Source organism: Stenotrophomonas sp. 1337, from assembly GCF_031455455.1.
GTDB lineage: Bacteria > Pseudomonadota > Gammaproteobacteria > Xanthomonadales > Xanthomonadaceae > Stenotrophomonas > Stenotrophomonas indicatrix.
The window spans coordinates 111,410-159,023 of sequence record NZ_JAVDSR010000012.1 but is presented as its reverse complement, the minus strand read 5'-3'; the positions used below and the strand labels follow the sequence as shown (position 1 = coordinate 159,023).

50 protein-coding genes and 1 tRNA gene (1 of these 51 only partly in view) are annotated in these 47,614 nt (G+C 66.7%); 27 read left to right on the top strand and 24 right to left on the bottom strand.

All coding sequences use genetic code 11. The features are described from left to right. Window positions 1–114: 114 nt before the first annotated feature. On the bottom strand, window positions 115–1,395 hold the full coding sequence (locus J2X70_RS16640) for an NAD(P)/FAD-dependent oxidoreductase (RefSeq protein WP_080149735.1): 1,281 nt from the start codon (window positions 1,393–1,395) through the stop codon (window positions 115–117). A 121-nt stretch (window positions 1,396–1,516) separates the two neighbouring features. Here J2X70_RS16640 and J2X70_RS16635 point away from each other — a divergent pair, with 121 nt between their 5' ends. Then, entirely contained in the window at window positions 1,517–2,311 is a 795-nt protein-coding gene (locus J2X70_RS16635; RefSeq protein WP_025879390.1) for an NYN domain-containing protein, read from the top strand. Window positions 2,312–2,368: 57 nt separating this feature from the next. Here J2X70_RS16635 and J2X70_RS16630 read toward each other — a convergent pair whose 3' ends face one another. Continuing rightward, the gene (locus J2X70_RS16630; protein WP_309911278.1) at window positions 2,369–2,560 is read right to left on the bottom strand and encodes a hypothetical protein; all 192 of its coding nucleotides are present in this window, start codon (window positions 2,558–2,560) and stop codon (window positions 2,369–2,371) included. A gap of 78 nt (window positions 2,561–2,638) precedes the next feature. On the opposite strand from J2X70_RS16630, the gene J2X70_RS16625 reads away from it, so the two are divergent. Beyond that, a complete protein-coding gene (locus J2X70_RS16625) occupies window positions 2,639–3,259 on the top strand; it encodes a glutathione S-transferase (RefSeq protein ID WP_309911275.1) in 621 nt (206 codons plus the stop codon). Window positions 3,260–3,371: 112 nt separating this feature from the next. On the opposite strand, the gene J2X70_RS16620 is transcribed toward J2X70_RS16625, so the two are convergent. Then, window positions 3,372–5,582 carry a primosomal protein N' gene (locus tag J2X70_RS16620; RefSeq protein ID WP_309911273.1) on the bottom strand — a complete coding sequence of 737 codons (2,211 nt, stop codon included), beginning with the start codon at window positions 5,580–5,582 and terminating at the stop codon, window positions 3,372–3,374. Between the two features lie 393 nt (window positions 5,583–5,975). Here J2X70_RS16620 and J2X70_RS16615 point away from each other — a divergent pair, with 393 nt between their 5' ends. From J2X70_RS16615 to sppA, 4 genes are all read left to right on the top strand, one after another. Continuing rightward, entirely contained in the window at window positions 5,976–6,977 is a 1,002-nt protein-coding gene (locus J2X70_RS16615; RefSeq protein WP_279209157.1) for a hypothetical protein, read from the top strand. Further along, the gene (locus tag J2X70_RS16610) at window positions 6,970–7,545 is read left to right on the top strand and encodes a DUF3106 domain-containing protein (protein ID WP_309911271.1); all 576 of its coding nucleotides are present in this window, start codon (window positions 6,970–6,972) and stop codon (window positions 7,543–7,545) included. Before J2X70_RS16615 ends, J2X70_RS16610 begins: the two co-directional genes overlap by 8 nt. Before the next feature lie 181 nt (window positions 7,546–7,726). After that, on the top strand, window positions 7,727–9,091 hold the full coding sequence (locus J2X70_RS16605) for an MATE family efflux transporter (RefSeq protein ID WP_032976478.1): 1,365 nt from the start codon (window positions 7,727–7,729) through the stop codon (window positions 9,089–9,091). A 114-nt stretch (window positions 9,092–9,205) separates the two neighbouring features. Continuing rightward, window positions 9,206–11,128 (top strand): signal peptide peptidase SppA, encoded by a 1,923-nt coding sequence (gene sppA, locus J2X70_RS16600; protein ID WP_025879397.1) that lies wholly within the window; start codon window positions 9,206–9,208, stop codon window positions 11,126–11,128. A gap of 77 nt (window positions 11,129–11,205) precedes the next feature. On the opposite strand, the gene J2X70_RS16595 is transcribed toward sppA, so the two are convergent. Further along, entirely contained in the window at window positions 11,206–11,409 is a 204-nt protein-coding gene (locus J2X70_RS16595; RefSeq protein WP_025879398.1) for a hypothetical protein, read from the bottom strand. 111 nt (window positions 11,410–11,520) lie between these two features. Here J2X70_RS16595 and J2X70_RS16590 point away from each other — a divergent pair, with 111 nt between their 5' ends. Further along, a complete protein-coding gene (locus J2X70_RS16590) occupies window positions 11,521–12,297 on the top strand; it encodes an SDR family oxidoreductase (protein WP_025879399.1) in 777 nt (258 codons plus the stop codon). A 48-nt stretch (window positions 12,298–12,345) separates the two neighbouring features. Here J2X70_RS16590 and J2X70_RS16585 read toward each other — a convergent pair whose 3' ends face one another. From J2X70_RS16585 to J2X70_RS16545, 9 genes are all read right to left on the bottom strand, one after another. After that, entirely contained in the window at window positions 12,346–13,062 is a 717-nt protein-coding gene (locus tag J2X70_RS16585; RefSeq protein WP_218788040.1) for a hypothetical protein, read from the bottom strand. Between the two features lie 577 nt (window positions 13,063–13,639). Beyond that, window positions 13,640–14,347 (bottom strand): DUF4124 domain-containing protein, encoded by a 708-nt coding sequence (locus tag J2X70_RS16580; RefSeq protein WP_218788039.1) that lies wholly within the window; start codon window positions 14,345–14,347, stop codon window positions 13,640–13,642. Between the two features lie 43 nt (window positions 14,348–14,390). Next, window positions 14,391–14,951 (bottom strand): Sua5/YciO/YrdC/YwlC family protein, encoded by a 561-nt coding sequence (locus J2X70_RS16575; protein ID WP_032952114.1) that lies wholly within the window; start codon window positions 14,949–14,951, stop codon window positions 14,391–14,393. Between the two features lie 121 nt (window positions 14,952–15,072). After that, entirely contained in the window at window positions 15,073–17,556 is a 2,484-nt protein-coding gene (locus J2X70_RS16570; protein WP_059065260.1) for a DNA topoisomerase I, read from the bottom strand. Window positions 17,557–17,778: 222 nt separating this feature from the next. Continuing rightward, complete coding sequence (locus J2X70_RS16565) at window positions 17,779–18,708, bottom strand: RDD family protein (RefSeq protein ID WP_059065258.1); 930 nt, start codon at window positions 18,706–18,708, stop codon at window positions 17,779–17,781. A gap of 48 nt (window positions 18,709–18,756) precedes the next feature. After that, window positions 18,757–19,491 (bottom strand): GYF domain-containing protein, encoded by a 735-nt coding sequence (locus J2X70_RS16560; protein ID WP_032976674.1) that lies wholly within the window; start codon window positions 19,489–19,491, stop codon window positions 18,757–18,759. Between the two features lie 39 nt (window positions 19,492–19,530). Then, window positions 19,531–20,004: a DUF494 family protein gene (locus J2X70_RS16555; RefSeq protein WP_025879062.1), complete on the bottom strand. Its 474-nt coding sequence runs from the start codon at window positions 20,002–20,004 to the stop codon at window positions 19,531–19,533. A 43-nt stretch (window positions 20,005–20,047) separates the two neighbouring features. Continuing rightward, complete coding sequence (dprA, locus tag J2X70_RS16550; protein ID WP_059065256.1) at window positions 20,048–21,175, bottom strand: DNA-processing protein DprA; 1,128 nt, start codon at window positions 21,173–21,175, stop codon at window positions 20,048–20,050. Window positions 21,176–21,307: 132 nt separating this feature from the next. Further along, window positions 21,308–22,435 (bottom strand): LysM peptidoglycan-binding domain-containing protein, encoded by a 1,128-nt coding sequence (locus tag J2X70_RS16545; RefSeq protein ID WP_059065254.1) that lies wholly within the window; start codon window positions 22,433–22,435, stop codon window positions 21,308–21,310. A 128-nt stretch (window positions 22,436–22,563) separates the two neighbouring features. On the opposite strand from J2X70_RS16545, the gene def reads away from it, so the two are divergent. The 5 genes from def to J2X70_RS16520 all read left to right on the top strand — a co-directional run bounded on the left by def (window position 22,564) and on the right by J2X70_RS16520 (window position 28,600). After that, window positions 22,564–23,076, top strand: a complete 513-nt coding sequence (gene def, locus J2X70_RS16540) for a peptide deformylase (RefSeq protein ID WP_025879059.1) — start codon at window positions 22,564–22,566, stop codon at window positions 23,074–23,076. A gap of 121 nt (window positions 23,077–23,197) precedes the next feature. Further along, on the top strand, window positions 23,198–24,121 hold the full coding sequence (gene fmt / locus J2X70_RS16535) for a methionyl-tRNA formyltransferase (protein WP_049468220.1): 924 nt from the start codon (window positions 23,198–23,200) through the stop codon (window positions 24,119–24,121). A gap of 3 nt (window positions 24,122–24,124) precedes the next feature. Next, window positions 24,125–25,456, top strand: coding sequence for a 16S rRNA (cytosine(967)-C(5))-methyltransferase RsmB (rsmB, locus tag J2X70_RS16530; protein ID WP_059065252.1), 1,332 nt, complete (start codon window positions 24,125–24,127; stop codon window positions 25,454–25,456). A gap of 22 nt (window positions 25,457–25,478) precedes the next feature. Beyond that, window positions 25,479–27,191 carry a glycosyltransferase family 39 protein gene (locus J2X70_RS16525; protein WP_025879056.1) on the top strand — a complete coding sequence of 571 codons (1,713 nt, stop codon included), beginning with the start codon at window positions 25,479–25,481 and terminating at the stop codon, window positions 27,189–27,191. Between the two features lie 233 nt (window positions 27,192–27,424). Continuing rightward, window positions 27,425–28,600: an O-antigen ligase gene (locus J2X70_RS16520; RefSeq protein WP_229655712.1), complete on the top strand. Its 1,176-nt coding sequence runs from the start codon at window positions 27,425–27,427 to the stop codon at window positions 28,598–28,600. A gap of 25 nt (window positions 28,601–28,625) precedes the next feature. On the opposite strand, the gene J2X70_RS16515 is transcribed toward J2X70_RS16520, so the two are convergent. Beyond that, complete coding sequence (locus tag J2X70_RS16515; protein ID WP_059065250.1) at window positions 28,626–29,432, bottom strand: glycosyltransferase family 2 protein; 807 nt, start codon at window positions 29,430–29,432, stop codon at window positions 28,626–28,628. On the opposite strand from J2X70_RS16515, the gene J2X70_RS16510 reads away from it, so the two are divergent. Beyond that, complete coding sequence (locus J2X70_RS16510) at window positions 29,431–30,489, top strand: CDP-glycerol glycerophosphotransferase family protein (protein ID WP_059065248.1); 1,059 nt, start codon at window positions 29,431–29,433, stop codon at window positions 30,487–30,489. The genes J2X70_RS16515 and J2X70_RS16510 overlap by 2 nt on opposite strands. A gap of 271 nt (window positions 30,490–30,760) precedes the next feature. On the opposite strand, the gene J2X70_RS16505 is transcribed toward J2X70_RS16510, so the two are convergent. The 4 genes from J2X70_RS16505 to J2X70_RS16490 form a co-directional block, all read right to left on the bottom strand. Beyond that, window positions 30,761–32,302 (bottom strand): PH domain-containing protein, encoded by a 1,542-nt coding sequence (locus J2X70_RS16505; protein ID WP_025879052.1) that lies wholly within the window; start codon window positions 32,300–32,302, stop codon window positions 30,761–30,763. Beyond that, window positions 32,299–32,775 carry a PH domain-containing protein gene (locus J2X70_RS16500; protein WP_088101515.1) on the bottom strand — a complete coding sequence of 159 codons (477 nt, stop codon included), beginning with the start codon at window positions 32,773–32,775 and terminating at the stop codon, window positions 32,299–32,301. The genes J2X70_RS16505 and J2X70_RS16500 overlap by 4 nt, the downstream gene beginning before the upstream one ends. Before the next feature lie 112 nt (window positions 32,776–32,887). Then, window positions 32,888–34,021: a GTP cyclohydrolase II RibA gene (gene ribA, locus J2X70_RS16495; protein ID WP_032976682.1), complete on the bottom strand. Its 1,134-nt coding sequence runs from the start codon at window positions 34,019–34,021 to the stop codon at window positions 32,888–32,890. 74 nt (window positions 34,022–34,095) lie between these two features. Further along, window positions 34,096–35,016, bottom strand: coding sequence for a lauroyl acyltransferase (locus J2X70_RS16490; RefSeq protein ID WP_059065246.1), 921 nt, complete (start codon window positions 35,014–35,016; stop codon window positions 34,096–34,098). Window positions 35,017–35,077: 61 nt separating this feature from the next. Here J2X70_RS16490 and dtd point away from each other — a divergent pair, with 61 nt between their 5' ends. The 4 genes from dtd (at window position 35,078) to J2X70_RS16470 (ending at window position 38,163) form a co-directional block, all read left to right on the top strand. After that, window positions 35,078–35,518, top strand: coding sequence for a D-aminoacyl-tRNA deacylase (dtd, locus tag J2X70_RS16485; protein ID WP_032976683.1), 441 nt, complete (start codon window positions 35,078–35,080; stop codon window positions 35,516–35,518). 90 nt (window positions 35,519–35,608) lie between these two features. Beyond that, window positions 35,609–37,459 (top strand): RNA polymerase sigma factor RpoD, encoded by a 1,851-nt coding sequence (rpoD, locus tag J2X70_RS16480; protein WP_032976684.1) that lies wholly within the window; start codon window positions 35,609–35,611, stop codon window positions 37,457–37,459. A gap of 272 nt (window positions 37,460–37,731) precedes the next feature. Beyond that, complete coding sequence (locus J2X70_RS16475) at window positions 37,732–38,043, top strand: hypothetical protein (protein WP_025879046.1); 312 nt, start codon at window positions 37,732–37,734, stop codon at window positions 38,041–38,043. Between the two features lie 44 nt (window positions 38,044–38,087). Continuing rightward, window positions 38,088–38,163, top strand: a tRNA-Ile gene (locus J2X70_RS16470). A 14-nt stretch (window positions 38,164–38,177) separates the two neighbouring features. On the opposite strand, the gene J2X70_RS16465 is transcribed toward J2X70_RS16470, so the two are convergent. Together J2X70_RS16465 and J2X70_RS16460 are read right to left on the bottom strand one after the other, a co-directional pair. Beyond that, window positions 38,178–38,327: a hypothetical protein gene (locus J2X70_RS16465; protein ID WP_154881118.1), complete on the bottom strand. Its 150-nt coding sequence runs from the start codon at window positions 38,325–38,327 to the stop codon at window positions 38,178–38,180. Further along, window positions 38,324–39,727 carry a hypothetical protein gene (locus tag J2X70_RS16460; RefSeq protein ID WP_154881117.1) on the bottom strand — a complete coding sequence of 468 codons (1,404 nt, stop codon included), beginning with the start codon at window positions 39,725–39,727 and terminating at the stop codon, window positions 38,324–38,326. The genes J2X70_RS16465 and J2X70_RS16460 overlap by 4 nt, the downstream gene beginning before the upstream one ends. A gap of 584 nt (window positions 39,728–40,311) precedes the next feature. Between J2X70_RS16460 and J2X70_RS16455 the strand changes: the two genes are divergently transcribed. Together J2X70_RS16455 and J2X70_RS16450 are read left to right on the top strand one after the other, a co-directional pair. Then, window positions 40,312–40,848: a hypothetical protein gene (locus tag J2X70_RS16455; protein ID WP_238582214.1), complete on the top strand. Its 537-nt coding sequence runs from the start codon at window positions 40,312–40,314 to the stop codon at window positions 40,846–40,848. A 483-nt stretch (window positions 40,849–41,331) separates the two neighbouring features. Beyond that, a complete protein-coding gene (locus tag J2X70_RS16450) occupies window positions 41,332–42,000 on the top strand; it encodes a hypothetical protein (protein WP_099785524.1) in 669 nt (222 codons plus the stop codon). A gap of 18 nt (window positions 42,001–42,018) precedes the next feature. On the opposite strand, the gene J2X70_RS16445 is transcribed toward J2X70_RS16450, so the two are convergent. Then, entirely contained in the window at window positions 42,019–42,339 is a 321-nt protein-coding gene (locus J2X70_RS16445) for a hypothetical protein (RefSeq protein WP_025879041.1), read from the bottom strand. A gap of 128 nt (window positions 42,340–42,467) precedes the next feature. Further along, window positions 42,468–42,812, bottom strand: a complete 345-nt coding sequence (locus J2X70_RS16440; protein ID WP_218788030.1) for a winged helix-turn-helix transcriptional regulator — start codon at window positions 42,810–42,812, stop codon at window positions 42,468–42,470. An 87-nt stretch (window positions 42,813–42,899) separates the two neighbouring features. Between J2X70_RS16440 and J2X70_RS16435 the strand changes: the two genes are divergently transcribed. After that, a complete protein-coding gene (locus J2X70_RS16435; RefSeq protein ID WP_309911254.1) occupies window positions 42,900–43,226 on the top strand; it encodes a nuclear transport factor 2 family protein in 327 nt (108 codons plus the stop codon). A 120-nt stretch (window positions 43,227–43,346) separates the two neighbouring features. Here J2X70_RS16435 and J2X70_RS16430 read toward each other — a convergent pair whose 3' ends face one another. Continuing rightward, window positions 43,347–43,988 (bottom strand): glutathione S-transferase family protein, encoded by a 642-nt coding sequence (locus J2X70_RS16430; RefSeq protein ID WP_059065267.1) that lies wholly within the window; start codon window positions 43,986–43,988, stop codon window positions 43,347–43,349. Window positions 43,989–44,183: 195 nt separating this feature from the next. On the opposite strand from J2X70_RS16430, the gene J2X70_RS16425 reads away from it, so the two are divergent. Next, entirely contained in the window at window positions 44,184–44,504 is a 321-nt protein-coding gene (locus tag J2X70_RS16425; RefSeq protein WP_080149919.1) for a hypothetical protein, read from the top strand. 17 nt (window positions 44,505–44,521) lie between these two features. Here the strand turns inward: J2X70_RS16425 and J2X70_RS16420 are convergent, their stop codons facing one another. Further along, a complete protein-coding gene (locus J2X70_RS16420; protein ID WP_025879036.1) occupies window positions 44,522–44,824 on the bottom strand; it encodes a hypothetical protein in 303 nt (100 codons plus the stop codon). 167 nt (window positions 44,825–44,991) lie between these two features. Here J2X70_RS16420 and J2X70_RS16415 point away from each other — a divergent pair, with 167 nt between their 5' ends. The 6 genes from J2X70_RS16415 to J2X70_RS16390 form a co-directional block, all read left to right on the top strand. Then, entirely contained in the window at window positions 44,992–45,222 is a 231-nt protein-coding gene (locus tag J2X70_RS16415) for a hypothetical protein (protein WP_133119357.1), read from the top strand. Window positions 45,223–45,319: 97 nt separating this feature from the next. Then, window positions 45,320–45,577, top strand: a complete 258-nt coding sequence (locus tag J2X70_RS16410; protein ID WP_223483464.1) for a hypothetical protein — start codon at window positions 45,320–45,322, stop codon at window positions 45,575–45,577. A gap of 43 nt (window positions 45,578–45,620) precedes the next feature. Further along, window positions 45,621–45,836: a hypothetical protein gene (locus J2X70_RS16405; protein ID WP_025879033.1), complete on the top strand. Its 216-nt coding sequence runs from the start codon at window positions 45,621–45,623 to the stop codon at window positions 45,834–45,836. Continuing rightward, a complete protein-coding gene (locus J2X70_RS16400; protein ID WP_025879032.1) occupies window positions 45,824–46,123 on the top strand; it encodes a hypothetical protein in 300 nt (99 codons plus the stop codon). Before J2X70_RS16405 ends, J2X70_RS16400 begins: the two co-directional genes overlap by 13 nt. 77 nt (window positions 46,124–46,200) lie before the next feature. Further along, window positions 46,201–47,265 carry a prolyl oligopeptidase family serine peptidase gene (locus J2X70_RS16395; RefSeq protein WP_309911247.1) on the top strand — a complete coding sequence of 355 codons (1,065 nt, stop codon included), beginning with the start codon at window positions 46,201–46,203 and terminating at the stop codon, window positions 47,263–47,265. Between the two features lie 312 nt (window positions 47,266–47,577). After that, window positions 47,578–47,614, top strand: partial view of an MBL fold metallo-hydrolase gene (locus tag J2X70_RS16390; RefSeq protein WP_105164699.1) — the 5' portion only. It continues 884 nt past the right edge of the window; 37 of the gene's 921 nt are visible here — the first part of the coding sequence; it begins with the start codon at window positions 47,578–47,580; its stop codon lies off the right edge, out of view.

Genomic DNA, 47,614 nt, shown 5'->3' with positions numbered 1-47,614 from the left:
ATGAAGCAGTAGAGCCACGCCATGCGTGGCTGCGCTCCATGCAACCTGCACAGAAATTCATCCACGCATGGCGTGGATCTACTGTGTCGGTCGAGAGGTCACCCACGGCAGTACCTACCGCTTCGGTCGCCGGTCTTCGCGGTCGTCGCCGAAGATGATCCGCGCGCTGCGCTGGTAGCTCCAGTACGCCACCGCCCAGTTCAACAGCACCACGACGCGGTTGCGGAACCCGATCAGGAAGAACACGTGCGCGGCCAGCCAGAACCACCAGGCCAGCACGCCGGACAGCTGGAGCTTGCCCAGGTGCACGATCGCGGCCATGCGGCCGATGGTGGCCAGGTTGCCGAAGTCGGCGTACTTGAACGGTCCGGGTGCTGCCTTGCCATGCAGGCGCGCGCGAATCACGTCCGCCACGTACTTGCCCATCTGCTTGGCGGCAGGCGCAACGCCCGGTACCGGCTTGCCGTTGGCCTGGTTCAGCGCAGCGAGGTCGCCGGCCACGAACAGTTCCGGATGACCAGGCAGGGTCAGGTCGGGCTGCACCTGCACGCGACCGGCGCGGTCCAGCGGCACGTCCAGCGTGCGCGCCAGCGGTGAGGCGGCCACGCCGGCGGCCCAGACCACGGTGCGCGCGGGCACGAACTGGTCGCCCAGCTTGAAGCCCTGTCCATCGATGTGGCTCACCGGCGTGCCGGTCATCACTTCCACGCCCAGCTTTTCCAGCTGCCGGCGTGCCTTCAGCGAAAGCACTTCGGGGAAGGTGGACAACACGCGCGGACCGGCCTCGACCAGCCGCACCTTGGCGCTGGCCGGATCGATGTGGCGGAATTCATTGCGCAGCGTATGCCGGGCGATTTCCGCGAGGGTGCCGGCCAGCTCGACCCCGGTCGGGCCACCGCCCACCACGGCAAAGCTCAGCCATGCCGCCTTCTTTTCCGGGTCCGGCTCGGCTTCGGCGCGTTCGAACGCCAGCAGCAGTTTGCGGCGCAGGGCGATGGCATCGTCCAGGGTCTTCAGGCCGGGCGCATCGTCGGCCCATTCGTCGTGGCCGAAGTAGGCGTGGGTGGCGCCTGTGGCCAGCAGCAGGCTGTCGTAGTCCAGCGAGCTGCCATCGGCCATGCGCACCTGGCGGGCCTGCTTGTCGATGGCTACCACTTCGCCCAGCCGCACCTCCACGTTGCGCTGGTGGCCGAGAATGTGGCGCAGCGGTGCGGCGATATCCGGAGCGGACAGCCCAGCGGTGGCCACCTGGTAAAGCAGCGGCTGGAACAGGTGGTGGTTGCGACGGTCGACCAGGGTGATGCGTATGCGTTCGCGGGCCAGCGCACGGGTGGCCCACAGGCCGGCGAAACCGCCGCCGACAACGACCAGGTGGGGGACGCGATCACGACTCATCGACTCACTCCAGGGGGGCATGGGGGAAGTGCCTGGCATCTTCGCACGGCCGCTCCTTGTCACGTCAGCGTGCATCGGGATCGGCGATACTCGGGTTCAGGCAACTGCCCGTGAGGAGTCCATGAGCGAACCGGAAAAGCGCATCGCCCTGTTGATCGACGCCGACAATGCACCGGCCTCGAAGATCGACGAAGTCCTGGCCGAGGTCGCGCGCTACGGTGTGGCCAACGTCCGCCGTGCCTACGGCAACTGGAAGAGCCCACGACTGAAGGGCTGGGAGGCGGTGCTGCACGAGTACGCGATCCGCCCGATCCAGCAGTTCGCCTACAGCAAGGGCAAGAACGCGTCGGACATGGCGATGGTGATCGACGCGATGGATCTGCTGTACGCGCGCAACCTCGATGGCTTCGCGATCGTGTCCAGCGATGCCGACTTCACTCCGATGGTGATGCGCCTGCTGACCGATGGCGTAAAGGTGTATGGCTTCGGCGAAAAGAAAACGCCGGAACCCTTCGTCAACGCGTGCTCGAAGTTCACCTACCTCGAAGCGTTGGGCCAGACCCACGCCAGCGTGCAGGATGTGGAGCAGGCAGCGAACGAACAATCATCGAACGGACAGGCGCCCAGCGAGCAGGCCACCAGCGATGATGCGCGCCCACGCAAGAGCGGGGCGGAAATGCGCAGCGACACGCGCCTGGTGAAGATGCTGCGCCGTGCGGTGTCCTCGGCAGAAGGCGAGGATGGCTGGTCGCACCTGGGTCCGGTCGGCAGCCAGATCGGCAACCAGGCCTCGTTCGATCCGCGCAACTACGGTTACGGCAAACTCAGTGACCTGCTGGCGGCGATCGGTTTGTTCGAACTGAAGAAGGACGGTAAGTCCTCCTACGTACGCGCGCTGCCGAAGAAGAACCGGTAGCGCCGGGCGTTGCCCAGCGTTTGCCGGTCGCGCAGCACTGCAGAAGACATGGTGTGGCTACAGCGTACGTGCGCTGGAGCCGGCATGGCCTTCCGCAAATCCGTTGGCGAAGTCTTCAACGCCATTGAAGGCCAGCAGCAGCACGCCGGCGCACAGCAGCATGTTGCGGTTCGAGCGTCGGTACCCGAGCACCAGCATCAGCAGTCCTGCTGCCAGAAGCGTGTAGTTCACTGCATCCCATGCGGTCATGTCGTCTCTCCCTGTGGATGGGCGTATCGTAGCGGCTCCGCGCCATCGCGGCGCACTGCTGCACGCAAGGAAACCCGCATGTTGAAGATCTGGGGCCGCCGCAATTCCAGCAACGTCCGCAAGGTGCTGTGGTGCGCCGAGGAAATCGGCCTGCCGTACGAGTCCATCGAAGTGGGTGGCAGCCACGGTGGCACGCAGTCGCCGGAGTACGTGGCGATGAACCCGAACGGCCTGGTGCCGGTGATCGAAGACCACGGCCTGCCGCTGTGGGAGTCGAACACCATCGTGCGCTACCTCGGTGCGCGCTATTCGCTGGGCACGCTGTATGCCGAAGATCCGATGGAGCGCGCCCAGGCCGAAAAGTGGATGGACTGGAGCACCTCGCGGATGGCGCCGCTGTACTCCGAACTGATCTGGGGCATCATGCGCACCGCACCGGCCGACCGCGATGAGGCGCGCATCAATGCGGCGATCGTGCGCGCCGGTGATTTCCTGGCGCTGCCCAACGCAACCCTGGCCAAGCAGCCGTGGCTGTCGGGCGACACGTTCGCCATGGGTGACATCGCGTTGGGCTCGTTGATCTACGCCTGGTTCGAACTGCCGATCCAGCGCCCGGACCTGCCGCACCTGGCCGAGTGGTATGCACGCCTGCGCGAACGCCCGGCGTACCAGCGCGGCGTGATGTCACCGATGACGTAAGCGAAGGCGCGACGTTCGGGGTCAGAGCCTTTTCTGCGGAAAGGGATCCGACCTCAAGCCATCGGGGTCGGATCCCACCCAGCGGGTGGGCTCTGACCCCAGCGCATTGCCCTCAGTACAGATCCGTCGGATCCACATCCAGCGACCAGCGCACCTTGCGTGCCTCCGGCAGCGCGTACAACTGCGGCACCAGCTGTGCCAGTACCCCATGCAGCGGCGGCCGCTGTGCCGCCGACAGCAGCAGCTGCGTGCGCTGATAACCGGCACGGCGTGGCATCGGCGCCGGCATCGGCCCGTAGGCCTCCACCATGTCCTGTTCACCCAGCAGTTTCCGCGCAGCGAGCAGGAACGCGTTGGCATGCTCGACCTGCTGTGCTTCGGCACGCATCAATGCCAGGTGCGCGAAGGGCGGGAACCCGGCTGCCTGGCGCTGGTTGAGTTCGGCCTGGGCGAACGGGTGGTAGCCACCGTTCACCAGTGTCTCCAGCAGCGGATGGCCCGGATGATGGGTCTGCAGCCACACTTCACCCGGATCGCGCGCGCGACCGGCGCGGCCGGCTACCTGGATCAGCTGCTGCGCCAGTTTTTCGCTGGCGCGGAAATCGGCCGAGAACAGGCCTTCGTCGATGCCCACCACCACTACCAGCGTCAGCTTGGGCAGGTCGTGGCCTTTGGCCAGGATCTGCGTGCCGACCAGGATGCCGGGCGCGTTGCCGAGCTTGGCCAGCTGCTGCTCCAGCGCATCGCGACGGGCGGTGGTGCCACGGTCGATGCGCACCACCGGGAAATCGGCGAAGGCACTGACCAGGTGTTCTTCCAGCCGCTCGGTGCCGATGCCCTGTGGCTGCAGGGCCAGGCTGCCGCAGGCGGGGCAGGCCAGTGGTGCCGGCTGCCGCGCACCGCAGTGATGGCATTGCAGGCGACGGCCACCGCCATGCACGGTCATCGGTGCATCGCAGCGGTTGCAGGGTGCGGTCCAGCCGCAGTCGTGGCACAGCAGCACCGGCGCATAGCCACGGCGGTTCTTGAACACCAGCACCTGCTGGCCACGCTGCAGGTGTTCGCCGATGCCGGCCAGTACGTCGGCGGAAAGGCCATCGCGCAGCGGACGCTTGCGGACGTCGAGGATGCGCACGCGCGGCGGTCGGGCATCACCGGCGCGCTGTTTCAGGCGCAGGTGCGCATAGCGGCCGGCATAGGCGTTGTGCAGGGTTTCCAATGACGGCGTGGCGCTGCCCAGCAGTACAGGAATGCCCTGCGCCTTGGCCCGCACCAGCGCGAAATCACGTGCGTGGTAGCGGATGCCGTCCTGCTGCTTGTAGCTGCCGTCGTGCTCTTCGTCCACGATCAGCAGGCCGGGCTGCGGCAGCGGAATGAACACCGCCGAACGCGTGCCCACGATCACCCGTGCTTCGCCGCGCGAGGCCGCAGCCCAGACCCGCGCGCGTTCGTTGTCGGTCAACCCCGAGTGCAACGCGTGCACGGCGATGCCGAGACGGCCGCGGAAGCGCGCCAGGGTCTGCGGGGTCAGGCCGATCTCGGGCACCAGCACCAGGGCCTGCCTGCCCTGCGCCAGGCAATGGATGATGGCCTGCAGGTAGACCTCGGTCTTGCCGCTGCCGGTCACCCCGTCCAGCAGGAATGCCTGGAAGCTCTCGGCGGCGGTGATCGCGGCCACCGCTTCGGCCTGCTCCGCATTGAGGGTGGGGCCGGGCAGGGGCTGGGCGTGCTGCGGCGCCACGCTCAGGGCGATGCGCTCGGCCAGGTCGCGCTTGCCCAGGCTGCGTGCGGCCACCCGCCAGTCCTGCATGCGTGCGGACAGGACATCTTCGTCCACCACGGCTTCGGCCAGCAGCTCGGCCAATTGCCGCGGTCGGCTGCCGGCGCGCAGCTTGTCGCGCTGGGCATGGCCTTCGGCTGTCAGCTGCCAGCCCCAGTGATGGGTGTCGGGCAGCGGTTCGCCATGCCGCAGCGGGCCGGGCAGGGCGGTGCTCAGTACTTCGCCCAAGGGGGCGTGGGTATAGCGGGCCAGCCACTGCAGGCTCTGCCACAACTCGCCCTGCAGCAGTGGTGTCGTGTCACACCAGGCCAGTGCCTGGCGCAGGCCCTGGCTGTCCTCGGTTTGCCCGTGGCCGGCCACCACGCCGATCAGTTCGCGGTTGCCGAACGGCACCTTCAGCCGGCAGCCGACCGCTACCGTCGGGCCTTCGCCCTGCGGTGGCAGGTAGTCGAACAAGCGCGGCAGGGGCACGGGCAGGGCGACCTGCAGGGTCGGGACAGGGCCGGATTCAGGGGCGAGCATCGGGTCAGTGTAACGGCCCATGCCAGGGCGCATGGCAGTGGCAGATGCGACTGGCATGCCCTCCGGCGAATCATAAATGTCACCTAAATATCGGTGTCTATTGGAGATTCAGTCTTATCCACATCTTCTGTGGATAAGTCTGTGCGTTAGCGGCTCATGGCGCCGTATGAGGCCGATGGCGACGGCCTCACGCTTTGGTTGGTCAAAAAATAGCCACACTTTAAATTCAATTGAAATCAACAACTTAAGTGTGAAACATTGCTGAAACAGGGTGAATTCAGCCATTCACGCAGGAATCGCCCGGTTCCCGCGTGGTGCTGTGCACAACCTGCAGCAGAAAGCGTCTGCAATCGCAAGTCCTGCCGGGCAGTGATGGGCTGCCGCTATCATGCCGGCAGACCTTTGGAGTGACCGATGACGGCTGTGCCCGCCCCTGTTTCCTCGACCGCGGCCGGCGCGCTGTCGGCATTTCTGCGTGGCGTCGAACGCCGTGCCCTGGTCGTGGCCGAACTGCAGTGCGGTGACCCCGCCCGTGCCGAACAGACGCTGGTGGCGGTGATGCGCGCCTTCGCCGCGGTCGCCAGCGACCTGCCGATGGCGCAGTGGCCCAGCCGCTTCTGGACCCTGCTGGGCCAGCGCCAGGCGCTGCGCGAGCCGGCCACCGGGCAGTGGCCACCGTCGCTGGCCGCGCTGGGCGAGATGGCCCCCTTGCCGCGGCTGGCCCTGCTGCTGCGGGTGGGGGGCAGTCTGGACGAGGGCATCGCCACCCGCGTTCTGGATGTCGACGAAGAAGGCTATCAGCGTCTGTTGGCCACGGCCTGCCCACGCGATGCCGATGGCCAGCCCGACGCCGCTGCATGGCGCGCTCTGGCCGAACAGGTGCAGCTGCGTGTCCGCGACCTGCCGGCCAAGCGCCTGCAGCAGCTGCAGCAACCGTCCGCGCCAGCGGCCAACAACCAGACGCCTGCGTCCAGCTGGCGTGCACCGCCGCGCGACGAACGCGCATCTGCAAGCGGCAAGCGTCGCCGCCCCAATGCCAAGCCGCGCTGGCGTGGCCCGGTGATCCTGTTGATCACCGTGGCGGTGCTGCTGCTGGCTGCGTTGGGCTGGCGCCATTGGCAGGGCCGTGCGCTGACTGCCGATGGCCCCCTGCCCGAAGGCGTGGTCGGCGAGGCCGGGCCGGTCACCGTCGAGGCGCTGCCAGCCAGCGATGTCCGCCCCGCTGCGGGCAGCGATGCGCAGGCCAGCGAAGATGCCGCGATGCTGGCCGACCGCGATTACCCGCTGCTGGCCGAGGCCGACATGCATGCCTGGAGTGCCGCCGGTGGCCCGTTGCCGGTGGACGAGTCACAACCCAAGCCGACCCACCCGGAACCGGTCGGCGCAGCGCTGGAAACCTCTGCTGCCGATGAATAAGCTCCTCTTCGCCGGCCTGCTGCTGGCCCTGCCGCTGTCGCTGGCGGCCGCTCCGCAATCAGTGAACGTGCCGCTGGCCGCACCGTCGGCAACACCATCGGCCGCGCCCACTGCGGCGCCCACTGCCGCTGCGGCATTCGCGCAGCTCGATCCCGCCCAGCAACGCCAGCGCCGCAGCGACTACGCCGCGTGGCGGGCTCTGCCGGAGGGTGAGCGCGAACGCATCCGCCAGGCCGCCGCCCGCTTCGCCGCGTTGCCGGCCGACCAGCAGCAACGCCTGCGCGCGCAGTTCCAGGCACAGGACCAGGCCTTCCGCGAAGGATGGCGGCTGGGCCCGCAACTGGGCGCCGAATTCCCCAAGCTGCACGGCCTGTTCGGCTTCGTACCGCCGCAACAGCGCGACGCCGTGCTTGCCGTGCTGCGCCAGCTGAGTCCGTCGCAGTTGGCGCAGCTGGCCCTGGTCGCCCAGCGCACGCCGCCGCAGGAACGCGACAGCGTACGCAGCGCATTCCTGACGGTCCCCGCCGCCGAACGCGACACCTGGCTCAAGCGCCAGGCCGGCCAATAAGCGAAAAGGGGACGGAGGGAATTAAGTCGTTTTTGGCTCGACTGTGCCGGATACGACTTAATTCCCTCCGTCCCCTTTATGGGGCAGTCATGGGAATGACCGCCCGGCGCGCGTAAGATGGCCGGCCGCAACCCGGTGCCTGTGCCCTTCGCGCGCAACCGTAGTTCGCGTCAAGCACCTTATGTCTACTGCAACCTCCACGCCGCGCTTCAGCAAGGAAGTCGGCGCTACCGGTCTGCTTGCCCTGCCGCTTGTGCTCGGGCACGTCTCCACCGGTCTGATCTCCTTCGTCGACAACGTGATTGCCGGCCACCATGCGACATCCACCCTGGCCGCAGTGACCATCGGCACTGCGCTGCTGTGGCTGCCGATGCTGATCCCGATCGGCACGCTGATCTCGCTCACCGCCTCGGTGTCGCAGCTGCATGGCGCCGGCCGTGAGCGCGAGATCGGCCCGCTGTTCCGGCAGGCGCTGTGGCTGGCGCTGGGCCTGGGCCTGATCATGTTCACCTTCCTCACCGTGGTGCCGCCGCTGCTGCCGGCATTCGGCATCGCCCCGGACATCGTGCCCGGCGCAACGGCCTTCCTGCATGCGGTGCGCTGGGGTGGCCCGGCGCTGACGCTGTACTTCTGCATGCGCTACCTCAGTGAAGGCATGCATTGGACGCTGCCGACCATGCTGCTCGGTTTTGGTGGCCTGCTGGTGCTGGCGCCGATGGGATACGTGCTGGCCAACGGCAAGCTGGGCTTCCCGGAAATGGGCGCTGAAGGCCTGGGCATCGCCTCGGCGGTGATGATGTGGCTGCAGGCGATCGCCTTCGGTACCTACCTGTGGTTCACCAAGCGCTTTGCCCACCTGCAGCTGTTCTCGCACTTCGAGGGGCCGCGCTGGTCAGCGATCTGGGACCTGCTGCGCACCGGCCTGCCGATCGGCATCACCGTACTGATGGAAGGTGGCCTGTTCATCGTCACCGCATTGCTGATTGGTCGCCTGGGCGCCAATGAAGCGGCCGCGCACCAGATCGCGATCAACGTGGCGCAGCTGTGCTTCATGATTCCGATGGGCGTGGCCGAGGCGACCACCGTGCGGGTCGGCCATGCGGTTGGCCGTGGCGATGGCTTCGGCGTGCGTCGTGCGGCATGGGCCGGCTACGCGATCATCATGGGTACGCAGACGCTGTCGGCGGCGGCACTGCTGTTCGGCCACGACGCCATCGTCGGCGTCTACACCAACGACCTGGCCGTGGCCGGGCTGGCCTCGACCCTGCTGCTGTACGCAGCCACCTTCCAGTTCCCCGATGGCATCCAGGTGCTGTCGGCCGGCGCGCTGCGCGGCCTGAAGGACACCCGCGTGCCGATGTTCATCGCCATGTTCGCCTACTGGGGCCTGGGCATGCCGCTGGGTGCCGGGCTCGGCCTGGGCCTGGGCATGGGGCCGCAGGGCATGTGGATCGGCCTGATCGTCGGCCTGACCGCCGCCGCCATCCTGATGGGCTGGCGCCTGAGCCGCAGCAGCAAACGCATTGGCCAGTCCACGCTGGCCTGACATCACGCCGGTCCCGGGCAACCGTGACTGGCGATCCCCTGACTTGTGTCCGATGCTGCCTCACGCGGCACCGGCTATGCTGTTACCACGGCAAGAAGCCATCCGGAGTGCTCCATGAACCAACCCGTGCCGCCGCTGCCCCCGGCGAACCGCAATCCTGTCGCCAGCTTCTTCATCGGGCTGTGGGACGTGATGAATTTCACCCGCCGGTTGATCCTCAACCTGGTGTTCTTCGGCCTGTTGCTGCTGGTGCTGGTGATGTTCATCGTCGCTGCGGGCATGGGCGCTGGTGCCAGCAAGGCGCTGCAGGACCGCACCACCCTGGTGATCGCGCCGGAAGGCCGCCTGGTCGAGCAGTACAGTGCCGATCCGGTCAGTCGCGCGCTGGCCAAGGCCGTCGGTGACAACGGTGCCGAGGAAGTGCAGCTGCGCGATCTGATCCGGGTGATCGAGAGCGCGCGCGATGACAAGAAGATCGAGCGGGTGGTGCTGGAACTGGACAAGCTGCAGCCGTCCGGTTTCGCCTCGCTGCGCGAAGTGTCCGCCGCGCTGCAGGAACTGCGCGCTTCGGGCAAGCAGCTGGTGGCCTTCAGCGAGAGCATGGGGCAGTCGCAGTATCTGCTTGCCGCACAGGCCGACGAGGTCTACCTGGACCCCATGGGTTCGGTGGTGCTGGAAGGCCTGGGTCGCTACCGCCAGTATTTCCGCACCGGCCTGCAGGACAAGCTGGGCGTGGACGTGCACCTGTTCAAGGTGGGCGAGTACAAGTCGGCCGCCGAGCCGTACGTGCTCGACGCGGCGTCGCCGGCGTCCAAGGAAGCCGATCTGTTCTGGATGAACGATGTGTGGCAGCGCTACCTCGGCGATATCGCCAAGGCCCGCCGCCTGGATCCGGCACAGCTGGCGGCCGGTATCGACACCCTGCCCGAAGGCGTCGCTGCCGCCGGCGGCGACCTGGCCAAGTTCGCCCTGCAGCAGAAGCTGGTGACCGCGCTGAAGACCCGCGAGGAATTCGAGGATCTGATGATCGAGCGCGGCGTGGCCGACGAAGACGCCGACGGCGGCTTCCGCAACATCGATTTCGGCACCTACATGGCCCAGCTCGATGCGCGTCGCAACCCGGTTGATTCGCGTCCGCAGGTCGCCGTGGTGGTGGCCTCTGGTGAAATCAGCGGCGGCGATCTGCCGGCCGGCCGTATCGGTGGTGAATCGACCTCGGCGCTGCTGCGTGCGGCGCGCGACGATGACGACGTCAAGGCCGTGGTGCTGCGCGTGGATTCGCCGGGCGGCGAAGTCTACGCCTCCGAGCAGATCCGTCGCGAAGTGGTGGCACTGCAGGCTGCGGGCAAGCCGGTGGTCGTGTCCATGGGTGACCTCGCTGCATCGGGTGGTTACTGGATCAGCATGAACGCCGATCGCATCTATGCCGATCCGTCGACCATCACCGGTTCGATCGGCATCTTCGGCATGATCCCCAACTTCAGCCGTGCGCTGGACAAGTTCGGCGTGCACACCGATGGCGTCGGCACCACCCGTTTCGCCGGTGCCTTCGACGTCACCCGGCCGATGGACCCGGCGGTGGGCCAGGTCATCCAGTCGGTGATCAACAAGGGCTATGCCGATTTCACCGGCCGTGTTGCCGAGGCCCGCAAGAAGCCGGTCGAGGCGATTGACGAAGTGGCCCGTGGGCGCGTCTGGAGCGGTGCGCAGGCCAAGGAGCGCGGTCTGGTCGATGCCTTCGGTGGTCTGAAGGACGCCGTGGCTGACGCTGCTGGCCGGGCCAAGCTGGGCGCGACCGACAAGTACCGCGTGCGTTACATCGAGAAGGCGGCGACGCCGTTCGCGCAGTTCGTCAGCGGCTTCGCTGGCAGCCACGCCGGCGCCTGGATGCTGGCCGATTCCGGCGTGGGCCGGATGATGCTGGCGCGCACGATGCCGGAAATCGATACGCAGCTGCGCTTCGTTGAGAACGCGGCCCGCGAGAAGGGCAACGGTGCACCGGTGAAGTCGCTGGCGTATTGCTTCTGCGGGTTCTGATGGCCCATCCACGCATGGCGTGGATCTACTGAACGCACAACGCCCGGCCTTGGCCGGGCGTTGTTGCATGCGGGGTTCTACTGCGCGTCGGCCTCTGCCTTGCGCTCGCGTTCGGCCGCCTCGTCCAGGGTCTTCTGCACGGCCTTTGCGCGGTCCAGCGGTTGATTGATCGCCTTGGCCATCGCCTGCGGTTGCGGTGGTCGTTCGGGATTGGGCGGTGCAGGGCGCTGGCACCCGGCCAGCGCGACGGCCGACAGCAGGACGGGAATCAGGACGCGCATGGCAGCTCTCCACGAGGGACGTGCAGCCAGTGTCGCATCCCGGGCGGCGGACGGTCGTGAGCGCGTATCCTTGCCGCATCGAAACACAGTGGGCGCGGCCCCGGAGGACATATGACCCAGCAACGGTGGCGCCTGGATGGGCAGACGGCCCTGATCACCGGTGCCAGCGCCGGTATCGGCCTGGCGATCGCGCATGAACTGGCCGGTCTCGGCGCCGATCTGATGATCGTCGGCCGCGACCTGGACATGCTGGAGAGTGCCCGCGACGAACTGCTGGATGTGTATCCGCAGCACCAGGTGCATGCCTTGGCCGCCGATGTGTCCGATGACGAAGATCGCCGGCAGATCCTGGACTGGGTTGAGGACCACGCCGACGGCCTCCACATCCTGGTCAACAATGCCGGTGGCAACATCACCAAGCCCGCCACGGAATATTCCGAAGACGAGTGGCGCGGCATTTTCGAGACCAATCTGTTCTCGGCGTTCGAGCTGTCGCGCTATGCGCATCCGTTGCTCGCGCGCCACGCTTCATCGGCCATCGTCAACGTCGGCAGCGTGTCCGGCCTGACCCATGTGCGCAGCGGCGTGGTCTATGGCATGACCAAGGCGGCGATGCACCAGATGACCCGCAACCTCGCGGTGGAGTGGGCCGAGGACGGCATCCGGGTCAATGCAGTAGCGCCGTGGTACATCCGGACCCGTCGCACGTCCGGCCCGCTGTCCGATACCGACTACTACGAGGAAGTGATCGGACGCACGCCGATGCGGCGCATCGGTGAGCCGGAGGAAGTGGCCTCGGCCGTGGGCTTCCTGTGCCTGCCGGCATCGAGCTATGTCACCGGCGAATGCATCGCGGTGGATGGCGGCTTCCTGCGATACGGGTTCTGACGGGACCGCCCGCTGCGGATGGAGGCATCCACGGCGGGCGTGGATGCTCTACTTCGGTACGGGGCAGTCGCTGGCTTCCAGCACGGCCTGCAGGCGTTCGCGTTCGCCGCGCGCTGCCGGTTGGTTCTCGGGCGCAGCAAAGCGCTCGCGACCGCGTGCATCGCGGAAGCGCTGCTGCCAGCTGCCGCAGCGCTGCGCTTCGGCCACTTCAGTGCAGCGGTCCCGGACCACCTCGCAGCTGGCGGCGTTCACCGGTGTCGCTCCGCCCAGGCCCTGCACGTTCAACAGTTCGCAGCGGCCTGGTGCAGCCTCGTACTCATGCAGGTACGAGCTTCCCTCGCTGCTGAGGCATTGATAGATCGCCGGCAGCGGTGGCTTTGACGGAGTGTTGCCATCCCCCGACGTGGCGTCGCTCGAACGTGGCAGCACCGCGCTGTCGAGTATGGCGTCGCCGCCTTCGTGCTCGACCATGCGTGCTTCCATGATCGTTCGGCCCTCACGTGGCTGCGTCGCGGCAGGCGAGGCGGCGACGTCCATGGACGGCATCGCTGCAGGCGGCGGAGCGGGGCTGTTCTGCACCGGTACGATCGGCGCCGTCGGCGAAGGCGCCGGGACACGCTGGATTTCCTGCCGGGTGCCGGCGGGGCAGGGGGTGCGCTGCAACGTAGGAACATCGCTGCTGCCCATGCAGCGGTAGATCACCATGTCATCGGCCAACGCGTTGCCGGGCAACAGGGCGATGGCCAGCCAGATCAGTCTTCTCATGCGAGCAGCCTACAGCGGTGGTCCATGCCCGGGTAGTTGCCAACCTTGGTTGGCACCCGTAGTGCCCATGCCGTGGTAGTTGCCAACCTTGGTTGGCACCGTTGTTTGCCAGCGCCCACCAAGGTGGGCGTCTACCAAAGCGGGGGCACAGCCCCAGCACAGGGCTCAGGTGCCCCGGTAGTTGCCAACCTTGGTTGGCACCGCTGTTTGCCAGTGCCCACCAAGGTGGGCATCTACCAAAGCGGGGGCATGGCCCCCAGCGCAGGGCTCAGATGCCCCGGTAGTTGCCAACCTTGGTTGGCACCGTTGTTTCCCAGCGCCCACCAAGGTGGGCGTCTACCAAAGCGGGGGCATAGCCCCCAGCGCAGGGCTCAGATGCCCCGGTAGTTGCCAACCTTGGTTGGCACCGTTGTTTCCCAGCGCCCACCAAGGTGGGCGTCTACCAAAGCGGGGGCATAGCCCCCAGCGCAGGGCTCAGATGCCGTGGTAGTTGCCAACCTTGGTTGGCACCGCTGTTTGCCAGTGCCTACCAAGGTGGGCATCTACCAAAGAGGGGGTACCGTCCCCAGCACAGAGCTCAGCCGCCGCAGTCCTGCGCCAGCCGCGCGTCGATGCCACGCTGCTCCCTGCTGATCGCGGTGCGCTCGCTCTGCAGCGCGCTGTTGTAACGCCGGTCCAGTTCCCAGCGACGATCACGCAGGCGTGCGCACACTTCCTGCGGGGGCAGGGCGTGGCAGGTATCGCGCACCAGGATGTTGCCGGCAGGCACGTTGACACCGACGCCCACTGACGGCGGGCGATACACCGCAGGCCCGCCGCCGATGGGGGTACCGATGGTGTTGCCGCTGCCGGCCGGACGCGGCCCCGGATGCGGTCCGGGGTACGCACCGCCAGGATGACCATGCGGGTACCAGACCGTGGTCCACAGCGGCACCCAGCGCGGATTCCCTTCGTTGTTGTCACTGGTGTAGCGGTCGCCGTCTTCACTCACGCATTCGTACATCGGCTGTGGCGGCTGGATGTAGACATGGCGCACCTCGCGCTCGCGCATCGCTGGCGTCTGCACCGGTGCGGGCGGCGCGGCCTCGGTGCTGACCACCCGTGGCGGCGGGTCGCGCGGCCGTTGCAGGTCGCGCACTTGCTGGCGGCCGGCCGTGCAGGGCTTGTCCTGCAGCGCGACGGCACCATTGCTGCCGACGCAGCGATAGACCCGCACGTCGTCGGCGGCAAGGGCCGGCAACGACAGCAGCAGGGCCAGAGACAGGACAGCGCGCAGCAGGGTCATGGGCGCAGCGTGCGCGATCGGCAACACCGACGCAATGGACCTGTCAGGAGCGCAGTACGTTGCCACTGAGCGCGTCGCGGATCGGCGTGGGTTGGGCCAGGCCGCCGGTCTGCCCATCGAGGATGCCGTCGAGCAGGCGCAGCAGGCGTGGGTCCAGTTCTTCGCGGCTGCGCGCGGGGGGCTCGCCGGCAAGGTTGGCGCTGGTTGATACCAGGGGGCCACCCCAGGCCTGGCACAGCGCTGCGACCAGCGGGTGGGCGCTGATGCGTACCGCGATGCCGCTGTGTTCGCCGGTGATCCAGCCGGGCGCGCGGGTACCGGCGGGCAGGATCCAGGTGTTGGCGCCGGGCCAGCTGGCGAGCACTGCGCGCTGGCGTGCATCGGGCAGCGCCTGCAGGCGCACCCAGCCCTGCAGCTGCGACAGGTCAGCGGCCACCAGGATCATGCCTTTCTCGATCGGGCGCTGCTTCAGTCGCAGCAGCGTGTGCACCGCTGCCTCGTGCGCAGGATCGCAACCCAGGCCCCAGACCGCTTCGGTCGGGTAGGCAATCACCCCGCCACTGCGGAGCGTGGCGACTGCGGTGTCCAGTGTGAGTTCTTTCATGGCGGCGACCGGGCCCGGCGTGGGCCTTCATTATCCCCCCGCTGCGTGCAGAGCGGGTGGAGCGGTGGGGGCGGACCGTGGGTCCGCTCACCTTGGCAGATCATCCACGCATGGCGTGGATCTACTTGGCCGCCTTCTTGACGGCCTTCTTTGCCGGTGCCTTCTTGGCCACGGCCTTCTTCGCAGCCGCCTTCTTGGCCGGCGCCTTCTTGGCAGCAGCCTTCTTCGGCGCGGCTTCCTTCTTCACTGCCGCCTTCTTTGCCGGGGCCTTCTTGGCGGCGGCCTTCTTGGCGCCAAAGCCCTTGCGCACCGGCTTGCCGGTTTCTTCCATCAACTGCTGCACCTCGGCCAGGGTCAGCGATGCCGGTTCACGATCCTTGGGGATCTTGCCGTTCATCTTGCCATCGCTGATGTACGGGCCGAAACGACCGTTCAGCACCTGGATGTCGCTGCCCTCGAACTCCTTGATGATCCGGTTGCGCGCGATTTCTTCCTTCTCTTCGATCAGGAACACGGCGCGGGCCAGGTCGATGGTGTACGGGTCGTCTTCCTTCTTCAGCGAGGCGTAGGTGCTGCCGCGCTTGGCGAACGGGCCGAAGCGGCCGATGCCGACGCTGACGTCCTCGCCCTTGTCCTCACCCAGCGCGCGCGGCATCAGGAACAGTTCCAGCGCGTCTTCCAGGGAAATGGTGTGCATCGACTGGCCCGGCCGCAGCGAAGCGAACTTGGGCTTGTCCTCGGCATCCTCGGCGGTGCTGCCGATGGCCGCGTACGGCCCGAACCGGCCCAGGCGCACGCTGACCGGCTTGCCGGTCTTCGGGTCGGTACCCAGTTCGCGCGCACCACTGGCCTCGGCACGGTCGACCGATTCCTTCTTGTCTTCGACCAGTTCCTTGAACGGTCCCCAGAAGCGCGACATCAGCGGAATCCACTCTTCCTCGCCACGCGAGACGGCATCGAGCTCGTCCTCCAGCTTGGCGGTGAAGTCGTAGTCGACGTACTGGGTGAAGTGGCTGGACAGGAACTTGGACACCGCACGGCCGACATCGGACGGGCGGAAGCTGCGGCCTTCCATTTCCACGTACTTGCGGAACAGCAGGGTCTGGATGATCGAGGCGTAGGTCGAAGGACGACCGATGCCGTACTCTTCCAGCGCCTTCACCAGCGCCGCTTCAGTGAAGCGCGGCGGCGGCTGGGTGAAGTGCTGGTCGGCCACGATGCGCTCCAGCGGCACGCGGTCGCCCGGCTTCATCGCCGGCAGCTTGCGGCCTTCATCGTCATCCTCGGCGCTCTTGCTGTCCTTGCCTTCCTCGTACACGGCCAGGAAGCCGGGTACGACCACCGTGGTGCCGCTGGCGCGGAACACATGTTCGCTGCCGGCCGACAGGTCCACGCTGACGGTGTTGAGCGTTGCCGGGATCATCTGGCAGGCCACTGCACGCTTCCAGATCAGCTCGTACAGCTTGCGCTCGTCGTCGGTCAGGAACCGCGCGACCTGGGACGGGGTGCGCAGTGCCGAGGTCGGGCGCACCGCTTCGTGCGCTTCCTGGGCGTTCTTGGACTTGGTCTGGTAGGTGTTGGGCTGGTCGGGCAGCGAGTCGATGCCGTAATCACGGGCAATCACGTCGCGGATTTCGGCCAGCGCGTCCTGTGACAGGTTCACCGAGTCGGTACGCATGTACGAGATCAGGCCGACCGTGCCTTCGTCGCCGCCGATGTCCACGCCTTCGTACAGCTTCTGCGCGACCTGCATGGTCTTGCGCGTGGTGAAACCGAGCTTGCGCGAGGCTTCCTGCTGCAGCGTGGAGGTGGTGAACGGCGGCGCGGGGCGGCGCTTGCGCTCCTTGCTGGCCACGTCTGTGACATGCAGGGCGCCCTGTGCGGCCTGCTGGATGCGCAGGCGGGCGGCCTCGGCGGTGTCGCCGTCGGTGACGGTGAACTGCTCGAACTTCTGCCCGTCCAGCTTGACCAGCTTGGCGTTGAAATGCTGCGAGGGGTGCGCGCACTCGGCGGCGATCGACCAGTACTCGCGGGCGATGAAGGCTTCGATCTCTTCCTCGCGCTCGACGATCATGCGCAGCGCCGGGCTCTGCACGCGGCCTGCCGACAGGCCGCGCTGGACCTTGCGCCACAGCACCGGCGACAGGTTGAAACCGACCAGGTAGTCCAGCGCGCGGCGCGCCTGCTGGGCATCGACCAGGTCGCTGGCGATCTCGCGCGGCTGGCTGATCGCTTCCTTGATCGCGCGCGGGGTGATCTCGGTGAACACCACGCGCTGCATCGGCTTGTCCTTGACCAGCCCGCGCTCCTTCAGGATCTCGGCGATATGCCAGCTGATCGCTTCACCCTCGCGATCCGGGTCGGTCGCCAGCAGGATGTCGTCGGCGCCCTTTGCGGCCTTGGCGATCGCATCGACATGCTTTTCGTTCTTCTCGATCACGTCGTAATGCATGGCGAACCCGTTGTCCGGGTCAACCGCGCCTTCCTTCGGGATCAGGTCACGCACGTGCCCATACGAGGCCAGGACCGTGTAGTCCTTGCCGAGGTATTTGTTGATCGTCTTGGCTTTGGCCGGCGATTCAACGATGAGCAGGTGCTTGGGCATGGCAGCAGGGTCTGTGGGTAAGCCGCGGGGAAGGGCCGCTAGGGTGGAGCAAACGGCCGCATTAGTGAAGCGGCCACGGGCAAATCAATAAACTGAACGCCCGGGACTGTGCCGGGCGTTCAGGTTTCACCTTATTAGAGGAATCACGCCCGGCCTGCCATTGTCAAGCAGGGAGGCGTGAGGATGGCCGTCCGCGACGGCGCATTGGCCCTCGATCCGCGATCACGACGCCATGTTGGCGATGACGCCGACGGCGAAGATGATCGCGGCGAAACCGGCCAGCATCAGCAGGCCGCCCAGCACCAGGATCACGATGGTCACCGTGCCCATCTCGCGGCGCTGCAGCTGCGGCTGGTCGGTATAGGCCCAGCGGTCGACCACCACGGTGTCGCAGATCAGGTCATGCAGGCCCTGCTTGCGCTCGGTGAAGGCGGCCATCAGGTAGCCGATGCACAGTGTCAGGCCACTGAGGATGGTGGCGAAATAGCGGCCGATGCTGCGGCCCAGGGTCAGGCGATCGCCATTGCCGCGCACGACCTTGATGCCGATGGCCATCTTGCCGAGGGTGGCACCGCCGCGGGAGGCATGGAACCAGCCGTAGTAAGCGGCGGCGATGAACAGGCCGGCCAGGCCACTGATCAGCTGGGTGACCACTTCAACCGCTGTTTCGCCGCTGCCGGCAGCGCCCATGCCCGCGCCGAGCACGAAGCCCAGTACGCCACCGACCACGCCGCTGGGAATCAGCAGGACGAAGTAGTCGATCAGGTAGGCGGCAAAGCGCTTCCAGAAGCCGGCATAGACCACTTCGCCGCCCTGCACCGGCTGCGAATAGTCACTGCCGCCTGCACCGGGCGCGGTGTACGGCGAGCTGCTGAGGGCGCCGGTGCCCGGCAGGGGCGCGGTGCCGTTGTCGATCGCGGCGTAGTCGTTGCGCAGGTCGAAGCCACCGGTGGCGGTGGACGTGCTGGCATCGGCCAGGGTCTGCAGGCCCAGCTCTTCCACCATCTGCCGCAGCGGCGCCCACTGCCCCATGCCTTCGCGCCAGACCAGGGTGTCCAGGTTCAACTGGCCACGCTGGAAGCGCTGGCGGATCTCGGTGACCTCCAGCGGTCCCTGGCGTTGCTGTCCTTCGGCGTAGTACCACTCAGTCATTGCATGTCCCCTGTTGGGTCGTCCTTGGTGGGTTGCCCGGTGCGCGGCTCAGCCGCGGCATTGCGTGGGCAGATACTTGTCGTCGCTTTCGCCGCTGCATTCCCAGCGCCCGCTGTCGCGGTCGTATTCGAGCCAGAGCAGGTCGCCATCCTGGCTCTTGCCGGGAACCGCCAGCGTCGCTTCGATGCCGCAGTGGCCATTGTTGAAGCGGCCGATATGCACGGCCGACAGGCCCTGGCCTGCGAATTCGTCCGCCGCCGGGAAGCCGGCGTCGTTGGCGCCCGGGCAGCGGCCCTGGTCATCGGCGAAGTGCTGGACCTTGTCCTTCAGCGGCTGCAGCACGGTGACCGCGCCGGCGACCTTGGCCTTGATGGTGTAGTCGTTGTAGGCCGGCAGGGCGATCGCGGCCAGGATGGCCAGGATCGGCACCACCACCAGCAGTGCGACGCCGCCGATGATGGCGGTCAACGCGCAGCCGGACAGGCCCTTCTTCGCGACCGGGGCAGCGTCCATCGGCGTGGTCGCGTACGGAGAGGCGGGGGGAAGGGTTGGCGGCAGAGGGGCGGCAGGCGGCGGCGGTGGTGCCGTGGCGGCTGCATCAACGGCGGGCACGATCAGGCCCAGTTCGTCGACCACGTTGCGCAACGGCTGCCATTGCGGCAAGCCGTCGCGCCATACCAGGGTGTCCAGGGTGATCTGGTTGCTGCGGAACAGCTCGATCAACTGTTCCGAGGGCAACGGGCCTTGCTGGCGGTTGCCTTCGGCATGGAACCACTCACTCACGGGGACGCTCCTGAATGCGCACGGTCCCCAAGTGTACGGTCAGTGCAGGGGTTCTGGCTCGTCCACGAACATCTGCGTTTCCATCCAGGCGTAGGCCGCCTCGGCGCCGGGCTGGTTGAACAGCACCATCAGCACGACCCATTTCAGGTCGTCCAGGTCCAGTTCGTCCTGGTCCAGGGCCATCGCCCGGTCCAGCACCAGCTCGCGCTGGCCGGCATCGAGGATGCCGTGCTGTTCCAGGTACAGCAGGAAACCACGGCACTCCACGTCAAGCTTGTCCAGCTCCGGGCCGTGATAGATGCGCACCGGGCCATCGACCCGGGCCTGGGCCGCGCTTGGGCGCTGCGCTGCCAGGGCATCGAGCCATTCGAATGCCTTGTTGATCTCAGTAGGGCTGAAACCGGCCTGGATCAGGCCATTCTGCAGGGAGTCGCGGTCACGGATCAGGTCCGCATCTTCGCTGAAATAGTGTTCAAACAGGTACAACAGTACATCCAGGATGCTCTCTTTCATTGCCCCTCGGCCTGCGTCGCGCGACGCTGTGGAGGTGAAGAAACTAGGGACGTCGACAGTAGCGGCCGTGTACGCACACCACGATCCCCGCAAGTTCCATGGCCAGCAGCATGGAGGACACCTCCGACGCCGTCAATCCACACTGCGTGATCAGTGAATCCATACTGATTGGGTCGTGCTCCAGCACCCGCCACAAGCGCTGGTAGTCAGCGTCGTTCGCCCAGCATGCCGGCAGGTCCGCCGGCGCTGCCTGTTCAGTGGGGGTGGCAAGCCGGGTTTGCAAGCCCGGAAGCTGGTGACGCAGTGCCGGGGCCAGCAGTTCCAGCACTTCTTCGGGCCGTTCGACCAGGGCAACCCCTTCACGGATGAGCCGGTGGCAGCCGGCGGCGCGCGGATTGAGTACCGAACCGGGTATCGCGCAGACCTCGCGGCCGGCTTCGGCTGCCAGCCGGGCGGTGATCAGGGCGCCCGAGCGTTGTGCAGCCTCGACCACCACCGTGGCCAGGGCCAACCCGGCCACCAGCCGGTTGCGCGCGGGGAAGTGACCCGGCCGTGCGGGCGTACCTGGCAGGTACTCGCTGAGCACCGCGCCGTCGGTGGCGATTCTTGCCTGCAGGCGGGCATGGCTGGTGGGATAGGCGCGGTCCGGGCCAGTGCCTATCACCGCGAGGGTGCAGCCGCCTGCCTCCAGCGCCGCCTGGTGGGCGGCCGCATCGATGCCTGCCGCCAATCCACTGGTCACCGCCAGCCCGGCCTCGACGAAGCAGGTGGCAAACCGGGCGGCCAGGGCACGGCCGGCGGGGGTGGGTGAACGGCTGCCGACCAGGGCCACCGCAGGACGCCAGGCGATGGCCGGATCGCCGGCAACGAACAGCGCCAGGGGCGGATTGGGTGCATCAAGCAGGAGGGGCGGGAAGGCTGGATCGTTGCAGGCCAGCAGATGATGATCAGGCTGCTGCAGCCAGCGCTGCGCAAGCGCGAGGGCGCGGGTATCGGGACGCTCCAGTGCAGCGCATTGTTCCGGTGTGCAGCCGTGGGCCCGCCAGCCTGCAACACCGAGCGCCAACGCTGCATCCGCATTGCCGGTGGTCTGCAGCAGCGCGCGCCTGGGTGCCAGGGAACCAGCCGCGATCAACAGGCGCAGCAGCGCCTCATGTCCATGCTCAGTCATCCCCCGACTATCGGCCTCACGCAACAAAGGCGCCCTAGGGCGCCTTCGCGTATTGCTGTCAGGGTATCCCGGAGGTTGCCGGCCGATGCGGTCGGCACTCCCTGCCGAGGCCGGGCGGGGCCCGGCGCCGGATCATCTCGCGTCCGGATGCAGCGCGCTGTAGCCCACACGCACCGGCTTCACACCCTGCATCACCAACGCATAGCTGACGTTGTCGAAGGTGCGGAAGACCATGGCATGCGCGGCGTACTCATCAGGCAGGCTGACCCGGCCGGCGCCGGTGCTGATCGAGTCGTCCATGCGCGAGGACCCCGGGAACTTCATCCGGTGCGCCACGTGGCTGCCATGGCGCCACAGCGAGAACACGGTGCCGTTGTCCACGCCCTGGGCGCGGCCAGCGGAAATCGCGATCACATCGCGCGGGCCGCCGGTAGTGAACATATCGGTGACTGCCAGCACGCGTACATCCACGCCTTCCACGCCGGCTGCGGGCACATGCGGGAAGAACTGCAGGTCGTACGGGGTGGCCTCGACCGGCACCAGGCGGTCGCCTGCACGTACTTCACGGCCGCCGCTGGCGTTGTCCAGCGCCAGGGTCGACGCTTCGGTCTTGCCGCCGGCCACCTGGGTGATGGTGCCGGTGCCGACCTGTGCCAGCTCATAACCCAGCACGCCGCGGCGGTGGTTGGGCGCGCTGAAGGCCTTCCAGAGATTGCCGCTGCCCGGGGTGACGTCGCCGTTGGCGGTCAGGTCCTCGGTGGGCTTGGGCTGGGCGTAGCGCACGGTCGGGCGGACCACGGCCCAGCGCTGCCCGACCTGGGCGTCGGCCAGGCGCACATAGGCGGTCTGCCCACCGGTGGCGCGCAGGCGGTTGTCTTCCAGGCCGACCACATAGGGCAGCTGTTCGATGCTGTCGACCACGCTGAGCTGCTTCAGGAACGGCTCGACCTGGGCCAGCGGCACGCCGGTTACCGGGGCTTCCTGGCGCGGGCCGGGCTGGGCCGTCACGCGGTCCAGGTAGGCCAGGCTGAGGACGTCACCGGGATAGATCAGGTGTGGATTGGCGACCTGCGGATTGGCCTGCCATATCTCCGGCCACAGCCATGGTTTCTGCAGGAATCGTCCTGCGATGTCCCACAGGGTGTCCCCTTTGCGGACCACATAGGTGTCCGGGTGCCCGCCATTCACTTCCACGGCGGTAGCATAGGCAGCCACGGTCAGCATCGCCGCGGCGACGACCGTACGAAAACGAAGCAACATAGGTGTGAAGCCCTGATTCCCCAACAGGTTCGCGCACTATAGTCCAGAAACCGGGGCGCAAGGCAAGCGTTGGAGCTAGAATCTGCGACGTATGCCGGCGTACCCCGGCCCCAACCCCGGAAACTGCCATGGCTTTACTCCCCATCCTTGAGTTCCCCGATCCGCGCCTGCGTACCAAGGCTGCGTTGATCGATGCCGCCGAAGTGACCACGCCGGCGTTCCAGGAGCTGCTCGACAACATGTTCGAGACCATGTACGACGCCCCGGGCATCGGCCTGGCTGCCAGCCAGGTGGACGTGCACCAGCGCTTCATGGTCATCGACGTGAGCGAAGAAAAGAACGAGCCGCGCGTCTTCATCAACCCGGAAATCGTCGCCAAGGACGGGGGCCAGGTGTACCAGGAAGGCTGCCTGTCGGTGCCTGGCATCTTCGCCGACGTGACCCGTGCCGACACCATCACCGTCAAGTTCCTGGATCGCCAGGGGCAGCCGCAGGAGTTGACCACCGACGGCCTGCTGGCGGTCTGCGTGCAGCACGAGATGGACCATCTGGACGGCAAGCTGTTCATCGATTACCTGTCGCCGCTGAAGCGCGAGATGGTCCGCAAGAAGCTGGCCAAGCAGCGCAAGCACGTGGCGTGATCGCTGCTCCGGGCCGCCCTTCGGGGTGGCCCGCGCCTGCGCGTGACGCGCGGGCTGCATGGCGCCGGCCGACGGCGCCGTTTTTTTTCCTGCACGATTTCATCCTGCAAGTGGGGTTGCCATGAGGATTGTCTTTGCCGGTACGCCGGAATTCGCGGTGTCGTCGCTGCGCGCGGCCGCGCGTCATCACGAGGTGGTGGCTGTCTATACCCAGCCCGATCGCCCTGCCGGTCGCGGCCGTGGTCTGGCGCCTTCGCCGGTCAAGCTGGAAGCGGTCGCCCGTGGCATCCCCGTGTACCAGCCGGAAACGCTGAAGGACGAAGCGGCCCAGCAGCAGCTGCGTGACCTGCAGCCGGACCTGATGGTGGTGGTGGCCTATGGCCTGATCCTGCCCAAGGCGGTGCTGACCATTCCGACCCACGGTTGCTGGAACGTGCACGGTTCGCTGCTGCCGCGCTGGCGTGGCGCCGCACCGATCCAGCGCGCCATCCAGGCCGGTGACAGCAAGACCGGCATCTGCCTGATGCAGATGGAAGCCGGTCTGGATACGGGCCCGGTGCTGCTGCACCAGGAGCTGCCGATCGCCGCTACCGATACCGGTGGCCAGCTGCACGACAAGCTGGCCGAGCTCGGCGCGCAGGTGCTGTCCGATGGGCTGGGCCTGCTGCGCGCCGGCATCAAGCCGATCGCACGGCCGCAGCCGGAGCAGGGCGTGACATACGCGCACAAGCTGGACAAGGCCGAGGCAAAACTTGACTGGGCGCAGGACGCAGAAGCGTTGGCGCGCACGGTGCGTGCATTCAATCCGTGGCCGATTGCCGAGGCACTGCTGGCCGGTGAGCGCGTGCGCATCCACGGCGCGGTGGCGCTGGATGTGGCGCATGGCCAGGCGCCGGGCACGGTGCTGGCCGCGGGCCGCGAGGGCATCGACATCGCCTGCGGGCAGGGCGCGTTGCGCCTGCGCGTGCTGCAGCGCGAAGGCGGCAAGGCAATTACCGCTGCCGACTACCTCAATGCGCGCCGTGATCTGCGCGTGGGGGTTTGACGGGTGAGCAAGGCAAACGATTTTTCCATCGCCAAGGCGGCGCCGGGCGCGGCCACCCGCATGCTGGCTGCGCGCGTGCTGGCGCAGGTGTTCACCCGCGGTCGTTCGCTCAAGGCGGAACTGGCCTGGGCGCTGCCGAAGCTGTCCGACACCCGCGACCGCGCGCTGCTTGAAGCGTTGTGCTTTGCGGTGCTGCGTCGTCGCAGCACCTATGACGCCGCCCTGCAGGGATGGATGCAGAAGCCGCTGTCCGCACGCGATGCCGACCTGCGCACGTTGCTGATGGTGGGCTTCGCCCAGCTGGATGTGCTGGAACTGCCTGCCCATGCGGCCCTGTCGGCGACGGTCGATGCTGCACGCGCACTTGGCCGCGAACGCCAGGCTGGCCTGGTCAATGCGATCCTGCGACGGGCCCAGCGCGAAGGCTTCCCCGAACAACCGGCGCGCGACGCATTTCCGGCATGGCTGGCCGAGGCCGTCGAGCACGACTGGCCGGCACAGGCCGAGGCGATCTTCGCCGCCAGCCTGCAGCCAGCGCCGCTGTGGCTGCGTGCCAACCGCCAGCAGGGCGGGCGCGACAAGATGATGGCGGCCCTGGCCGAGGCGGGCATTGCCGCCGAAGCCAGCGCGCTGAGCGCTGATGCGCTGCGACTGGCCGTGCCGGTTCCGGTGAACCAGCTGCCCGGTTTCGGCGAAGGCCTGCTGTCGGTGCAGGATCTGTCGGCGCAGTGTGCAGCCGACGCGCTGGCGCCGCCGACCGGCAGCCGCGTGCTTGACGCCTGTGCCGCCCCGGGCGGCAAGTCGGCGCACCTGCTCGAGCGTGACCCCAGCCTGCAATTGCTGGCGCTGGATATCGATGCCCGTCGTCTGGCGCGCGCAAGGGATACGTTCGCCCGCACCGGTGTGGGCGAAGGCGCCCAGGTCCTGGTGGCCGATGCCAGCGATCCGGGGGCATGGTGGGACGGCGTTCCGTTCGACGCGATCCTGCTGGACGCGCCGTGCTCGGCCACCGGCGTCATCCGCCGGCAACCGGACGTGATGTTCCATCGCCGTGCGGAAGACATCGATGCGCTGGTCGGCATCCAGGCCCGCCTGCTGGAAGCCTGCTGGTCGATGCTGCGCCCCGGTGGTGTGTTGCTGTATGCCACCTGCTCGATCCTGCGCGCGGAAAACGTCGATCAGGTAAAGGGCTTCCTGAAATGGCACGCGGATGCGGAAGCGGTCGCGCTGGATGACGCATTTGGTCTGGATTGTGACGGTATTGCTCGCCAGCGCCTGCCCGGTGAAAACGATGCTGACGGATTTTTCTACGCGCGTCTGCTAAAAAAGGGCTGACCCAACCGCTGTCCGAGCCCCCATGCTGAAAACCCGCGCGTCACGCCAGACATGGCTGTTCGTTGTGATGGCCCTGTTGGTGTTGGGTGCCGGGCTGGGACTACGCGATCCCTGGCCCTCGGACGAACCGCGCTTCGCCCTGGTCGCCAAGCAGATGGTGGACAGCGGCGACTGGCTGTTCCCGCACCGTGGGCTGGAGCTGTACTCGGACAAGCCGCCGATGCTGATGTGGTGGCAGGCCACGCTGTACAGCGTGATCGGCAACTGGCGCGTGGCGTTCCTGCTGCCTTCGCTGATCGCTGCACTGGGAACGCTGTGGTGCGTGGTCGACCTCGGCCGGCGCCTGTGGACACGCCAGGTCGGTCTGTACGCTGGCTGGGCGCTGCTGTTTGCCCTGCAGTTCACCTTCCAGTCGAAGAAAGCGCAGATCGACCCGCTGGTGGTGTTGTTCATCACCCTGGCCAACTATGGCCTGCTTCGCCACCTGCTGCTGGGGCCTGCCTGGCGCTGGTGGTGGCTGGGCTGGTTCTTTGCCGGCATCGGGGTGATCACCAAGGGCGTGGGCGTGATCGCGCTGCTGATGATCGTGCCAGCGGTGATCGGTTCGGCCCTGCACTGGCCACGGGTGCGGCTGCATGCGCGCGACCTGCGCTTCTGGCTGGCGCCGCTGGCATTCGTGCTGGCCGTCGCGCTGTGGTTGGTGCCCATGGTGATGACCGCGCTGGCCACCCGTTCCGGCGAATACCTGGCCTACATGGACGACATCCTGTTCCGGCAGACCGCCAAGCGCTATGCGCAATCGTGGGACCACCACCAGCCCTGGTGGTACTTCCTGGGCACCATGCCGTCGATGTGGATTCCGGCCTTCCTGGCGGTGCCGTGGGCGATCCCCGCCTGGCGGCGCCGGCTGCAGCGCCGGGACGCACGCTATCTGTTGCTGCTGGGCTGGTGGGCGCTGATCGTGCTGTTCTTCTCGATCCCCAATGGCAAGCGCGACGTCTACATCCTGCCGGCGTTGCCGATGTTCTGCCTGGCACTGGCGCCGTTGCTGCCGGGGCTGCTGCGCCGGCGCGATGTGCAATGGCTGCTGGGCGCGTTCACCCTGCTGCTGTCGCTGGGGACGTTGGCCGCGGGGTTGTCTGCCCTGCTGGGCAAGCCCGGCTTCGAAGTGCGGCTGATGCAGACGCGGGGCATCGGCAATGGCGAAATGAACGCCCTGGCCTGGGCGGCGATGGCGATGGGCGGCTGGGGTGTGGCCAGCCTGCTGCTGTTCGGGCGCGGCCGCCGTCAACTGGCGCTGGTTTCGACTCTCACTGCGGTGTGGGTGCTGTACAGCCTGATCGGCTATCCGCTGCTGAATGATTCAAGTTCCGCCCGCGGCCTGATGCGGCACACCGGCCAGCGTATCGGCGCCGATGCCGAGCTGGGACTGGTGGCCTGGAAAGAGCAGAATCTGCTGATGGCCGACCGCCCGGCAGCCACCTTCGGTTTCAACGAGCCCTGGGATGAGCAGCTGGCTGCGGCGGTGGAATGGCAACAGCTGGCGCCCCGGCGCCGCTGGTTGCTGGTCCACGAAGACGCGCTGCTGCCCTGCATCGACCGCGACCGTGCCGAGCTGGCCGGGATCGCCAACCGCCGCCGTTGGTGGCTGGTACCGGCTGCTGCCGTGCAGGGCCGCTGCGTGGCCAGCGCGGAGGAACGCGAACGTGAACGGCGGCTGCAACGTGAGGAATAACCATCCTGGCCCGTGCTTGTCCAGACTGCCCAAGCGACAGCAAAGGCAGTAAAACGTCAGCGTGGGATCGGCCGTGCCAGTGATCCCGTTCATTCCGCCGGATTGCAGCGAACTTTTTCGACGTGGCAGCTTCACAGCACAACCTGGAATCCACGATCGGCGATCCGCTGGGCGTCCCCGCAGGCAGGCGCCCGCGCGCGGCGCACTGGCTGGCGCAGATCGGCCTGTTCTGCATGCCGGCACTGGTGCTGACGATCCCGATCAACCTGTTGCCCTACGCGCTGCTGCTGCTGGTCAGCACGGCGATGGTGCCAGGCCTGCTGTGGCAGGCCCGGCGTATGGACATGCAGCCGATCAAGGTTCTCAGCTGGCTGATGCTGGCGGTGCTGGTGATGGCCATCGTGTCGGTCGCGCTGTTCGAACAGGGCCTGCGCGATGTCGACAATCGATCCCGCTTCCTGGTCATCCCGTGGATCGCACTGTGGGTGTGTGCGCTGCGCCCGGACATGCGCTGGCTGTGGCGCGGTGCGTTGGCCGGACTGGTGGGCACCTTCGTGCTTTCGGCGCTGCAGGTGTTCCAGGGTGCGCCACGCGCCGAACTGTTCACCAACGCGATCGTGCTCGCCGACATCGTGATGATGCTGATGGTGCTGCTGGTGTTCTGCCGGCCGTCGCGGCGCTGGTCGTTGGTGATCGTCGGCATGGCCGCCGGCTGCGGAACCATCATCCTGACCGGAAGCCGGGGCGTGTTCGCGGCCCTGCTGGCGCTGCTGGTGGTGCTGGCACTGAGCCTGCGCTGGCGCACCGGCGCGGCGCGTCTTTCAGTGCTTGCCGGCATGCTGGCCATCGGCGCGACCCTGCTGCTGTCGGTGCCCGAACTGCGCCACCAGGTGCGGTTGTCTGAACTGCACAGTGATGTGCAGCGCATGGAGCAGGGTGACAGCGACTCTTCGGCCGGCGCGCGCGTCGAGCGCCTGCAGGTGGCGTGGGAGACCTTCCTCGACCATCCACTGACCGGGGTGGGCATCGGCCACTTCGACAGGGCCATGAAGCGGGTGCCGGCCTGCCGCGAGAATCCGCAGGAAATCCGCTGCCACCTGCGCCATGCGCACAACGATCTGGCCGAGTGGTCGGCCACCCAGGGCCTGCCGGGCATGTTGCTGCTGCTGGCGGTATACGGGGTGCCACTGTGGGTGTTCCTGCGCCTGCACCGGCGCAGTGGACACGCTACCTTCCGTGGCCCTGCCGCCGCCGGTGTGATGGTGGTGGCGTCCTACATCCTGTGCGGCCTGACCCAGTCGATGTTCGCGCACCAGATGACCGCAAGCTTCTACGTCACCATCGTCGGCCTGCTGGCCGGCCTGTCGATCGTGGAAGGGGCGCGGCACCGGGCGAAGAACGCCCGGTAGCGTCCAGCCACCCTCGATTCCGCACTCAGGGGTTGGGCGGATCGGACACGGCCTGACCGTTGCCCAGCATCCACAGCATGATGGTCTTCTGGCGCACGTAGTTGGCGCGCACGTAGGCATATACCAGGCCATGCCAGCCGTCGCGGAAGCCGCCACGGAACAGGAAGCCGCGCCAGAACCGCCAGGCCGGGGCCAGCACCAGCTTGCCGAGGGTGGCCCGCTTGCCGCGCGCGAACTCGTGTTCGGCCATCATCCGTGCGTACTTCTCGGTCTTGGCCAGCTGCTGATGCAGCGAGCGGTAGGGGAAGTGGATGAGGTCCCCGCGCAGGGTGCCGACCGTGCCATCGACACTGGCCGCCTCATGGATCTCGCGCTTGCCGCGCCAGCCGCCGTGGCGGCGGTCGAACAGGCGCAGCACCCGGTCCGGATAGGCATTGCCGTGGCGCAGGAACCTGCCGAAGTACTCCGACAGGCGGGCGAAGCGGTAACCCGCATGACCTGCAAAGCCGCCGTCGCGGGCCTGCTCGATGGCCGTGCGCAGTTCCGGGCTGATGCGCTCGTCGGCGTCCAGGCACAGTACCCAGTGGTGGGTGGCCTGCTCGACGCAGAATGCCTTCTGGCTGCGGAAGCCATCGAACGGACGCTGCAGCACGCGGGCGCCGGCCGCCTCGGCGATGGCCACCGTGGCGTCGGTGGACTGCGAGTCCACCACCACGATCTCATCGCAGAAGGCCAGCGAGGCCAGGCAGTCGCCAATGCGCCCGGCCTCGTTGAACGCGATAATGCAGGCCGAGATGCGAGGCCGTTCGATGGGAGCGGTCGTGGAGGACATGATGGCCGGGTACCTGTTGTTTGCGACGGAGCGCTATGCGCTGCCTATTCTCGCCCCGTTGGTGCAGGCCTTGCACGCTTCCGGCCAGGAAGTGGCGGCCTGGTTCGAAGATGGTGCGGCTGGCAGCCAGCTGCCCGGCGTGCCGAACATCGGCCTGAAGCAGGCCCTGGCGATGCGGCCGCGGGCGGTGTTCAGCGCGGCCAACTGGGTGCCGACCTTCCTGTCGGGGGCCAAGGTGCAGCTGTTCCATGGCTTCAACGTGGAAAAGCGCGACAGTGCGCGTGGCCACTTCCGGGTGCGCGGCATGTTCGACCTGTACTGCACGCAGGGCCCTGCCACCACCTCGCCGTTCCGCGAGATCGCGGCAGTGCAGGGCCATTTCGCCGTGGCGGAAACCGGCTGGCCGAAGCTGGACCCGCTGTTCCGCGACGACGGTGGCGACAGTGCCGCGCTGCGCAGTGCAGCCGGCGGCCGCCCGGTGATCCTGTTCGGATCTACCTTCACCGAGCGCTTGAGCGCCGCCCCGCACCTGCATGCGCAGATCGCGGCCGACATCGCCGCCGGGCAGCACTACTGGCTGCTGACCCTGCACCCGAAGTGCCCGCCGGAACTGTTCGAACGCTACCGCGCGCTGGCCGGCGCCAATGCACGGTTCATCGAACCGGAGCAGGTGATGGCCGCCCAGCGCGCCGCCGACGTGCTGGTGTCGGACACCTCATCGATCGTTTCGGAGTTCATCGTCCAGCACAAGCCGGTGGTGACCTTCCGCAACCGCGTGCCGAAGCCGCACATGATCGATTTCGATGATCCGCAGCAGCTACCGGCCATGCTGGCGCGCGCGCTGCATCCCGACGCGGCGTTGCAGGCGGAGATCGTGCGTTACGCCGATGCCATCCACCCCTATCGCGATGGCCTGTCCAGCGAGCGGGTGATCGCCGCCACCGAGGATTTCCTGTCCGGCGAAATGGGCGTGCTGCGTCGCAAGCCGTTTGGCAGTTGGGTCCGGGACCTGCAGATCCGCAAGGACCTGGGCTACTGGGGGCCGTCGCAGCGGTGATGTGGGTAGTGCCGGCCGCTGGCCGGCAACCACCGGAATGCCTGCGGATGTGGGTAGTGCCGGCCGCTGGCCGGCAACCACCGGAATGCCTGCGGATGTGGGTAGTGCCGGCCGCTGGCCGGCATCCACCGGAATGCCTGCGTTTGCCGGCCAGCGGCCGGCACTACCGTTGATCCACGCCATGCGTGGGTGGTGCAGTAGATCCACGCCATGCGTGGGTGGTGCAGTAGATCCACGCCATGCGTGGATGGCGATTCAACGATCGGCCGCGCTACCAGCGCAGCTTGCGCCGTGCCAGCGCCGTGGCCAGTTCTTCCATCAACGCCTGTGCACGCGCCTGCGGCAGGTAGCGCAGTGCCAGTGCCACATCGCCATGCGCACCGGCGGTGTCCAGCTGCAGGCTGGCCGTACCCAGCAGCTTGTCCAGCGGCGAACGCTGCAGGCGCAGGCCCTGCACCTTGTCCAGCTCGGCCCAGCGCCACCAGCGCTTCCACCAGCCGCCGCGCACCGCCACGAACTGGCCATCCAGGTGCCAGCCCATCCGCGCCATCTGCCGGTGCGCGATCAACAGGCTGACCGGCAGCCAGGCCAGCAGTGCCAGGGCCGGCAGGCCCCAGCGCCAGTACAGCGCGGCGGTCAGCAACGGCACCACCAGCAAGGTGGACAGCGACAATCGCCACCATCCGCGTTGCGGAATCGGTTGCCACTGCTGCGGCGGCCATTGCAGCTGCGGCAGCAGGTGGCGCACCAGTCCATCGCAGGCGCTTGCGCCAGCCAGCGGTGCCAGTTCGCGCAGCGCGCGGTCGTCGTCGCGCGAGGGACCACCGGCGGCGCTGTCGATACGCAGCTGGCGCAGCCCGAACCAGCGTTGCAGGGTGCTCTCGCCCAGCGTCCATGCCTGGATGCGGCGGCGCGCGACGCTGCTGCGGGTACGGCTGAGCAGGCCGGTGGAGACAGTCAGGCGCCGTTCGCGCTCGCTGAGGGTGAAGCCGTGGTAGCGCAGCAGCGTCAACACCACCGACAACACCCGCAGCAGCAGCCAGCCCAGCAGCAACGCGGCCGCCAACAGCACCAGCCCGCCGGTCACCCCGGCATGCAGGTGGCTGGCGTAGCCGAAGGCCTCGCGCCCGCCACGCTGGATGGCATCGTCCATCACCGGGCGCGGTACGGTCTGGAACAGGACGCCGAAGGCGGCGATCGCCAGCGCCCAGCCACGGTTGGACAGCAAGCCCATGCGCAGCACGTCCCAGCTCGACAGGCGCAGCAGTACCTGCTCGTCGTCGGATGGCACGACATCGGCAGCCGGCGCGTCGCCCGGCGTCGGCTGGGGCGCCTGTCCACGCTGGCGCACCAGTTGTTCCAGGGCCAACGCCTGGTCCAGCCGCAGCACGCGCATCTCCGCTTCCGGACGCACCCCGCCGGCCGATTCCAGGCGCAGTTCGGCAACCCCGAACAACCGGTGCAACGGGTTCTGCCGCACTTCCACGTTGTGGATGCGGGCGAAGGGAATCTCGCGCCGGTTGCGCGCCAGCAGGCCGCTGCGCACGGTGATCGCATCGTTGCCGATGCGATAGCGGTAGCTGAGGTACTGCAGCACCGACACCAGCACCAGCGCGGCGATGGCGGTCAACGGGATCAACTGTGCCCACATCGGATCGCGGTCGCCGCGTTGGCCGAACACCAGCAACGCGACCAGCGGCAGGAAATAGTGGCGCAGCTGCATCAGCAGCACGAACAGCCACGACCACGGATGCAGGCGATGCTCGTCGCCACCGCTGGGCAGCGAGGGCGGCAGGGGCGGGGGCAGGCTCACAGGGCGTCGGCGTCCTGGTCGAGCTGATGGGCCAGGGTGTCACGCAGGCGCTCGGCATCGGCTTCGTCCAGGCCGCTGACGGTGACCGCACTCAGGCGGGTGCCGGCGGTGTGCACGATCAGCGTGGCCAGGCCTGCACGCCGCTCCAGGGGCCCGCGACGCAGGTCCAGGTGCTGCACGCGCGAAATGGGAATGCGGGTCTCCAGCTGCCACATCAGGTCGCGGCGCAGGCCCAGGCCCTGTGCGTCCAGCCGCCAGCGGGTGCGGGTCAGGCGCCGATGGCCGATCCAGGCGCCGAAGGCGAGGCCGACCAGCAGGCCCAGCATCGCTGCCCACAGGCCACCGGGAAGATCGAAGAACCACCAGAGGGCCGCCAGCGGTGCGCCGGGGATGAACAGTCCGCCGAAGGCGCCCTCCAGCGCCGCCAACCGGGCGGCGCGCCGCGGCAGGGGCTGCCAGTGGTCGAGGGGCATTTCGGCAGCAGCAACAGGCAAGGGCAGTTCGGTCACGCGGGCGTCCGTCGGGCAGCAGTTCGGGCAGGCGCGGTGATGGCCGCACCGCGCAGACGTTAGCAGGTCGCCCGCGTTACTGGGCGGCCTGGATCAGCGCATCGACATCCAGCAGATGGCCGGCGCGGTCGGCCTTGGTGCGCAGGTAGTGCTCGTTCTCGGCGGTGATCTCGCCGGTGACCGGAATGCAGTCCAGCACTTCGATGCCGGCATTGCGCAGGCGCTGTGCCTTGGTCGGGTTGTTGCTGAGCAGGGCAACACGGGATACACCCAGCCCGCGCAGCATCGCCACCGCGCTGCCATAGCGGCGCTCGTCGGCGCCGAAGCCCAGTTGCGCATCGGCGTCGATGGTATCCAGGCCGTCATGCTGGTAGCCGTAGGCGCGCATCTTCGCGGCGATGCCGGTACCGCGGCCTTCCTGGTCCAGGTACAGCAGTACGCCGCCGCCCAGTTCCTTCAGTTTGCGCAGGCCGCGCCGCAGCTGGTCGCCGCAATCGCACTTGAGCGAACCGAACAGGTCGCCGGTGAGGCAGGACGAATGCACGCGCACCGGCACCACTGCGGACAGGTCCGGTTCGCCGACGATGATCGCTACCTGGTCGCGCTGGGCGACGCCACCGCGGAACACCGCGAAGGTGGTCATGCCGACGTCGCGCAGCGGCACCGGAGAACGCGCCACCAGTTCGTAATCATGTGCGGCGTGCGCGGCGCCTTCGGCCAGATCGCACAGGCCAACCTCGGCCGCGCCATCGAACGTGGCGTCGTCTGCATCCAGGCGCACGGCCACCATCGCCGGCAACAGCAGGCCCAGCCGGGCCAGTTCCACCGCGCCGGCATCGAACGCATCGCCTGCGCTCCAGGCCGCGGGCATCGGTCCGGGTTCGCGCAGGTAGCCCAGCGAGGGCAGGGCATCGAAGGCAACGCCGGCCAGCGGCAGGCGCGCGCCCTCGGGGGCCTCCACGCCGAGCACGCGGGCGCGGGTGGCGGTCAGGTACAGGTAATGGCGCTCGCGCGCGGCACTGGCGAAGGCGGCGAAGCTGCTGGCAGTGGCGCTGTCCAGCGCGATCACCGCCAGGCGCTGGCCCTGGCCATCGTGGAGCAGGACCGGGCGACCGGCGCGCAGTTCGGCGACCGCGCGCTCGCAGCGGATCGCTGCCGGATCACCGAACAGGGAGGAAGCAGACATGGCAGGACCGGGGGAGGCGGACATCGGTGTCTCTATGGGGGCGCCAGCGTCGTATTCAACGTGCTGCGGCGGTGTGTCGCAGGCCGGTGCAGCGGCTCTCAGTGCGGATGTTCGTCGGTCGCGTACGGGTCTTCCTCGCCGCTGCCCGGTGGCCGCAGCGTATAGCGCTTGTAGGTCCACTGGTACTGCGCCGGGTCGCGGCGGGCGATGCGTTCGATGCCCGCGTTGAGCGCGGTGGCCGCCACGTGCGGGTCCGGATCGGCCACGGCCGGGTCGGTCGGCGCGATGTGCAGGGCAAATTCCATGTCCGGGCCGATGCGCTCGCACCAGCCATACAGCACGGTCGCGCCGGTGCGCTCGGCCAGGCGGTTGACCAGGGTCATGGTCAGTGCCTGCACGCCGAAGAACGGCACGAACACCCCGTCGCCGGCCTTGGGCTGCTGGTCGGGCAGGATGCCGGTGGCACCGCCGTCCTTGAGCACCTTGAACAGCTGGCGCACGGCCGGGCCTTCGGCACGCACCTGCTGCACGTTGTCGCCGCCGCGCACGATCTGCAGGAAGGCATCGCTGGCCTCGTCCTCCGGCGGCTTGTAGACGATGGCGATCTGGCCGCGCGAGGCCAGCCACTGGTTCAGCAGCTCCCAGTTGCCGTAGTGCGGGGCCGCCACGATCACGCCCTTGCCGCTGGCCAGGGCCGCGTCGTACAGCGCCTGGCCGTGGCGCTCCTTCAGGTGCAGGCGCAGGTTGTCGGCGGGCTTCCGGCTCCACAGGCGCAGGGTCTCGATGGCCTGCAGGGCGGTGGAGCGCAGCAGTTCGCGCTGCAGGCGGTCGCGTGCCGGTGCGTCCAGCTCGGGGTAGGCCAGCTCCAGGTTGCGACGGGTGACGCGGCTCTCGCGGGCATCGAGGCGCACCCACGTCCAGGCCAGGGCGCGCGCGAACCCGCGCAGCAATGGCCAGGGCAGGCGGGCGAACAGGGTGGTGGCGCGGTAGACCAGCCGGGCTTTGCGGTGTGGATTCATCGGCCCCAGTTTAGCCAAGGGCGCTGCTATCGTGGCCGGCCCCTTGCCTGGAAGCCCGCCGATGCTCGTCCTGATTCAACGTGTCAGCCAGGCTGCCGTGCATGTGGAAGGTGAGGCGGTGGGGCAGATCGGCCCCGGCCTGCTGGCCCTGGTCGGCATGGAGCCGGGCGATACCGAGGCCCAGTTGCAGCGGATGGCCGAACGCCTGCTCGGCTACCGTGTGTTTGCAGATGAGGCCGGAAAAATGAACCGCTCGCTGCGTGATACCGGCGGCGGCCTGCTGCTGGTCAGCCAGTTCACCCTGGCCGCAGACACCCGTTCCGGCATGCGGCCAAGCTTCACCAGCGCGGCACCGCCGCAGGAGGCTGAACGCGGGTTCAATCGATTTGTCGACATCTGTCGTGAAAATCACGCGCCGGGGGTGGAAACGGGCCGCTTCGGTGCCCATATGGTCGTCAGCCTGGTCAACGACGGTCCCGTGACCTTCCTCCTCAGGCCCTAGGCCGCCGGGACCACCGCCCGGCAGGCCGGGCCCCGGGCTGGTATAATGCTACGTTCCCTATTTCCCCCTAGCCGGTGGCGCGAGCACTACATGGCCAACGAACGTCCTGCCCAATCCGAAATCAAGCAACTGATCAGCAAGGGCCTGGAACAGGGCTACCTGACCTATGCCGAAGTCAATGACCATCTGCCCGACGACATGGTCGACCCGGAACAGATCGAAGACATCATCGGCATGATCAACGGCATGGGCATTGATGTCCATGAAGTTGCTCCGGATGTGGAAACCCTGCTTCTCAACGACGGCAACACGGGCAACCGTGAGGTCGACGACACCGCAGCCGAAGAAGCTGCCGCCGCGCTGAGCGCGCTCGACACCGAAGGTGGCCGTACCACCGACCCGGTGCGCATGTACATGCGCGAAATGGGTACCGTCGAGCTGCTGACCCGCGAAGGCGAAATCGCCATTGCCAAGCGCATCGAAGAAGGCCTGTCCCAGGTCCAGGCCGCACTCGGCCAGTTCCCGGTGTCGGTCGAATCGCTGCTGACCGATTACGAAGCGCACAAGGAAGGCCGCAAGCGCCTTGCCGAAGTGATCGTCGGCTTCAACGACCTGACCGACGACGTGCCGGCCCCGGCCGCTGTGGTGGCCGATGACGCGGACGACGCCGATGCCGACGCCGACGAGGAAGAAGACGACGTCGACGGCGGCGATGAAGAAGCCGCACCGACCGGTCCGGATCCGGAGGAAGTGGCTGCGCGCATGCAGGCGCTGGGCGATGCCCTCAACGCCTTCAAGAAGGCTGCCGCCAAGGGCGACAAGAAGAACCTGCTGAAGCTCCGCGAGGAGATGTCGGCGGTGTTCGTCACCCTGAAGCTGCCGCTGCCGCTGACCGACGTGCTGACCAAGCAGCTGCGCGACACCATGGGCAGCATCAAGGCCCACGAGCGCCGCGTGCTGAACCTGGCCACCGTCACTGCACGCATGCCGCGCAAGGATTTCATCCGTTCCTGGGAAGGCAACCAGACCAACCTGGAGTGGGTGGAAGACGCACTGAAGCGCAAGCAGAAGTGGTCTTCGGCGCTGCGTGAAGTGAAGGACCAGATCGTGTCCGAGCAGCAGGCCACCATCGACATCGAGAAGGTCACCCTGCTGGACCTGGACGAGCTGAAGGAACTCAGCCGTGCCATGGCCTATGGCGAAGCCAAGGCGCGCAAGGCCAAGAAGGAAATGGTCGAGGCCAACCTGCGCCTGGTGATCTCCATCGCCAAGAAGTACACCAACCGCGGCCTGCAGTTCCTCGACCTGATCCAGGAAGGCAACATCGGCCTGATGAAGGCCGTGGACAAGTTCGAGTACCGCCGCGGCTACAAGTTCTCCACGTATGCGACCTGGTGGATCCGCCAGGCCATCACCCGTTCGATCGCCGACCAGGCGCGCACCATCCGTATTCCGGTGCACATGATCGAAACGATCAACAAGTTGAACCGCATTTCCCGCCAGATGCTCCAGCAGTACGGCCGCGAGGCTACGCCGGAGGAGCTGGCCAAGGAAATGGACATGCCGGAAGACAAGATCCGCAAGGTGATGAAGATCGCCAAGGAGCCGATCTCGATGGAAACCCCGATCGGCGACGACGAGGATTCCCATCTGGGCGACTTCATCGAGGACACCAACGTGGAGTCCCCGATCGAGAACACCACCAACATCAACCTGTCTGAAACCGTGCGTGACGTGCTGGCCGGCCTCACCCCGAGGGAAGCCAAGGTGCTGCGCATGCGCTTCGGCATCGACATGAACACCGACCACACCCTCGAGGAAGTCGGCAAGCAGTTCGACGTGACCCGCGAGCGCATCCGCCAGATCGAAGCGAAGGCCCTGCGCAAGCTGCGTCACCCGAGCCGTTCGGAGCAGCTGCGCAGCTTCCTGGATATCGATTGATCTCCAGGTAGTGCTGACGTGTTGAGAGAAACCCCGCTTCGGCGGGGTTTTTCTTTGGGGGATCCGGTGTGGAGCCGTGGCCATGCTTGGCTGCGGTTGGCGATGACGCATCCGCCCTTTGACGTGCGGAGATGACAGACGCACGCTGGCGTCGCAGGTGCTCAACACACCTCGTGGGCGGGCCGGATTACCGGCACCGGCGCGGACGCGCTGCGGGGACACGTGCAACGTGTATCTGCGGCATCACCCCTGTTGAGCATTGGAGCTTGGCCATGAAGGCTGTTGAACATGATGTGCCTGTTGTCGCTGCCCTGGATTTCCCGCCGTTGATGACGTGGCAGGACGTCATGCAGGACGAACTGGAGGATCGGCTGGGCTTCGCCCGACGGGCCACGCTGGCGCTGCTGACGCAATCGGGAGAACAGTTGGTTGCGGGGTTTGCCGGTGGCAACCGGAGGGGGCTGGAGGGCGCAATGAAGGCGGTGGCGCTGTTCCAGGCGCATCTGCAGGAGATGGAGCGGTTGGCGGGGATGGCGGAGCGACGGTTGCAGCGTGTTGGCGAGGCGCTTGCTGCTGCCGACTGAGTAGCCGACTCCGGCCGTGCTCCACTACACTGTGACGCTGCGCAGGGCCTATAGCTCAACGGTTAGAGCAGGGGACTCATAATCCCTTGGTTCCAGGTTCGAATCCTGGTGGGCCCACCATAAAAAACAGGCACTTAGGCGGCGGCCCAAGTGCCTTTTTTGTGCCGGCGGAAAAATTGCCGGGAAAATTCACTGCCGCAGCGCTCGGTGATCCCGATGATGACCTGCAGCTCATGTAGCTTCTGAATCGGGGAAGATACGTCGCTGTTGAGTACGTCGATCATGGTTGCCCCCTAGGCGTGATTCGAGAAAGATGAAACGGCGTGTACAGGGATCTTGGGGGGGATTGGCACGACACGATCGACGGTTTCGCGGAGCTGTCGGAATAGTCGATGCTCACTGCTCCTCCATTTCGGCAAGCTGAAATCCATGCAGATCGCGCGTCCAACACATGCTCTCTAAAATCAAACCCATCTACTGCCACGGGTTTTCCCCCAGGCCTCAGAGAGCTGCAGGTCTTCACTTCGGGATCAAGCACAATCACTCCGCCACCGGTAAACAGGCCGTAGTTCCCTTGGCAGTCGTTGCGTGAAACCTCTCGCATCAGTTCCGCGGCAATGCGGAACTGCTGGTCCTTGCTCAAGCCGCTGATCGTTTCGCGAAGCGCGTAGCCATTCTGGGCTAGAAGTTCGATCATCGCGTTCTGCACCGGCGATCGCGCACCGAATGCCTCATTGAAGTCGGTACTTCCATTGAAACGCGACGAGGAGTTCTCTTGCAGGGTACTTTTCCAGAACGTGCCCAGAGCGACTGCTGGATCAGAATCTATCCGGATGAGGTTGATGAAGGTGTAGACCATCCCGCAGGAGTACGCGAGTTGATACTCGCCCCCACTGATCAGGTCATTCAATGGTCGCTTCTTGTACTCTGCCTGGTCGATACATGACTCCGCAGCTGCGCCTACGTCGCGCGTGATCCCTTGCTCCTTACTCCCGGTCACCTCCGACAGAAACAAGCTCGCTGCCATTTCTGCCCCGCCCTCGAGCAGCATAATTCTGCTTTCCTGCGGGAGTGACTCCATCATCTGCACATCTTGATTCCATTGATGAAATGCTTCATGGGCAATGAAGTGAGACAAGTCATTTGGAAAGCCTTTTGAGGTGTCCAGGCAGCCCGCACGAAGGCCAATCAGCAGCAGTCCGGGCAATGAGCTTCCGCTGAAGCGGCAGCCCTGCTGGGTATTGGCGCCCTGCTCAAGCAAGAAGATTACAGAGCTCACGCTGTGCGGCTCAGGTCCCAGGGCACGCCTATAGAACTTCTGGGCCTTCTCCAGCCAATCCTGATATTGGCTCCTGAACGCCTGTGGCACGCCTTGATCCGCCAGCAGCGTTGGAACTGGTATTGGCCGCCCATCGCTGAAGAATGCGTAGCCTTCGAACAACGTCACTGGAGAGCTTGCTGGAAGCTGTGAGGTTTCTGGATCGATATCGCCACATAGGCGTTCAAACTGCGAATCATCAGGATTGATCAAGGGCTGGAGGTTGATCGCGACAGTGGAGGGCGCCAACCTGATGATCAGCGGATACTTTCTTCCTTCGGGAAGCAGGCTCCTGCTGATATCCAAGGTGTAGACGTGTTCGTCCGAGCGGGAGCGCTTCGACGCTTGCCACTCCTGCAGGTTCAATTTGGGCGTACTCCGCGCTGTCACACGCAAAGTCGCCTTTGACATGGCTGTGTCGACCTCAAGGCCGGACGCGAGGCAATCACGCGTCCCGGCCCATGCGTTTGCTGTGAGGAGAGCCCACAGGAGCAAGGCTGCCAACAGAGCCCATGGCTTTGGAGCTACGGGTACCAGTCGAATGAAAGCCTTGCCGGCAGTTTCGCGCATATCACCCCGTCCACAGCCACTTCCCTGAAGCCTCACACTCAGCATTGCTCAGCCCTCCCGGTGGTTTATCGCGAACCGTTAGTCTGCACTGTAATGACCCACCGGTTTCTGCTGAGGCCATGCGGTAATGTAGCGGCATAGGCCGCGTCCGCGGTCATTATTACCAATGCCAGGATGAGCCCGCCATCCTTGCCACCCGTTGTGCACCACCCTGACGTAGGCTTCCTGGCAGCTTCCGCAACGCAAGGATGCATCCAATGCCGGCACCCGCACATTCGCGCTTGATCACCGTAGCGGCCAGAACCCATCTCCGCCCCCTGGGCTGTGTGCAGAAAGGGCGCTCCAGAGTCTGGCTGGACGACCAGGGGAGGTGGGTCGGGATGGTTGAATTCCAGCCGTCTTCGTGGAGCAAAGGAAGTTATCTGAACGTTGGGGCGTGCTTCCTCTGGAATGAGAAGGACTTCCTGTCATTCGATGCCGGCCACAGGGTCGAGGGTTTCCACGAATTCACCAGTGACGCGCAGTTCGCAGTGGCGGCGACGTTCCTGGCCGAACGCGCGGGGCAGGAGGTGCTCGCATTGCGGGAGCGTTTCGCATCGCCTTCGCATGTGGAGGCCTGGATGGCAGCCAACGCAGGCCTGTCGTTATGGGGCCACTACCACGCGGCAGTCGCGGCAGGCGTTTCTGGTGCGGTTGACCAGAGCAGGCAACTGTTCGAGAAGATCATTGCCGATCCGCACGACGTGCCGTGGGCGATCAACCTCAAGCACCGATGCGAGGCGCTTCTCTGCAGTGTGCAGAACGGCGCTGAATTCGAAGCAGAAATCGCCAGCATGATCACTCGGACCCGACGTCAGCTGGGACTTGCTGAACATGCGCAGGCAATGCCCGCTTGGCTGCGACAGCATGATTCGTAAAGCGGGTTGAAGACGGCCACCTGTCAGCTAGGCGCGGTACCAGACCCAGTGCGAATGTCACCCCGCGGCCACCGCTGTGGCGCGATGCGTGTGCTGCAGCAGACGGAACAGGCTCAGGGATAGCAGGAAGGCGATCTGCTCGACCAGGAAAGCGGCAACCCCACTGGGACAGCTGCCGGTGGGCCACCAGGTTGCCCAGCATTGCTTGCGGGTCAGCCCCGACGCGCAGCTGCCTCGGCACATAGCCCAGACTGAAGATGCCGATGACCACCACCAGCAGGTACACCGCACCCGCGCTGCGGCTGATTGCACGTTCCGTTGCCATGTCCGGTACCCGCACAGGCGCAGAAGGTGGGCAGCCCGAACGCTACGAGAAGCATCGGCCGGCGGTGACTGCCAGAAGTCGGGTGGACAGCTGGCATCGCAGGCGCAGGCCCCGCCCGTGATCCCGGCTTCACGCCCCGCACGCTATCCACGGCGGTCATGGACCTCATACGACTGCTGCGATCGCTGGAAGAATTCCTCTACGAGCTGGTCGGCTGGCTGGTGTTCTATCCGCGGATGTTCTGGCGGGTACTGATTCACCCCGGCGAGGTCGCGCTCTACACCCGCCGCGAGCTCGGCAAGGATCTGGAGCACAGGTTTTCCGATGCGATCAGCCCGGTGCTGATGCTGATCCTGTCGGTGGCCATCGCCCATGCGCTGGAGATGGCGCTGCGCATGTCCTCGCCCCGGCTCAGTACACCGGTGGGGCAGCTGCTTTTCAGCAGCGAGCAGGGGCTGCTGCTCACCCGCTCTGCGGTGTTCTGCGTGTACGCGCTGGGTGCGGCACTGGGCACGCTTCGGCGCCAGCGGCTGCCCGTGAACCGCGAGACGCTGCGCGAGCCTTTCTCCATCCAGGCGTTCATCGCATGCCCCTTCGTGGTGGCACTCGCGCTGGCGCAGGCGGCAGCCGCGTCCCCGGCGCAGGCCGGCCCGTTCACCGCGCCAGCCATCGGCGCGCTGGCGGTGGCGTGGTACCTGTGGGCCCGCATGCGGGCCTTCGTGGCCTTGAATGGAGGATCAGCGCTGCGTGCGCTCGGCTCGGTAGTGGTCTCGTTCCTGCTGACGACGATCGGGGTTGTCGGCCTGTTTGCTGCCGTCATCCTCTGATCTTCAACAGGACGGCGATCACTCGAGAGCGTGATCGGACTTGCGCGGTGGTACTGCCGTGGCCTCTCCGCGCTGCAGGAGGTCGAAGAAATCCACTGCCTCCGCCGCCAGCGCATCGTGGGCGTCGAAATCCCAGTTCTGCTTGTACTCGCGGGCGAGCAGATCACAGACGGCCTTGGCCTGCTGGTAGGTCTGCGACTTCTCCCCGCGATCGGCCAGCTGGTCGCGGTGGATCTGGCACAGCATGAGCTGGTGGGCATCTTCGGCCCGCTCGCGCTCCCAGCCGATGTCGGGCAGGGCGGACAGTGCTGAGGCAAGCGCGATGGCAATCAAGGGCATGATCCGGTTCCGGGCAGGGGGCGGAACCTGAGCGTAGGTGATGGTGCAGTGCGCGTGGCGGCACGCGCGATGGCCGTTTTACAGGGTGTTCACCATTCGCAGCAGCATGGTTGCTGCGCTGAAGGTGGTCATGCCGATGGCTCGCCTGCCGCTGGTTTCTGCTCCTGCCACAGCAGCAGCGCGTCCAGTGCCGGGCACAGGGCCTGCCCCCACGCGCTCAGTCGATACTCCACTTTCGGTGGCACCTGCGGATACACCGTGCGCAGCACGATGCCGTCGGCTTCCAGTGCACGCAGCTGCTGCGCCAGCATCTTCTGCGAGATGCCGGGGATGAGCCGCTCCAGGTCGGAATAGCGCTGCACCTTGCCGTCGAACAGGTGGAAGAGGATCAACAGCTTCCAGCGGCCTTCCAGCAATGCGAGTGCACTGGTCACGTCCGCGGCGGCGGTCTCAGGGGTATAGGCCTTTCTCATGGGGTGGGTCACTTACCTTCAGGTGCGTTCTTGTGGCGGCCAGGGTGCGGTTCGAGAATAGCGCCAGTCCCGCCTGGAGTGCCTGCGATGTCGATTGATCTTCCCGCGCCGTTGTCCCGCTATTTCCTGCTGGCCAATGGCGAGCCCGGAACCCACGTAGAGCAGTGCTTTGCCGCAGGCGCGACGGTGCGCGATGAGCGGCAGCAACACCAGGGACACACGGCGATTGCCGCCTGGGTGGCGCAGACGCGTGCGGCCTACCAGCAACACGTGGTCCCCCTGCAGCTGCACGTACAGGACGGTCGCTACATCGTGTCTGCGGAGGTCAGCGGCACGTTCCCGGGCAGCCCGGTGGTGCTGACGCACGCGTTCACCCTGGAAGGGGATGGCATCGTCGCGCTGGACATCCACTGATCCAGTGGCGGTTGCTTCCGGAGATCGGGTGGCACGCGGATGGCTGCCGATTGACGCGTAGCAGTACCAATGGATGGCGAACTCCACGCATGGCGTGGAGCTACTGGGAGCGGCGTGGAGCTACAGGTTCTGGAACACCGCCAGCTGCGCGGCGAAGGCACGCTGGTAGGCCGGCCGCGCGGTCGCGCGGTCAACGTAGGCAGCAAGGTCTGGATACTCGCCGACGATGCCGCTGCTCTGCAGCCGCAGCAGCACCGACACCATCAGCAGATCGCCGGCGCTGAAGTCTCCGTCCAGCCATGGTGCATCGCCCAGCCGGGCGGACAGCTGGCTCAGCCGCCTGCGCACGCGCTCGTCCAGCATCACCAGCCGTTGCGCGTACCAGGGCTGTTCGCGTTCCAGCACCCACGCCATGGAGCGTTCGACGATCGGCGGCTCCACAGTGTTCAGCGCGGCGAACATCCAGGTGATCGCACGCATGCGCGCACCCGTATCGGCGGGCAGCAACCCGGGGTGCTGTTCGGCCAGGTGCAGCAGGATCGCGCCTGATTCAAACAGCACTACGTTGCCATCCTCATAGGTGGGAATCTGACCGAACGGATGCCGCGCCAGGTGTGCGGGTTGCTTCATCTCCTCGAAGGTGAGCAGATGGACGTCGTAGGCGAGGCCCAGCTCTTCCAGCGCCCAGCGCACGCGCATGTCGCGGGCCAGCCCCTGGCCACGGTCGGGGGAATGCTTGAATGCGGTCAGGATCGGCGTCATCAGGATATCCATCGGCGTTGGCTGCCACGTTGGCCGGCCTTTCTTCTCTTGACGCGCGGACGGGTCGGCAATCGACACGCCTCCGCTGACCGAGGGGCCGACATCGCCGGCCCGGATGAACGGTTCACGTCGGACGATTCGCCCGGGAGGGTCGGTGCAGCGATACTGCCGTCCTGCACACCCTTGGGGAAGTACGTGAGCACGTCCAGACTGCCGCGCATCGTTGGGTTCGACGTGCCACGGCTTCACCAGCAGGTCGATGCGACTGCCGATGAAGCCATCACCGCGCTGCTCGATCAGGCACCGGATGAACAGTGGACCGGCCGCTTCCTGCAGCACTGCGCGACGTTGGCATCGCAGCTTTCATTGGCGGAAGTGAGGGTGGAGGGCACCCGCATTGCCTTCCATGGCTCCATCGCCGATGCGCGTGCCTTGGCCGATGCGGTCATCGCGCTGGTGAACCGGTTGAATGATCAGCTGATGCAGGAAGGCAACCAGCTCGCCGGCGAGGAGTGATCTGCCCGCAGCCGGTGTCAGCCCGCTTGCGGGGCCAATGCCGGCCCGGACAGGCGCGCCCAGCAGCCCATCGCCATTTCCGCCGACCCCGGGTGGCCACGCAGGCTGGTGCGCAGCGCAAGCCGTGACTGCAGATCGGTGAGCCACGCCGTGCGCGTGCCATGTGGGTTGCGGACATAGATGTCGCACGCCAGGCGGATGACCGGTGCGACCTCGTGGCGGAAGTTGATGGCGGGCAGATCGCCCGTCTGGAACGCGGCCTGCCAATGCTGCAGCTCGCGCTCGACGTCAACGAAGTCCTTGTTGGTGATGCGTTCCATGAGACTTCTCCTGTTGGAACGCCAACGTACACCTGTGCATGTCAGGAGCCTGTGTGTGCGCAGCGCTGCTCATGGTGCCCGTTCATTAATCTCCGGCTTTCATGCAGCTGCGTAACCGGCCCACGCCCACAGTGGCGTTGCAGCAGATCGCTGCGGTGGAGCAAGACATGAACAACAATACGCCGCAAGGCCAGACCGACCGCACCAACGCCCCGACCGGAATCAAGCAGGCCGCCCAGCACGGCCAGGCTGATGGCAACGCAATGGGCGGCGACCGGAAGCAGGACGGCAAGCAGCGCCAGCAGGAGCAGCAGGTCCAGCAGGATGCAAAGCCGGTCGGCCCGCAGAAGTCCGGGCAGGAACAGAAGAGCGAGCCGGGCCGTGACACCCGTCGCTGAGCAGTAAGCGAAGAAGAGGCCGCGCGTTGCGCGGCTTTCCTCTGTCCAACGTTCGGGAAGAGCGCTGATGCCATCCCATGCCCGTGCGGTAAGCCTGATGACGAAGATCATGTACCAGTGCCGTCCGGCAAGAACGACGACGATGGCGCGCTGCCGCGCCTGCCAGGCCCCCAGTCCGGGTGGCATGGAGTGCGCGCGTTGCCTTACCGAAGAACTCGGGGGCGTGATCGGCAACCGCGGTGCTGCGGCACGCTGGCTGGATTCGTTCCTGAAGGTGCAGCAGGACGAGGCATTCGTTTTCGTGTGCGCCAAGCGGGTCGAGGAAATCGCGTCGGCGGGTCGCAGTCTGGAGTGACATTGCGCAGGCGTATGCTCGAACTCCAATGGGAGCGAGCGTCATGTCTTTTCAGATCAACCTCTATGACAGGGACGGACGCGGGCTTCGCCTTCCCGATGGATGGTGGATCGACCTGCACACCGATCCCCCCGCGCTGGTCAACGGCGCTGTCCGCATCGATCTGCCGGCGTCCGCGCGCAACGAGCATCCTGATCTGCAACCGGACGTCCTGAACCATCTCCGCCGCCGTATTGAAGGTGCGCAATGGCTAACCTGACCTACCATCCGCCGCTGGGCGTGCGCTGGCTGACGTTCCGCCTGCGCAACGGTCAATCCATCGGACCGGAGAAGCTGCGGGCCGTGTGGTCCGATGCCGCAGAAACCAACAACTGTTCGGTGCGCCGCGAGCACGTGGAAGGCGCCGGCTTCGTCTATGCGCTGTACGCACCGAGCGGGCTGTGCGTTCCGCGCCGGGCGGAACTGCGCATGCGGCTGTTGCTGGAAGAAGCGGGCTACGCGTTTTCGATGGGCGTGCTTACCGGCAGCCATCCTGCCTACGGTTGAGCGCAGGGCGATCTGATCGGCCCGGAGGTTGCTAGACTGCGCGCCCCGCGCGTTGCCGCAATCACGGAAGATTCCCCATGCCGAAGCTGTCTGCTCTTGCTATTTTCCTGGCGCTCGCTGTCTGCGCGCCAACCGCACACGCCGAGGAACAGGACAGCGCCTCGACCATCGCGTTCAAGTCGATCAGCCCGGTGCTGAATGCCCTGATCAATGCCGACGATGCGCAGGACCTGATGGAGCGGGCCGAGGAAGACGACGCCACGCTGCTGCAGTCGCTGGCGCTCTATCTGGCCGCAACCCGCGAAGACCCCACGTTGGCGCAGGCGCCGTACCACGCAGCGGCATTGTTCGCACGCCGCGGTGACGATGCGCTGGCCGAGCGCTATCTGCGCCAAGCCGATGAGCGTGGCATGTGGTTCGCGCCCGCGCTGGCCGACAACGATGACTTCGAGCACCTGCGCGGAACGCCGTTCTTCAAGCAGGTGCTGGCCAATACGCAGGCACGCTACGCGAAAGTGTCGGTGGGCAAGGTAGGCGCCATCTCGGTGCTGCCCCCTTCGAAGGGGGTTGCGATGCCGGCCTGTGCGCCGGTGCTGGTGTGGCTGCACGGCTACGGCATCAACGGCCACCTGGACAGCAGCGAGCAGCCGCTGGCCGATGCTGGTGTGGTGTTGCTGGGCATCAACGGTACGGAGATGCGCGAGTCGTTCGACAGCTTCAGCTGGACCGGCCCGTATGAGGGCACGCACAAGGTGGTGCAGGCGGGGCTGGAGCAACTGGCCGCGCGCCAGTGCATCGACCGCAAGCAGGTGTACCTGATGGGTTTCTCGCAGGGCTCGCAGCATGCCGGCGCGCTGCTGGCGCAGCATCCGGATGACTATGCCGGTGCATTGCTGGTGTCGCCGGGTGGCTGGCGCCAGCCGGTGCCCACGCAGAGCGGCGCGCACGGCAAGCGGGTGTTCGTCATCAACGGCGAGCAGGAAGGGCCGGCGAACCAGAAGATGAGCGCGGATTTCCGCGCCCTTTTCAGCGATGGCAACGAGCTCCGGTCGCGTACCCATGAGGGTGGCCATTTCTATCCGGACGACTGGAAGACCTCGTTCCCACAGGCCATCCGCTGGCTGATGGGCAAGGGCGGCTGAGCGAAGCCCACCGGGTGGCAGGCGGTGGGCGGGAACCACGTCGCCCACTGCTTCCCAAAAGGCAACGCCACGAGCCCGCCTGCGGGTCTACTGCGCACCGCCTGCGTTGCCTACGCTGATCCCACACGGCCCTTGCCGTGCTCCGGGGCCACGACAGCTCGTGGATCCCGTCTTCAATCGAACCAGCGGCGCTGTGCTGCAGGGCATTGCTGCCCGGCAACGCCATGCCCTGCGCCGTGCGAAGGCGTACCCCGGAACTGTCCGCCGGCCCTGCTTCACTGCCTGCCAGCCAACCTTCGTGGAGATCGCCTCATGTTCAGCCTGGAAAACACCATTGCCCCTGCCGCGC

Bases quoted from the DNA above. Each gene is read 5' to 3' on its own strand.
- J2X70_RS16640 (WP_080149735.1), bottom strand. From the start codon at position 1,395: ATGAGTCGTGATCGCGTCCCCCACCTGGTCGTTGTCGGCGGCGGTTTC.
- J2X70_RS16635 (WP_025879390.1), top strand. From the start codon at position 1,517: ATGAGCGAACCGGAAAAGCGCATCGCCCTGTTGATCGACGCCGACAAT.
- J2X70_RS16630 (WP_309911278.1), bottom strand. From the start codon at position 2,560: ATGACCGCATGGGATGCAGTGAACTACACGCTTCTGGCAGCAGGACTG.
- J2X70_RS16625 (WP_309911275.1), top strand. From the start codon at position 2,639: ATGTTGAAGATCTGGGGCCGCCGCAATTCCAGCAACGTCCGCAAGGTG.
- J2X70_RS16620 (WP_309911273.1), bottom strand. From the start codon at position 5,582: ATGGGCCGTTACACTGACCCGATGCTCGCCCCTGAATCCGGCCCTGTC.
- J2X70_RS16615 (WP_279209157.1), top strand. From the start codon at position 5,976: ATGACGGCTGTGCCCGCCCCTGTTTCCTCGACCGCGGCCGGCGCGCTG.
- J2X70_RS16610 (WP_309911271.1), top strand. From the start codon at position 6,970: ATGAATAAGCTCCTCTTCGCCGGCCTGCTGCTGGCCCTGCCGCTGTCG.
- J2X70_RS16605 (WP_032976478.1), top strand. From the start codon at position 7,727: ATGTCTACTGCAACCTCCACGCCGCGCTTCAGCAAGGAAGTCGGCGCT.
- sppA (WP_025879397.1), top strand. From the start codon at position 9,206: ATGAACCAACCCGTGCCGCCGCTGCCCCCGGCGAACCGCAATCCTGTC.
- J2X70_RS16595 (WP_025879398.1), bottom strand. From the start codon at position 11,409: ATGCGCGTCCTGATTCCCGTCCTGCTGTCGGCCGTCGCGCTGGCCGGG.
- J2X70_RS16590 (WP_025879399.1), top strand. From the start codon at position 11,521: ATGACCCAGCAACGGTGGCGCCTGGATGGGCAGACGGCCCTGATCACC.
- J2X70_RS16585 (WP_218788040.1), bottom strand. From the start codon at position 13,062: ATGAGAAGACTGATCTGGCTGGCCATCGCCCTGTTGCCCGGCAACGCG.
- J2X70_RS16580 (WP_218788039.1), bottom strand. From the start codon at position 14,347: ATGACCCTGCTGCGCGCTGTCCTGTCTCTGGCCCTGCTGCTGTCGTTG.
- J2X70_RS16575 (WP_032952114.1), bottom strand. From the start codon at position 14,951: ATGAAAGAACTCACACTGGACACCGCAGTCGCCACGCTCCGCAGTGGC.
- J2X70_RS16570 (WP_059065260.1), bottom strand. From the start codon at position 17,556: ATGCCCAAGCACCTGCTCATCGTTGAATCGCCGGCCAAAGCCAAGACG.
- J2X70_RS16565 (WP_059065258.1), bottom strand. From the start codon at position 18,708: ATGACTGAGTGGTACTACGCCGAAGGACAGCAACGCCAGGGACCGCTG.
- J2X70_RS16555 (WP_025879062.1), bottom strand. From the start codon at position 20,004: ATGAAAGAGAGCATCCTGGATGTACTGTTGTACCTGTTTGAACACTAT.
- dprA (WP_059065256.1), bottom strand. From the start codon at position 21,175: ATGACTGAGCATGGACATGAGGCGCTGCTGCGCCTGTTGATCGCGGCT.
- J2X70_RS16545 (WP_059065254.1), bottom strand. From the start codon at position 22,435: ATGTTGCTTCGTTTTCGTACGGTCGTCGCCGCGGCGATGCTGACCGTG.
- def (WP_025879059.1), top strand. From the start codon at position 22,564: ATGGCTTTACTCCCCATCCTTGAGTTCCCCGATCCGCGCCTGCGTACC.
- fmt (WP_049468220.1), top strand. From the start codon at position 23,198: ATGAGGATTGTCTTTGCCGGTACGCCGGAATTCGCGGTGTCGTCGCTG.
- J2X70_RS16525 (WP_025879056.1), top strand. From the start codon at position 25,479: ATGCTGAAAACCCGCGCGTCACGCCAGACATGGCTGTTCGTTGTGATG.
- J2X70_RS16520 (WP_229655712.1), top strand. From the start codon at position 27,425: ATGCCGGCACTGGTGCTGACGATCCCGATCAACCTGTTGCCCTACGCG.
- J2X70_RS16510 (WP_059065248.1), top strand. From the start codon at position 29,431: ATGATGGCCGGGTACCTGTTGTTTGCGACGGAGCGCTATGCGCTGCCT.
- J2X70_RS16515 (WP_059065250.1), bottom strand. From the start codon at position 29,432: ATGTCCTCCACGACCGCTCCCATCGAACGGCCTCGCATCTCGGCCTGC.
- J2X70_RS16500 (WP_088101515.1), bottom strand. From the start codon at position 32,775: ATGCCCCTCGACCACTGGCAGCCCCTGCCGCGGCGCGCCGCCCGGTTG.
- ribA (WP_032976682.1), bottom strand. From the start codon at position 34,021: ATGTCCGCCTCCCCCGGTCCTGCCATGTCTGCTTCCTCCCTGTTCGGT.
- J2X70_RS16490 (WP_059065246.1), bottom strand. From the start codon at position 35,016: ATGAATCCACACCGCAAAGCCCGGCTGGTCTACCGCGCCACCACCCTG.
- dtd (WP_032976683.1), top strand. From the start codon at position 35,078: ATGCTCGTCCTGATTCAACGTGTCAGCCAGGCTGCCGTGCATGTGGAA.
- rpoD (WP_032976684.1), top strand. From the start codon at position 35,609: ATGGCCAACGAACGTCCTGCCCAATCCGAAATCAAGCAACTGATCAGC.
- J2X70_RS16475 (WP_025879046.1), top strand. From the start codon at position 37,732: ATGAAGGCTGTTGAACATGATGTGCCTGTTGTCGCTGCCCTGGATTTC.
- J2X70_RS16465 (WP_154881118.1), bottom strand. From the start codon at position 38,327: ATGATCGACGTACTCAACAGCGACGTATCTTCCCCGATTCAGAAGCTA.
- J2X70_RS16455 (WP_238582214.1), top strand. From the start codon at position 40,312: ATGGTTGAATTCCAGCCGTCTTCGTGGAGCAAAGGAAGTTATCTGAAC.
- J2X70_RS16450 (WP_099785524.1), top strand. From the start codon at position 41,332: ATGGACCTCATACGACTGCTGCGATCGCTGGAAGAATTCCTCTACGAG.
- J2X70_RS16445 (WP_025879041.1), bottom strand. From the start codon at position 42,339: ATGCCCTTGATTGCCATCGCGCTTGCCTCAGCACTGTCCGCCCTGCCC.
- J2X70_RS16440 (WP_218788030.1), bottom strand. From the start codon at position 42,812: ATGAGAAAGGCCTATACCCCTGAGACCGCCGCCGCGGACGTGACCAGT.
- J2X70_RS16435 (WP_309911254.1), top strand. From the start codon at position 42,900: ATGTCGATTGATCTTCCCGCGCCGTTGTCCCGCTATTTCCTGCTGGCC.
- J2X70_RS16430 (WP_059065267.1), bottom strand. From the start codon at position 43,988: ATGACGCCGATCCTGACCGCATTCAAGCATTCCCCCGACCGTGGCCAG.
- J2X70_RS16420 (WP_025879036.1), bottom strand. From the start codon at position 44,824: ATGGAACGCATCACCAACAAGGACTTCGTTGACGTCGAGCGCGAGCTG.
- J2X70_RS16415 (WP_133119357.1), top strand. From the start codon at position 44,992: ATGAACAACAATACGCCGCAAGGCCAGACCGACCGCACCAACGCCCCG.
- J2X70_RS16410 (WP_223483464.1), top strand. From the start codon at position 45,320: ATGACGAAGATCATGTACCAGTGCCGTCCGGCAAGAACGACGACGATG.
- J2X70_RS16405 (WP_025879033.1), top strand. From the start codon at position 45,621: ATGTCTTTTCAGATCAACCTCTATGACAGGGACGGACGCGGGCTTCGC.
- J2X70_RS16400 (WP_025879032.1), top strand. From the start codon at position 45,824: ATGGCTAACCTGACCTACCATCCGCCGCTGGGCGTGCGCTGGCTGACG.
- J2X70_RS16395 (WP_309911247.1), top strand. From the start codon at position 46,201: ATGCCGAAGCTGTCTGCTCTTGCTATTTTCCTGGCGCTCGCTGTCTGC.